Source organism: Dactylosporangium sp. NPDC050688 (assembly GCF_040654515.1).
GTDB lineage: Bacteria > Actinomycetota > Actinomycetes > Mycobacteriales > Micromonosporaceae > Dactylosporangium.
Genome location: NZ_JBFAIC010000010.1, coordinates 113,799 through 168,425, shown reverse-complemented (window position 1 = coordinate 168,425; position 54,627 = coordinate 113,799). Strand labels below are relative to the sequence as shown.

Annotated in this window: 57 protein-coding genes and 1 pseudogene (2 of these 58 running past the window's edge); 29 read left to right on the top strand and 29 right to left on the bottom strand. The window is 74.6% G+C overall.

The window, feature by feature from the left end; genetic code table 11:
- Window positions 1-356: the 3' portion of a SigE family RNA polymerase sigma factor gene (locus AB0H83_RS12955; RefSeq protein ID WP_360091576.1), read on the top strand. The gene continues 151 nt to the left of window position 1, outside the view; the window shows 356 of its 507 coding nt (coding positions 152-507); its start codon lies beyond the left edge, outside the window; its stop codon occupies window positions 354-356.
- Window positions 353-1,723: a hypothetical protein gene (locus tag AB0H83_RS12950; protein ID WP_360091573.1), complete on the top strand. Its 1,371-nt coding sequence runs from the start codon at window positions 353-355 to the stop codon at window positions 1,721-1,723. Before AB0H83_RS12955 ends, AB0H83_RS12950 begins: the two co-directional genes overlap by 4 nt.
- A 29-nt stretch (window positions 1,724-1,752) precedes the next feature.
- On the opposite strand, the gene AB0H83_RS12945 is transcribed toward AB0H83_RS12950, so the two are convergent.
- Entirely contained in the window at window positions 1,753-3,387 is a 1,635-nt protein-coding gene (locus AB0H83_RS12945; RefSeq protein WP_360091570.1) for an MFS transporter, read from the bottom strand.
- Between the two features lie 191 nt (window positions 3,388-3,578).
- Here AB0H83_RS12945 and AB0H83_RS12940 point away from each other — a divergent pair, with 191 nt between their 5' ends.
- On the top strand, window positions 3,579-3,884 hold the full coding sequence (locus AB0H83_RS12940) for a flavin reductase family protein (protein ID WP_360091567.1): 306 nt from the start codon (window positions 3,579-3,581) through the stop codon (window positions 3,882-3,884).
- Window positions 3,885-3,907: 23 nt separating this feature from the next.
- On the opposite strand, the gene AB0H83_RS12935 is transcribed toward AB0H83_RS12940, so the two are convergent.
- On the bottom strand, window positions 3,908-4,429 hold the full coding sequence (locus AB0H83_RS12935) for a hypothetical protein (protein WP_360091564.1): 522 nt from the start codon (window positions 4,427-4,429) through the stop codon (window positions 3,908-3,910).
- Between the two features lie 247 nt (window positions 4,430-4,676).
- Between AB0H83_RS12935 and AB0H83_RS12930 the strand changes: the two genes are divergently transcribed.
- The 4 genes from AB0H83_RS12930 to AB0H83_RS12915 all read left to right on the top strand — a co-directional run bounded on the left by AB0H83_RS12930 (window position 4,677) and on the right by AB0H83_RS12915 (window position 8,828).
- The gene (locus AB0H83_RS12930; protein WP_360091561.1) at window positions 4,677-5,549 is read left to right on the top strand and encodes a LysR family transcriptional regulator; all 873 of its coding nucleotides are present in this window, start codon (window positions 4,677-4,679) and stop codon (window positions 5,547-5,549) included.
- A gap of 216 nt (window positions 5,550-5,765) precedes the next feature.
- Entirely contained in the window at window positions 5,766-7,346 is a 1,581-nt protein-coding gene (locus AB0H83_RS12925; protein ID WP_360091558.1) for a pectate lyase, read from the top strand.
- Between the two features lie 79 nt (window positions 7,347-7,425).
- On the top strand, window positions 7,426-7,782 hold the full coding sequence (locus AB0H83_RS12920) for a hypothetical protein (RefSeq protein WP_360091555.1): 357 nt from the start codon (window positions 7,426-7,428) through the stop codon (window positions 7,780-7,782).
- An 89-nt stretch (window positions 7,783-7,871) separates the two neighbouring features.
- Window positions 7,872-8,828: a 5,10-methylenetetrahydrofolate reductase gene (locus AB0H83_RS12915; RefSeq protein ID WP_360091552.1), complete on the top strand. Its 957-nt coding sequence runs from the start codon at window positions 7,872-7,874 to the stop codon at window positions 8,826-8,828.
- 578 nt (window positions 8,829-9,406) lie between these two features.
- Here the strand turns inward: AB0H83_RS12915 and AB0H83_RS12910 are convergent.
- Entirely contained in the window at window positions 9,407-10,000 is a 594-nt protein-coding gene (locus AB0H83_RS12910) for a hypothetical protein (RefSeq protein ID WP_360091549.1), read from the bottom strand.
- A 36-nt stretch (window positions 10,001-10,036) separates the two neighbouring features.
- Window positions 10,037-10,603 carry a hypothetical protein gene (locus AB0H83_RS12905; RefSeq protein ID WP_360091546.1) on the bottom strand — a complete coding sequence of 189 codons (567 nt, stop codon included), beginning with the start codon at window positions 10,601-10,603 and terminating at the stop codon, window positions 10,037-10,039.
- Window positions 10,604-10,721: 118 nt separating this feature from the next.
- Here AB0H83_RS12905 and AB0H83_RS12900 point away from each other — a divergent pair, with 118 nt between their 5' ends.
- Together AB0H83_RS12900 and AB0H83_RS12895 are read left to right on the top strand one after the other, a co-directional pair.
- Window positions 10,722-11,153, top strand: a complete 432-nt coding sequence (locus tag AB0H83_RS12900) for a cupin domain-containing protein (protein ID WP_360091543.1) — start codon at window positions 10,722-10,724, stop codon at window positions 11,151-11,153.
- Complete coding sequence (locus AB0H83_RS12895) at window positions 11,150-11,893, top strand: SDR family oxidoreductase (protein ID WP_360091541.1); 744 nt, start codon at window positions 11,150-11,152, stop codon at window positions 11,891-11,893. Before AB0H83_RS12900 ends, AB0H83_RS12895 begins: the two co-directional genes overlap by 4 nt.
- Here AB0H83_RS12895 and AB0H83_RS12890 read toward each other — a convergent pair.
- The 3 genes from AB0H83_RS12890 to AB0H83_RS12880 all read right to left on the bottom strand — a co-directional run bounded on the left by AB0H83_RS12890 (window position 11,890) and on the right by AB0H83_RS12880 (window position 15,844).
- The gene (locus AB0H83_RS12890) at window positions 11,890-12,555 is read right to left on the bottom strand and encodes a MarC family protein (protein ID WP_360091538.1); all 666 of its coding nucleotides are present in this window, start codon (window positions 12,553-12,555) and stop codon (window positions 11,890-11,892) included. The two genes, AB0H83_RS12895 and AB0H83_RS12890, sit on opposite strands and share 4 nt — an antisense overlap.
- A gap of 12 nt (window positions 12,556-12,567) precedes the next feature.
- Window positions 12,568-13,839, bottom strand: a complete 1,272-nt coding sequence (locus tag AB0H83_RS12885) for an arginine deiminase (protein ID WP_360091535.1) — start codon at window positions 13,837-13,839, stop codon at window positions 12,568-12,570.
- Window positions 13,840-15,292: 1,453 nt separating this feature from the next.
- Complete coding sequence (locus AB0H83_RS12880; RefSeq protein ID WP_360091532.1) at window positions 15,293-15,844, bottom strand: hypothetical protein; 552 nt, start codon at window positions 15,842-15,844, stop codon at window positions 15,293-15,295.
- Between the two features lie 59 nt (window positions 15,845-15,903).
- Between AB0H83_RS12880 and AB0H83_RS12875 the strand changes: the two genes are divergently transcribed.
- Window positions 15,904-16,323: a DUF1810 domain-containing protein gene (locus AB0H83_RS12875; protein ID WP_360091529.1), complete on the top strand. Its 420-nt coding sequence runs from the start codon at window positions 15,904-15,906 to the stop codon at window positions 16,321-16,323.
- Between the two features lie 96 nt (window positions 16,324-16,419).
- Here AB0H83_RS12875 and AB0H83_RS12870 read toward each other — a convergent pair whose 3' ends face one another.
- Window positions 16,420-16,803 carry a hypothetical protein gene (locus tag AB0H83_RS12870; RefSeq protein WP_360091526.1) on the bottom strand — a complete coding sequence of 128 codons (384 nt, stop codon included), beginning with the start codon at window positions 16,801-16,803 and terminating at the stop codon, window positions 16,420-16,422.
- 122 nt (window positions 16,804-16,925) lie between these two features.
- Between AB0H83_RS12870 and AB0H83_RS12865 the strand changes: the two genes are divergently transcribed.
- The 3 genes from AB0H83_RS12865 (at window position 16,926) to AB0H83_RS12855 (ending at window position 19,868) form a co-directional block, all read left to right on the top strand.
- Entirely contained in the window at window positions 16,926-17,204 is a 279-nt protein-coding gene (locus AB0H83_RS12865) for a hypothetical protein (protein ID WP_360091523.1), read from the top strand.
- An 88-nt stretch (window positions 17,205-17,292) separates the two neighbouring features.
- Window positions 17,293-17,742 (top strand): DUF427 domain-containing protein, encoded by a 450-nt coding sequence (locus AB0H83_RS12860; protein ID WP_360091520.1) that lies wholly within the window; start codon window positions 17,293-17,295, stop codon window positions 17,740-17,742.
- A 17-nt stretch (window positions 17,743-17,759) separates the two neighbouring features.
- Window positions 17,760-19,868, top strand: a complete 2,109-nt coding sequence (locus AB0H83_RS12855) for an Hsp70 family protein (protein WP_360091517.1) — start codon at window positions 17,760-17,762, stop codon at window positions 19,866-19,868.
- On the opposite strand, the gene AB0H83_RS12850 is transcribed toward AB0H83_RS12855, so the two are convergent.
- Window positions 19,869-20,111: a hypothetical protein gene (locus AB0H83_RS12850; protein ID WP_360091514.1), complete on the bottom strand. Its 243-nt coding sequence runs from the start codon at window positions 20,109-20,111 to the stop codon at window positions 19,869-19,871.
- A gap of 54 nt (window positions 20,112-20,165) precedes the next feature.
- Here AB0H83_RS12850 and AB0H83_RS12845 point away from each other — a divergent pair, with 54 nt between their 5' ends.
- Window positions 20,166-20,288: a hypothetical protein gene (locus tag AB0H83_RS12845; RefSeq protein WP_360091511.1), complete on the top strand. Its 123-nt coding sequence runs from the start codon at window positions 20,166-20,168 to the stop codon at window positions 20,286-20,288.
- Here AB0H83_RS12845 and AB0H83_RS12840 read toward each other — a convergent pair.
- From AB0H83_RS12840 to AB0H83_RS12830, 3 genes are all read right to left on the bottom strand, one after another.
- Window positions 20,276-20,953 (bottom strand): hypothetical protein, encoded by a 678-nt coding sequence (locus AB0H83_RS12840; RefSeq protein WP_360091508.1) that lies wholly within the window; start codon window positions 20,951-20,953, stop codon window positions 20,276-20,278. The two genes, AB0H83_RS12845 and AB0H83_RS12840, sit on opposite strands and share 13 nt — an antisense overlap.
- Before the next feature lie 108 nt (window positions 20,954-21,061).
- A complete protein-coding gene (locus AB0H83_RS12835) occupies window positions 21,062-22,237 on the bottom strand; it encodes a PLP-dependent aspartate aminotransferase family protein (RefSeq protein WP_360091505.1) in 1,176 nt (391 codons plus the stop codon).
- Between the two features lie 4 nt (window positions 22,238-22,241).
- Complete coding sequence (locus tag AB0H83_RS12830; protein ID WP_360091502.1) at window positions 22,242-22,697, bottom strand: hypothetical protein; 456 nt, start codon at window positions 22,695-22,697, stop codon at window positions 22,242-22,244.
- Window positions 22,698-22,805: 108 nt separating this feature from the next.
- Between AB0H83_RS12830 and AB0H83_RS12825 the strand changes: the two genes are divergently transcribed.
- Window positions 22,806-23,993, top strand: coding sequence for an acyltransferase (locus tag AB0H83_RS12825; RefSeq protein ID WP_360091500.1), 1,188 nt, complete (start codon window positions 22,806-22,808; stop codon window positions 23,991-23,993).
- 38 nt (window positions 23,994-24,031) lie between these two features.
- A complete protein-coding gene (locus tag AB0H83_RS12820; protein ID WP_360091497.1) occupies window positions 24,032-24,640 on the top strand; it encodes a LysM peptidoglycan-binding domain-containing C40 family peptidase in 609 nt (202 codons plus the stop codon).
- Between the two features lie 10 nt (window positions 24,641-24,650).
- On the opposite strand, the gene AB0H83_RS12815 is transcribed toward AB0H83_RS12820, so the two are convergent.
- Genes AB0H83_RS12815 through AB0H83_RS12805 form a run of 3 tightly spaced genes read right to left on the bottom strand, consistent with a single transcriptional unit; the run spans window position 24,651 to window position 25,802 of the window.
- Window positions 24,651-25,004, bottom strand: coding sequence for a hypothetical protein (locus AB0H83_RS12815; RefSeq protein ID WP_360091494.1), 354 nt, complete (start codon window positions 25,002-25,004; stop codon window positions 24,651-24,653).
- Window positions 25,005-25,033: 29 nt separating this feature from the next.
- Window positions 25,034-25,525, bottom strand: coding sequence for an HAD domain-containing protein (locus tag AB0H83_RS12810; protein ID WP_360091491.1), 492 nt, complete (start codon window positions 25,523-25,525; stop codon window positions 25,034-25,036).
- A 40-nt stretch (window positions 25,526-25,565) separates the two neighbouring features.
- Complete coding sequence (locus AB0H83_RS12805) at window positions 25,566-25,802, bottom strand: hypothetical protein (protein WP_360091488.1); 237 nt, start codon at window positions 25,800-25,802, stop codon at window positions 25,566-25,568.
- Between the two features lie 143 nt (window positions 25,803-25,945).
- Between AB0H83_RS12805 and AB0H83_RS12800 the strand changes: the two genes are divergently transcribed.
- Window positions 25,946-27,193 (top strand): EI24 domain-containing protein, encoded by a 1,248-nt coding sequence (locus AB0H83_RS12800; RefSeq protein ID WP_360091485.1) that lies wholly within the window; start codon window positions 25,946-25,948, stop codon window positions 27,191-27,193.
- A complete protein-coding gene (locus AB0H83_RS12795) occupies window positions 27,144-27,587 on the top strand; it encodes a hypothetical protein (protein WP_360091482.1) in 444 nt (147 codons plus the stop codon). Before AB0H83_RS12800 ends, AB0H83_RS12795 begins: the two co-directional genes overlap by 50 nt.
- 5 nt (window positions 27,588-27,592) lie before the next feature.
- On the opposite strand, the gene AB0H83_RS12790 is transcribed toward AB0H83_RS12795, so the two are convergent.
- Entirely contained in the window at window positions 27,593-28,156 is a 564-nt protein-coding gene (locus tag AB0H83_RS12790; protein WP_360091479.1) for a DUF3558 family protein, read from the bottom strand.
- 99 nt (window positions 28,157-28,255) lie between these two features.
- Window positions 28,256-29,641 carry a serine hydrolase gene (locus AB0H83_RS12785; protein ID WP_360091476.1) on the bottom strand — a complete coding sequence of 462 codons (1,386 nt, stop codon included), beginning with the start codon at window positions 29,639-29,641 and terminating at the stop codon, window positions 28,256-28,258.
- Between the two features lie 207 nt (window positions 29,642-29,848).
- Between AB0H83_RS12785 and AB0H83_RS12780 the strand changes: the two are divergent.
- Window positions 29,849-30,055: pseudogene (locus AB0H83_RS12780) on the top strand (DUF6010 family protein); the annotation flags it as partial.
- 81 nt (window positions 30,056-30,136) lie between these two features.
- On the opposite strand, the gene AB0H83_RS12775 reads toward AB0H83_RS12780, so the two are convergent.
- The 7 genes from AB0H83_RS12775 to AB0H83_RS12745 are packed head-to-tail and all read right to left on the bottom strand — an operon-like array spanning window position 30,137 to window position 38,922.
- Complete coding sequence (locus tag AB0H83_RS12775; protein WP_360091473.1) at window positions 30,137-30,967, bottom strand: FHA domain-containing protein; 831 nt, start codon at window positions 30,965-30,967, stop codon at window positions 30,137-30,139.
- Window positions 30,968-30,978: 11 nt separating this feature from the next.
- Window positions 30,979-32,301: a VWA domain-containing protein gene (locus AB0H83_RS12770; RefSeq protein WP_360091470.1), complete on the bottom strand. Its 1,323-nt coding sequence runs from the start codon at window positions 32,299-32,301 to the stop codon at window positions 30,979-30,981.
- Window positions 32,298-33,320: a protein phosphatase 2C domain-containing protein gene (locus AB0H83_RS12765; RefSeq protein ID WP_360091467.1), complete on the bottom strand. Its 1,023-nt coding sequence runs from the start codon at window positions 33,318-33,320 to the stop codon at window positions 32,298-32,300. The genes AB0H83_RS12770 and AB0H83_RS12765 overlap by 4 nt, the downstream gene beginning before the upstream one ends.
- Window positions 33,317-35,527 (bottom strand): tetratricopeptide repeat protein, encoded by a 2,211-nt coding sequence (locus AB0H83_RS12760; protein WP_360091464.1) that lies wholly within the window; start codon window positions 35,525-35,527, stop codon window positions 33,317-33,319. The genes AB0H83_RS12765 and AB0H83_RS12760 overlap by 4 nt, the downstream gene beginning before the upstream one ends.
- Window positions 35,524-36,657, bottom strand: a complete 1,134-nt coding sequence (locus AB0H83_RS12755; protein ID WP_360091461.1) for a hypothetical protein — start codon at window positions 36,655-36,657, stop codon at window positions 35,524-35,526. Before AB0H83_RS12755 ends, AB0H83_RS12760 begins: the two co-directional genes overlap by 4 nt.
- Before the next feature lie 7 nt (window positions 36,658-36,664).
- Window positions 36,665-37,639: a glutamate ABC transporter substrate-binding protein gene (locus tag AB0H83_RS12750; protein WP_360091458.1), complete on the bottom strand. Its 975-nt coding sequence runs from the start codon at window positions 37,637-37,639 to the stop codon at window positions 36,665-36,667.
- Window positions 37,636-38,922: a hypothetical protein gene (locus AB0H83_RS12745; RefSeq protein ID WP_360091455.1), complete on the bottom strand. Its 1,287-nt coding sequence runs from the start codon at window positions 38,920-38,922 to the stop codon at window positions 37,636-37,638. The genes AB0H83_RS12750 and AB0H83_RS12745 overlap by 4 nt, the downstream gene beginning before the upstream one ends.
- A gap of 143 nt (window positions 38,923-39,065) precedes the next feature.
- Between AB0H83_RS12745 and AB0H83_RS12740 the strand changes: the two genes are divergently transcribed.
- Entirely contained in the window at window positions 39,066-39,449 is a 384-nt protein-coding gene (locus AB0H83_RS12740; protein ID WP_360091452.1) for a hypothetical protein, read from the top strand.
- 38 nt (window positions 39,450-39,487) lie between these two features.
- On the top strand, window positions 39,488-40,303 hold the full coding sequence (locus AB0H83_RS12735) for a sulfurtransferase (RefSeq protein WP_360091449.1): 816 nt from the start codon (window positions 39,488-39,490) through the stop codon (window positions 40,301-40,303).
- Window positions 40,304-40,313: 10 nt separating this feature from the next.
- Here AB0H83_RS12735 and AB0H83_RS12730 read toward each other — a convergent pair whose 3' ends face one another.
- Window positions 40,314-41,702: an FAD-dependent oxidoreductase gene (locus tag AB0H83_RS12730; protein WP_360091447.1), complete on the bottom strand. Its 1,389-nt coding sequence runs from the start codon at window positions 41,700-41,702 to the stop codon at window positions 40,314-40,316.
- A gap of 52 nt (window positions 41,703-41,754) precedes the next feature.
- Here AB0H83_RS12730 and AB0H83_RS12725 point away from each other — a divergent pair, with 52 nt between their 5' ends.
- Together AB0H83_RS12725 and AB0H83_RS12720 are read left to right on the top strand one after the other, a co-directional pair.
- Window positions 41,755-42,648, top strand: coding sequence for a hypothetical protein (locus AB0H83_RS12725; protein WP_360091445.1), 894 nt, complete (start codon window positions 41,755-41,757; stop codon window positions 42,646-42,648).
- A 321-nt stretch (window positions 42,649-42,969) separates the two neighbouring features.
- Window positions 42,970-43,617 carry a hypothetical protein gene (locus AB0H83_RS12720; RefSeq protein WP_360091442.1) on the top strand — a complete coding sequence of 216 codons (648 nt, stop codon included), beginning with the start codon at window positions 42,970-42,972 and terminating at the stop codon, window positions 43,615-43,617.
- On the opposite strand, the gene AB0H83_RS12715 is transcribed toward AB0H83_RS12720, so the two are convergent.
- Both AB0H83_RS12715 and AB0H83_RS12710 read right to left on the bottom strand, forming a co-directional pair.
- The gene (locus AB0H83_RS12715; RefSeq protein WP_360091439.1) at window positions 43,614-44,816 is read right to left on the bottom strand and encodes an MFS transporter; all 1,203 of its coding nucleotides are present in this window, start codon (window positions 44,814-44,816) and stop codon (window positions 43,614-43,616) included. The genes AB0H83_RS12720 and AB0H83_RS12715 overlap by 4 nt on opposite strands.
- Window positions 44,817-44,858: 42 nt before the next feature.
- Window positions 44,859-45,989, bottom strand: coding sequence for a hemerythrin domain-containing protein (locus AB0H83_RS12710; RefSeq protein WP_360091436.1), 1,131 nt, complete (start codon window positions 45,987-45,989; stop codon window positions 44,859-44,861).
- 70 nt (window positions 45,990-46,059) lie between these two features.
- Between AB0H83_RS12710 and AB0H83_RS12705 the strand changes: the two genes are divergently transcribed.
- Complete coding sequence (locus AB0H83_RS12705) at window positions 46,060-46,704, top strand: helix-turn-helix domain-containing protein (protein ID WP_360091433.1); 645 nt, start codon at window positions 46,060-46,062, stop codon at window positions 46,702-46,704.
- On the opposite strand, the gene AB0H83_RS12700 is transcribed toward AB0H83_RS12705, so the two are convergent.
- Window positions 46,687-48,825, bottom strand: coding sequence for an EAL domain-containing protein (locus tag AB0H83_RS12700; RefSeq protein WP_360091430.1), 2,139 nt, complete (start codon window positions 48,823-48,825; stop codon window positions 46,687-46,689). The genes AB0H83_RS12705 and AB0H83_RS12700 overlap by 18 nt on opposite strands.
- A 290-nt stretch (window positions 48,826-49,115) precedes the next feature.
- On the opposite strand from AB0H83_RS12700, the gene AB0H83_RS12695 reads away from it, so the two are divergent.
- Together AB0H83_RS12695 and AB0H83_RS12690 are read left to right on the top strand one after the other, a co-directional pair.
- Window positions 49,116-49,700, top strand: a complete 585-nt coding sequence (locus tag AB0H83_RS12695) for a dihydrofolate reductase family protein (RefSeq protein ID WP_360091427.1) — start codon at window positions 49,116-49,118, stop codon at window positions 49,698-49,700.
- 395 nt (window positions 49,701-50,095) lie between these two features.
- Window positions 50,096-50,710 (top strand): HAD-IB family phosphatase, encoded by a 615-nt coding sequence (locus AB0H83_RS12690; RefSeq protein WP_360091424.1) that lies wholly within the window; start codon window positions 50,096-50,098, stop codon window positions 50,708-50,710.
- A gap of 76 nt (window positions 50,711-50,786) precedes the next feature.
- On the opposite strand, the gene AB0H83_RS12685 is transcribed toward AB0H83_RS12690, so the two are convergent.
- A complete protein-coding gene (locus AB0H83_RS12685) occupies window positions 50,787-51,362 on the bottom strand; it encodes an HD domain-containing protein (RefSeq protein WP_360091421.1) in 576 nt (191 codons plus the stop codon).
- Between the two features lie 284 nt (window positions 51,363-51,646).
- Between AB0H83_RS12685 and AB0H83_RS12680 the strand changes: the two genes are divergently transcribed.
- The 3 genes in view from AB0H83_RS12680 to AB0H83_RS12670 are tightly spaced (each overlapping or abutting the next) and all read left to right on the top strand, a layout consistent with a single transcriptional unit that may run on beyond the window.
- Window positions 51,647-53,074, top strand: a complete 1,428-nt coding sequence (locus AB0H83_RS12680; protein ID WP_360091696.1) for an FGGY family carbohydrate kinase — start codon at window positions 51,647-51,649, stop codon at window positions 53,072-53,074.
- On the top strand, window positions 53,071-54,456 hold the full coding sequence (locus tag AB0H83_RS12675; protein ID WP_360091418.1) for an NAD(P)/FAD-dependent oxidoreductase: 1,386 nt from the start codon (window positions 53,071-53,073) through the stop codon (window positions 54,454-54,456). The genes AB0H83_RS12680 and AB0H83_RS12675 overlap by 4 nt, the downstream gene beginning before the upstream one ends.
- A protein-coding gene (locus AB0H83_RS12670) for an FAD-dependent oxidoreductase (RefSeq protein WP_360091415.1) crosses the window boundary here: on the top strand, window positions 54,453-54,627 show its beginning. Its footprint extends 1,070 nt past the window's final position; 175 of the gene's 1,245 nt are visible here — the first part of the coding sequence; the start codon lies at window positions 54,453-54,455; the stop codon falls past the right edge of the window. The genes AB0H83_RS12675 and AB0H83_RS12670 overlap by 4 nt, the downstream gene beginning before the upstream one ends.

Genomic DNA, 54,627 nt, shown 5'->3' with positions numbered 1-54,627 from the left:
GGGTCAGCGCCGCCGACTCCCCCGACGCGTACGTGCGGCAGGTGCTGGTCAACGTGTTCCTGCAGCAGCGCGGCACCTGGTGGTCGCGCAACGTGCGGCTCTTCGCCGAGCCCGCCGACCATCCCGAGCCCTTCACCGATCCGCTCACCGAACGCCGGGTCGACCTGCACGCGGCGCTGGGCAGGCTCGCCCCCGGGCAGCGGGCGGTGCTCGTGCTGCGGTACTGGGAGGGGCTCGACGTCGCCGAGACCGCGCAGGTCCTCGGCTGCTCCACCGGCACGGTGAAGAGCCAGACGTCGCACGCCATCGCGGCGCTGCGGCGGCTGATGCCCGACTACGCATGGGAGCCACGGTGAGCGAGCACCTGTTCCGGTCCGCCGCGCTCGACGAGCCGCCGCTGCCCCCGCAGTACGTCGACCGGCTCGTAGCCGCCGGCCGCGCCTCGGTCCGCCGCCGCCGGGCCGGCGCGGTCCTGTGCGTGCTGGCGCTGCTCGTCGCGGGGCTGGCCCTGGTGCTGCCGGGGCGGCCGCCGTCGGTGCCCGCGGTGCCGCCGGTGCCGGCCGGGTCGCCGTCGCTGCCTGACCGCATCGCGCCGTACTCGACGCTCACCAGCACCGTGAGCCGGTCCCCCGGTGGCCGGGCGGTCATGCTGTACCAGTTCGGCAGCGGCGAGGTGTTCAACATGTTCCAGCCGCTGGCGCTCGGCGCGGACCGCGACACGTACCGGCAGCTGGACGCCGCCGAGGGTCGGCGCGGCATCCGGCCGTGGCTGCTGTCGCCGGACGGCACGACCGCCGTCGTCACCGCCAGTGTCGACCCGGTGCATGCGCTGACCCTGGTCGACCTGCGCACCGGCCGCCGCCGGTCGGTGCCGCTGCCGTCCCCTGCGGGCGCGCTGCCGCTGGCGTTCTCCCCGGACGGCCGGACCCTCGCGTACGCGGCGGTGCCGATGCCGCCGAGCGACCAGTACGCCGACGTGACGAGCGAGGTGCGCCGGACCGGGGTGCTGGTCCTGGTCGACCTGGACACCGGCCGCGGCAGCACACTGAGCGGGGTGACCCCGGTCCTCGCCGCGTCGTTCTCCCCCGACGGGCAGCTCCTCGCCGTGCAGACCGGCCCGCAGGTGCGCATCGTCGACCGGGCCGGCGCGGCCGTGCGGACCGTCGACCTGCCCGCCGAGCACATCCTGACCAGCAACGCCGCGTGGTCGCCCGACGGCCGGTTGCTCGCCGCGACCGGCGCCACGGCCTCCCCCGGCGGACCGGACATCATCGAGTACCACCGGCGCATCGTGTTCGCCGACGCGACCGGCGCCGGCGGCCCGGTCCCGGAGCCGGTTGCCGCCGAGGAGATGCTCGGCTGGCGCGCCCCGGACCGGATCCTCGCCCAGGTCGCCGCGGATGACGGCGCCGGCGAGCTGCGCGACCTGCCGGTCACCGGCGGCCCGGGCACCGTGCTGAGCCGCTTCGATCCCGGCAACACCTGCGAGCTCGGCCTGTCGTCCTGCCAGGCGTACGAGATCCGGATGGCGACCGGTCTGCTGCCGTCGCTGGCGGTCCGGCCCGCCGACGCCGACCGGGGGCCGTGGCCGCGGTGGACGACCGTGACCGTGACCGCGGTGAGCGTGCTGCTCGCGCTGCTCGCCCTGCTGGTGTACCGCTGGATCCGCGGACGCCGCCGCCGGCGACGCCGGATGGACGGCGGCGCACCGAGCCCCTGGTGACGCTCGCCCCCGGGGTGCCGGTTCGGGCCTCAGCGCGCCGCGTATCGGGGCACCGGCTTTCGCTGGTACGGGATCAGCCCCTCGACCCGGTCGGGGGTCAGGTGCAGCACCTGGTCGGCGTCGACGGCCGAGGCCAGCAGCATGGCGATCGGGGTGGGGTCCCTGCCGGCAACCAGGACGATGGGGATCGTGCCGGCGTCGATCATCTCGGCGATCGCCGCCGACTCGTGCGGGTGCGGCGGGGTCTCGGCGGTGATGGCGAGCACGGTGTGCGCCGGCAGGTGCTGGCGCAGCCCGGCCACGAGCGGGAAGCCCAGGCCGGTGCCGGCGGACGGGTCGGGGTCGGCGTAGACGATGGCAAGCTCGTGCCGGGTGGCGAGGGCGGCCAGGACGGCGGTGACGTCGCCGAGGTAGGCGCGGATCTGCGACCCGGTGAGGGACACCACGGTCGTGGCGGCCTGCGAGGCGACGACGGCCGGGGCCGGGAAGGCGACCGCGGCGCCGATCCAGGCGCGGCGCGCCCGCAGGCTGCTCGCCCCCACGATTGCGGCGCTGGCCAGCAGGATCACGCCCATGGTGTACGAGCCGTCGAACCCGCGTACCACCGGGAGCAGCAGTATCGGGAACAGCCCGACGGCGCTGCCGACGGCGCCCAGCACCCCGGCGATCGACCCGGCCTGCGCGGGCGGGGCGGTGCGGCCGATGAGGGCGAGCACGCTGCCGAACGCGGTGCCGAGCGCGATCGCGATACCCGCCAGGACGGGCGCGGCGACCCAGGTCAGCGGCGGCTCGAAGGCGAGGATCAGCAGCAGCCCGGCGAGGCTGGTGAAGCAGGTGCCCAGCACGGCGGTCGGCGCGCGGTGCCGGCACAGCCAGCCGCCGAACGGCCCGGCGGCCGCGGCGAGGCAGATCCCGGCCGCCGCGAGGAACATGGCCGGGGTCCGGTCGACGCCGTACGTGCGGTGCAGGTACCCGGGCAGGTACAGGTCGAGGGAGACGATGCCGCCGCTGGAGACGCCGTACCAGACGGCAAGGTAGCGGGTCGCGGGGCGGTGCAGCAGGGTCGCCGCCGCCGACCAGGGGCCGGCCGGGTACGGCTGCGGGCGGGGGCCGTCGCGCAGGAGCAGGGCGGCCATGGCACCGTAGACGAGCAGCGCGCAGGCCAGTACCAGCAGGCCCTGCGACCGTTCGAGGTGCGTCACCGCCCGGGAGATGACGCCCGAGGCCGCGGCCATGCACATGCCGGCGGCGAAGACGCTCAGCGCCATGCCGCGGCGCCCCGGCCGGGACGCCCGCACGACCGCGGCGGTGCCGGCCGGCAGGGCCGCCCCGGCGACCCCGATCGCGCACGCCACCACGAGCAGCGACGGGAGCCCGTCGACGACGGCCAGGGCCAGCACGGCCAGGGCCGCGGCGCCGCTGACCGCCGGCAGCACGACCCGGGCGCCGAGCCGGTCGGTGAGCACGCCGGCGGGGATGCGCACGAGCACGCCGATGGCGAGCGGGGCGATGCCGAGCAGCGCCCACGTGCCGGGCGGCAGGCCGTACCGGTACCCGAGCTCCGGGCCGATCGGCGCGACCAGCATCCACGTCCAGTAGTGCAACATGTAGCCGACGACCGCGACGGCGAGCGTCCTGCCCGCCCTCGATCTGGCCCCTGCCACCGGTTTCTGCATCAACATCTGTCCCAGGCCCCCACGCTGTCGACCACGCTGCTGCACCTGACCGCCACAACGATCAGTCCGCCCACGCGGTTACGCCGACGCGTCCCCCGGCGGGGTGACCCCTGGTCAGCGACCGGAGCCGGACGGCCGCGGCCGGGTCGAGCGGCGCGCGGCCGCCACGGAAGCCGGCCTTGAGGGTCGACGGGCTCGTTGTCGAGGCGCTCGGCGTGCCCCCTGCCCTCTTGTCAAGGGCCGCGCCGCGCCGGCAAGGACAACGGGCCCTGCGCGACAACCGCGCGACGTGGCGGGCCAGCAACGTCGGCGAGATCCTGCTCGACGGCGCGTGCGCCTGGCTCGACTGCAGCATCGAGCGGGAACTGCCGGCCGGAGACCACGACATCGTCCTGCTGCGCGTCCACGACCTGCACGCCGACCGCACCGTCGAGCCCCTCGTGTTCCACCGCAGTGCGTTCGGCCGCCTCCAGCGCGCCGCCTGACCCCGACCCCGGGTGGTCGCCGGTCAGGACCGCGCGGACGCCAGGGGCCGCCGGAGGCTGTCGAGGATCGCGGCCTCTGCGTCCGGCCAGGTCTCGGTGTGCCGCACCCAGTCCGGCGCCGGGCCGGGCTGGGGCCCGAACAGGTACCGGTGCGCCACGACGCCACGCAGGGCCTGGTGCACGTCGAGCTTGTCGTCGACGAAGTGGGTGATGCCGAGTTCGGCGCAGTGCAGGGCCTCGTCGGGGCGCTTGAGACAGAACCGCAGGTGCTCGCGCGGGATCCCGGTGCGGGCGGCGAATTCGTGGTGCTCCAGCCACTGGCGGGTGAGCCGCTGCACCCGCTCGCCGCACTTGGAGACCAGCCACACCTGCTCGAAGCGCGGCGCGAGGCGGGCGAGCGCCTCGAACGCCCCGGGCACGGCCGGCGTGGCCAGCATCCGCGCGGTGTCGCCGCTGAAGAACTGCGTGTCGCCGCCGCCGGGGGCACCCCCGCCGATGATGACCCGGCCGATGTCCACGCCGAGCCGGAAGTGTCGTTCGCTCATGCCGTCGCCTCCGCTGCGCTCCGGCGCCGGCCTGAGCTCCACCCTGAGCCCATGATTCGCAGCCCTCCGCTCCGCTCCGGCCCGCTCATGCCGTCACCTCCGCTGCGCTCCGGCGCCGGCCTGAGCCCCACCCTGCACCCATGATTCGCAGCCCTCCGCTCCGCTCCGGCCCGCTCATGCGTCCCAGCGTGGCCGTCGCGGCAATAGAACAGAACTATTCTTGTCGTCGCAGCTATAGTTGGTACCTATGGATCGCCGGGCCGTGTCGCCGGAGGCGCTCGCGGCGTTCGTGGTGTTCGCCGACCACCTGAACTTCACCCGGGCCGCCGCACAGCTGCGCATCTCGCAGCCGGCGCTGCACGTGAAGATCGGCAAGCTGGCGCAGGCGCTGGGCCGCCCGCTGTACCACCGGGCCGGGCGACGGCTGGTGCTGACCGCCGACGGCGAGGCGGTGGCCCGCTTCGCCCGCGCGCACGACGAGCGGCTCGCGCACTTCCTGGCCGAGTTCGCCGGGGGCGCACCGCACCGGCCGGTGGTGCTCGCCGCCGGGCAGGGCGCCTACCTGTACCTGCTGGGCGACACGATCCGCGCGGTGCTCGCCGAGGAACCGACCCGGCTGCGGCTGGTCAACTGCGACCACCGGCAGATGCTCACCGCCGTGCGCACCGGGCAGGCGCACCTCGGGGTGAGCGTGCTCGACGTGCTGCCCGAGGACCTGACCGCGGTGGCCGTCGCGACGTTCCCGCAGATGCTGTTCGTGCCCGAAGGGCACCGGTCCGCCCTGCCCGGGCCGGTGGCGCTGCGGGACCTGGCGGGCGCGCGGCTGGTCGTACCACCGCAGCACCGGCCGCACAGAGTGCTGCTGGAGCAGGCGTTGCGGGCGGCGGGCGTCGACTGGACGGTCGCGGTGGAGGCCGAGGGCTGGCCGCTCATCGCGCAGTTCGTCGCGCTCGGCGTGGGCCTGGCGGTGGTCAACGGGTGCGTGCCGCCGCCCCCGGGGCTGGTCGCGCGGCCGGTCACCGACCTGCCGCCGGTCACGTACCACCTGGTCCACCAGCCGGCGGCGCTGGCCGACCCGAGGGTGGCGGGCCTGGTGGAGCGCATCCTGGCGCGCGGCTGACGTCCCGCCGCGAAATTTTCAGCGCCGCGCCGCCGCCCGGCGCACTGCAACAAACCTGCACATCGCTGGTCTTGTATTCGGGGAAAGCGCTTTCCTAGAATCGGGTCCCGTCGATGCAGTTCAGTGCCGCTCCCCCGCCTGGGAAACGCCTCCTGACTGCGCGGTACGGCGCGAGGACGCGTCGCCGCCGTACCACTTGCCTCACCGGAGGTCTTCATGAGTCACACCGTCCGAAACCGCCGACGACTCGCGCTGCGGGCCTCGGTGGCAGCGCTGGCCACCACGGTCGTCGGCGCCGGGATCGGGATCGCCCTGTCCACCACCGAAGCGTCCGCGGCGACCGGCGGCGTGACCGGCTTCGCGACCCAGAACGGCGGCACGACCGGCGGCGCGGGCGGCCAGACGGTCCGGGCCACGACCGGCACCGCCATCCACGCCGCGCTGTGCAACCGGGCCAGCAGCAGCACCCCGATCATCATCCAGGTCGAGGGCACCATCAACCACGGCAACACGACGAAGGTGTCCGGCTCCAGCTGCAACACCGCCGCCGACAAGATCGAGCTCAAGGAGATCAGCAACGTCACCATCATCGGTGTCGGCGGTGGCGCGGTCTTCGACCAGCTCGGCATCCACATCCGCGACTCGAGCAACATCATCATCCAGAACGTGACGGTCAGGAACGTCAAGAAGTCGGGCTCCCCCACGTCCAACGGCGGCGACGCCATCGGCATGGAGAGCACCGTGCGCAACGTCTGGGTCGACCACGTGTCGCTCGAGGCGTCCGGCGGCGAGTCCGCCGGCTACGACGGCCTGTTCGACCTGAAGGACGACGTGCAGTACGTGACGCTGTCCTACAGCACGCTGAAGAACTCCGGCCGCGGCGGCCTGATCGGCTCCAGCGAGAGCGACCGGGGCAACAGCTACATCACGTTCCACCACAACTCGTACACGAACATCGACTCCCGCACACCGCTGCTGCGCGGCGGCATCGCGCACATCTACAACAACTCCTACGTCAGCCTCAACGAGTCCGGGATCAACTCCCGGGCCGGCGCGCGGGCCAGGATCGACAACAACTACTTCAAGAACTCCAAGGACGTCATCGGCACGTTCTACACCAGCGAGGCCGGCTACTGGCAGGTCAACGGCAACATCTTCGACAACGTGACCTGGTCGCCGAAGGGCACCGACACCAACCCCGCGGGCCCGAACCCGACCTCGAACACCAGCGTCAGCATCCCGTACAGCTTCGCCCTCGACCCGGCCAGCTGCGTGCCGGACGTGGTGAGCCGCACCGCCGGCGCCAACAAGGGCCTGCAGGTCTCCGACGGCAGCTGCACCCCGACCACGCCGACCGGCGGCCCGACCACCCCGACGCCCACCTCGCCGCGCCCGTCGTCGCCCGGCCCGTCCTCGCCCGGCCCGACGCAGGGCGGGACCAACCTGAGCATCGGCGCCGGCTCCGACGGCTCCAGCAAGGCCGACGGCACCAGCTACGGCAACGTGCGGGACGGCAGCATGAGCACGTACTGGTCACCGTCCGGCACCACCGGCTCCATCTCCATCAAGTGGGGCTCCGCCACCGCCATCACCCGGATCAACATCCGCGAGGCGTCCGGCGCCACCGGCTACATCCGCAACTGGCGCGTCCTCAACGGCGACACCGGCGCGGTCCTGGCCTCCGGCACCGGCGCGGGCGTCATCACGTTCACCCGCACCTCGCTGAAGAAGGTCACCTTCGAGATCACCAGCGCGACCGGCACCCCGCGGGTCGCGGAGTTCGAGACGTACGCCTGACCGCTGCGCCACACCGCGGGCGGGGACCGGGTCACCGGTTCCCGCCCCGGCGCATGCGACCCGCTACGATCGGGCGTCGATGGACGACGATCGCCGCGACGAGCCCGTGGACCTCGACCTGGACGTCCTGGCGGGGCTGGTCCTCAGCGCCGACCTGGTGCCGCGGCCGGCCGGCCGGGCCTGGACCCGCACCCGCGCGCTGCTGCTCCTCGCGCTCGCCGTGGTCGTGGAGGACGGCAACCCGCCCACGCCTTGGGGCGCCCTGGTCGTCACGCGGATCGACAACGGGGCCACGGTGCAGCTGACCCGGTCGCGCCGCGAGGACGGTGAGCTGCTCGCGTACGTGCGGCAGCAGCTCGCCGAGCTGACCGTCGGGGAGTTCCTGGACCGCTGGGGCGTCGACCCGGCCGACCTGCGCGCCCCCGCCGCCGGGTAACGACGGACACATCCTCGATCCACGGTCGAGCCTGCGCCCATAAGGTGGGTGCACCAATGAGCGGGCCGGAGCGCAGCGGAGGTGACGGCATGGGCGAGGAAGAGACATCGACGCGGCCGGAATTGCAGCGGATGCTGGCCGAGGCGCGGCCGGGGGTGTTGCTGTTCAGCATCACCCCGCCGCGGCGCAGCGCGACACCTGAGCGGATCAAGGAGATTGCCGCCGTCACGCTGGAGCGCCTGGCGCAGCTGGACGTCGACGGGCTCATCCTGTACGACATCGACGACGAATCCGACCGCAACCCCGAGGAGCGGCCGTTTCCGTATCTGCCGACCCTGGACCCGGCCTGGTACCACGAGGAGCACCTCGGCGGCTGGGACCGGCCGGCGGTGATCTACCGCTGCGTCGGCAAGTACCACGAGCACGAGCTGGCCGACTGGCTGCGCACCGCGGACCCGCGGCGGGTGCTCGGGGTGTTCGTCGGCGCGTCGTCGGGCGACAAGCCGGTGCGCACGGACATGCGCCGCGCCCACGCGGTGCGCCGGGAGGTGCGCCCGGACCTGCCGCTGGGCGGGGTCGTCATCGGCGAGCGGCACCGCCGCGGCGGCGACGAGCACCTGCGCATGCTGGCCAAGCAGGAGCGCGGTTGCACGTTCTTCGTCTCGCAGGTCGTGTACGACGTCAACGAGGCGAAGAACCTCGTCTCCGACTACGTGTACGAGTGCCGCGAGCGCGGGGTGGCGCCACGGACCGTCGTGTTCACGCTGTCGCTGTGCGGCTCGTTCAAGACGCTGGAGTTCGTCCGCTGGCTCGGCGTCGACGTGCCGCGCTGGCTGCAGAACTCGATCCGGTACGCCGACGACCCGCTCGCCGAGTCCTACCGGCAGGCACTGGCCATCGGCCGGGACCTGGCGGACTTCTGCGAGGAGCTGGGCATGCCGTACGGCTTCAACGTGGAGAGCGTCTCGATCCGCCGGGCCGAGATCGAGGCGACCACCGAGCTGGCCGCCGACGTCGCCGCCCTGCTGCGCGAGCGCGGGCGGTAACGGGCGGGCCGGCGAGCTGCGCTGCTATCCGGCGGACTACCGCGCCGAACGTGGCGACGAGATCGTGGAGACGTACCTGGACCTCGCCGCGCCGGGGCAGCGCCGGCCGCGCGCCGGTGACGTGGCCGACCTGGTCCGCGGCGGCCTGCGCCAGCACCTGCGGGCCCGCCACGCGCTCGGGCTCGCCGACGCGGTGCCGTTCGCGGCGCACCTGGCCCTCATGACGGCCGCAAGCCTCGCCGCGGTGTGGCTGATCGCCGCGGAGCTGGTCTCCGACCGGGCCGGTCTCGTGTGGCACCCGGTGGGGCCGTTCGTGACGCTCGGCGCGGTCGCCTGGCTCGCGTGGCTGGCCGCGCCGGTGGCCGCGCTGCTCGGTTCGATGTCCGGGCCCCAGCCGTGGCCGACGTGGCGGGCCGCGGTCGCGGGGGCCGTCGTCGCCACGCTGGTCGCGGCCGTGGCGGTGCCCGTGACACTGTGGCTGCACGCCCGCCTGCGCCGCCGCCCGCCCAGGCGTGCCCGACCTGCGGCCGGTGATCGGGCGTCGTGGCAGGCGGCGGTGACCGGGCCGCGCGCCGGGGTCAGACGGTCAGCAGGCGGTCGAGCAGCTGGTGGTACTGCAGCACGGTGTCGCGCATGCCCTCGGTGCTGTCCGAGGACCTGGCGCCGGCGTGTGCCAGCTCCTCCTCGCGCTGGTGGACGCAGCCGGCCAGGGACTGCACCGCCTCGTCCAGCAGCTGCCGCGCCTCGGTGACGCTGCCGTGCGGGTCCTCGACGAAGTGGGTCTGCACGTCGTGCCAGCGCTGCCGGAACCGTTCGGCCTCGGCGGCGTCCCAGATCGCCTGCCCCTGGGCGCCCTCGGTGTAACCGCCACCCTGCGTTGGCGCGCCCTCGGTGTACCCGGTCTGCGTGGGCGTGCCCTCCGTGTAGCCGCCGCCCTGCGTGGGCGCGCCCTCGGTGTAGCCGGGCTGCGTTGGCGGGCTCTCGGTGTAGCGGCCACCCTGCGTGGGCGCGCCTTCTGGGTACCCGCCCTGCCCGCGGACGCCTTCCTGCCCGCGGACGCCTTCGGCGGGGGGCGGCGGCGGGCCGGCGCTGCGGGTCTCGGCCGTGGTCTGCTGCGGCTGGGACGCCTGCCCGGAGCCGGACGGTGCCTGCTGGAAGTTCTCGTCACGCATCGCGATCGCGCCTTCCTGGAAAGTCGATGACCGTGCTCAGCCGTGCCGCGGGGTCGGCCGGCCGCCCGACGTGTCGCCGAGCAGGTCGGCGAACAGCAACCGGTAGTGCATCAGCGCCTGCCGCAGCTGTTCCGTCGACGCCTGCCCACGCTGGTTCACCTTGTTGATCTCGTGTGCGTCTCGGTAGTGGCCGAGCGTTTCCGCGTGGTCGACGCTGAGATCCTGGACCCGGGTGTCGTAGTCGTCGGTGGGGTACCCGCGCTCCTCCATCACCTTCGTCACGAGCTCGTCGGCCTCGCGCGTCGCCGCCTCGGGCTCCTCGACGAAGTGTGCCTGCATGCGTTCCCACTGCTCGGCGTACCGCTGCCGCTGCTGCGGATCGAGCTCCCTGAGCTGCAGCTCGGCGTGGCGCCGCTCGCGCTCCTGCAGGTCACGCTCGGCCGCGCGGCGGCTGTGCCGCTCGCCGACCGCCCGCTCGTATTCCGGTCCGAACCGCTGCCGCAACGCCTCGGTCCGGCGGTACCGGCTGACGACGGCCGCGACGATCGCGACCAGGGCGAGGGCGAGCACGACGATGGCGACGATGGCGGCAGTCGAGGACATGGCAGATCCTTTCCCGAGGAGCCACGACCGACGCTAGCCCGCGGCGTGCCGGACGACCTCACCCTCGCTCCGCGGTTTCGGCGGTGTGAGAGGGAGCGGCGCGGGTACGTCACCCGCCATGCAGGACATCTCGTCGACGGACGCCGCGAGGCGGCACCCGTCGGATGCTTGGCAGTCGGCCATCACCGTGCTGCAGGAGGCGTCACCGCCGCAGCCCGCCGAGGGGGCGCACGCGATGACGATCGTCGTGGAGTTCCCGCCCGGCGACCCGGGCTCGCCGCCGCACCGGCACTCGGGGCCGGCGTTCGGGTACGTCCTGGAGGGCGAGATGCTCTTCGAGCTGGAGGGTGCGCCGCCGCGGGTGGTACGGGCCGGCGAGGCGTTCTGGGAGCCGGGCGGCGACGTCATCCACTACCAGGACGGCAACCACCGCGACGACGTGCCGGTCCGGTTCACCGTCACGATGTTCTGCGCGCCGGGCACGCCGATGCTCACCCTCGTCGAGGAGGACGAGCTCGCCCGCCGGGCCCACCGCCGCGTCACGGCGTGAGGATCGCGGTCTTCGGCGGCACGGGCCGCATCGGCTCGCAGGTCGTCGCCATGCTCGGCGCGGCCGGCCACGAGGCGGTGCCGCACTCCCGGTCCACCGGCGCCGACCTGGTCACCGGCCGGGGCGTCGCCGATGCGGTGCGGGGCACGGCGGTCGTGGTGAACCTGACGAACGCGCCGTCGTTCGACGAGGCGTCCCCGGCGTTCTTCCGCGCCAGCATGGACATCTTCCTCGCGGCCGCCCGCGACGCGGACGTCGGCCACGCGGTCGTGCTGTCGATCGTCGGCGCCGACCGGGTCCCCGGCGTCGCGCACTACCGGGCGAAGGTGCTGCAGGAGGACCTGCTGAAGGCGGGCCCGGTGCCGTACTCGATCGTGCGCGCCACGCAGTTCTTCGAGTTCGTCGACACAGTGCTGTCGTGGACCGCCGACGAGCACACCGTCCGGCTGCCCGCCACACCCCTGCAGCCGGTCGCCGCGGCCGACGTCGCCCGGGCCGTGGCGGACGTCAGCGCGGGTGCGCCGCTGGGCGGTACCCTCGACGTCGCCGGCCCGGAGGTCTTCCCGCTCGACGAGCTGGGCCGGATCACCCTCGCCGCCCGCGGCGACGAGCGCACCGTCGTCACGGACCCGGCCGCCGGCCTGTACGCCGCGGTGCCGGGCGACGCGCTCACCGCCGGCGAGGGGGCGCTCATCGCGTCGACGACGTACCGCGACTGGCTCTCCGGAGTTCCGCGCTAGCCCCGCAGCACGCCCATCGAGGTGAGGACGTCGACGGCGAGGCGGGTGAAGCCGCTCGCCAGCAGCGTCGCGGCGATCGCGGTGAGCAGGATGCCGGCGATCCGGTCCAGGATCATGCGGGCACGGTCGGACAGGCGGCGCCCGGCGTGGCCGGCGACGTACACGCACGCGCCGGTGACCGCGGCGTGCACCAGGGCGGCGAGGACCAGCACCAGGACGCCGGTGACGCCCTCGACCTGGGCGCGGAAGCTGATCAGAACCGCGATCGTGGCGCCGCCGACGGTGAGCGGGAACGTGAGCGGCATGAACACCACCGACCGCCACGACGTGGACGGCGGGGACAGGGCCGCCTCGGTGGAGGCCGACGCCGGGTCGTCGGTCCGGCCGAGCATCAGCGGTACCGCCGCGATCATCAGCGCGATGCCACCGGTCGCGGACAGGGCTGCGGGGGTGAGGCCGAGCAGCTCCAGCAGCGGCTCACCGACGAGGATCGTGCCGACGGCGATCGCGGCGACGTTGACGAACAGCCCGAACGCGAGCCGCGAGTGCTGCCGCGCGTCGATGGGCTTCAGCAGCGGGATGTACGACGACACGGCGGCCACCGGGCTGTACAGGCCGACGAGGGCCAGCAGCATGAGCACCGCCAGGTCCACATTGGACATCGTGCTGCGGTCTCACAGCCCGTCGCGGAGGATCGGGCAGGTCATGCAGTGCCCGCCGCCGCGGCCCTTGCCGAGCTCGAAGCCCTCGATCTCCACCACCTGGACGCCGTGGTCACGCAGGCTGCGGTTGGTGTACTCGTTCTTGTGGTAGCCCAGCACGACCCCGGGCTCGACGGCGACGAAGTTGCAGCCGCTGTCCCACTGCTCCCGGGCCCGCTGATCGGGGTCGCCGCCGGTCGGGATGATGTCGAGGTGCCCGATGCCGAGCGCATCCTCGAACGCCGCGACCAGCCCCTTGTCCCGGCGCACGTCGAGGGTGCCGGCCCGGTCCCCGGGAAACAGCGTGAACGCGGCGGCGCCGTCGACCACCGGCGGGTACCCGGTCGCCTTGTCCCGGTCCACGAGGGTGAACACAGTGTCGAGGTGCATGTACGACCGGCTCGGCGGGATCTGCACCGCGATCACCCGGCTCGCCGCGCCCTGCGCGAACAGCGCCAGCGCGAGGTGCTCGACCATGTGCGCACTGGTGCGCTCGCTGACCCCGACGGCGACGGCGCCGTTGCCGATCGGCATCATGTCGCCGCCCTCGAGGCAGGCCCGGCCGAAGTCCTCCTCGTCGAAGCTGCCGTCGTCACCCATCGGCGGGTACCAGTACTGGAAGTCCGCCCCGGCGAACATCGGATGATAGTGGTAGATGAGGCTCTGGTTCATCGTCTCCAGCCGCCGCGCGTGGAAGAACAGCGGGTTGAGCGACACCCCGCCGTAGAGCCATGCGGAAGGGTCACGCTGGTACAGCGAGTTCGGCAGCGCCGGCAGGACGAACGCCCTCGGCTGCGCCAGCGCCGCCACCAGCGACCGCCGGTCGAGGTCGGCGCGCCGCTCGCGGACCAGGTCGAAGAACTCGGCCTTGGTCAGTCCGCCGATCAGGTGCCGGGCAAGCGTCTCACCGTCCCACCCGGCCAGCTCCTCGCGCACCGGTTCGAGCAGCGCCGGCCCCACCGACAGATGCGTCACGGCGCGCTCCACCGCGTGCCGGCGGGCCTGCGGGCTCTGCAGCGCCTCGGCGAGCAGCGTCTGATGGTGGTACACCTCGACGCCGTGCCCGCGCAGCATCGCGACGAACTCGTCGTGCTCGGCCTGAGCCCGACTCACCCACGGCAGGTCGTCGAAGAGCAGCTCGTCCCGGTTGTTCGGGGTCAGCCGCCGCAGGCTCAACTCGGGCCGGTGCACGATCACTTTCCGTAGCCGGCCAACTTCCGACCCGACCCCGAACCCTGCGGGCATTGCGAACCTCCGCCCCAAGTGCGCCCCCGGGCGGGACGCGGCAGGATCGGGCACTACCCCGCCACGCCGCCCCCACACCTCGCAGCATTCCCGGACCGACCGATGCGCCCCGCACATCGGGTGGCTGCACCGCCCGCGGCGGGCGGTGGAGCGCCGGCCACCGCGGGCCGTGGAGCGCCGGCCACCGCGGGCCGTGGAGCGCCGCCCACCGCGGGCCGTGGAGCGCCGCCCACGCATGGAGAGGCAGGCCCGGCGCGGCACCCGCACACCAGACGGCAGGCCCAGCCGAGCCGGCTGTGCGGGTGGTGCGCCCACCAGGCGCGGCACCCGGCACCCCCGCCATCCGCGGCAGCCCTCGCCACCCGCCGCATGGTCGTGTCCGCCAGGCCGTCGCGCCGGCCGGACAGCCGCGGTGATCGAAGTCGCGCGGTGGTCGTCTGGATGACCACGCCGCGCCTTCGATCAAGCGGGCAAGATCGCTCCGTGCTCGGACGGCCCGTCTCGCTGACCCGCCCGCGGCCGGCTGGCCCGTGGCTGACACAGAGCCCGAACCGGCATCGCGCCAACCGGATCGCCGTCATGATCAAAGGCGCGTCCCGGCCATCCGGACGGCCACGCCGCGACTTCGATCAACCAGGCAAGATCGCCTCGCGCTCGGACGGCCCGTCTCGCTGACCCGCCCGCGGCCTGCTGGCCCGTGGCTGACGCAGAGCCCGAACCGGCATCGCGCCAACCGGATCGCCGCCATGATCAAAGGCGCGTCCCGGCCATCCGGACGACCACGCCGCGACTTCGATCAACCAGGCAAGATCGCCAGTGGGGCCGGCGGTGCCCGCAGTACTCCCGCTACCCGCGGCGCGGCAGCCCGGCATAGCGCGGGACAGCAGGCCCAGCACGGCGCGGGACAGCAGGCCCAAGACGGCACGGGACAGCAGGCCCAAGACGGCACGGGACAGCAGGCCCGGCACGGCAGCCATACAGGCAGGCCGGTCGCCACAGCCACAGGGCGGGCCAGGCGCCGCAGCCACAGGGCGGGCCAGGCGCCGCAGCCACAGGGCGGGCCAGGCGCCGCAGCCGCGCACGGGGTGACAGGCGAACGCCGGCAGTCACCGTAGGGTGACGGGGTCCAACGCGGCAGCCACGCCGCCGCCAGCGCGGTCCGATCGTCGGGTGTCCTGGTCAGAGGACCCGCCCACAGCCGGCCACCCGCCGCCGACCTCGCGTTGTATACCGCACACGCGCCGACGAGCGTTCCTACCCGCGCCCATCCCAAGACACCTCGCGCGGCCAGCCTGACCAGGCACAGGTCCCACGCGACACGACGATTCCGCCACGAACGACGCCAACCACCCCCGACGACCGAATCGCACCGCCCGACGTCACAACTGCACGCAGAACCCCCGCCCGTCGCGGCAATGACGGCGCCACAGGCGTGGACCTCCTCCTCAGCGGCTCACCCGGGCCAGTCGGACAGCAGGTGACGGCGGATCAGGGCGGCGTGCGACAGCGGCGTCGTCAGGTCGGTGACGTCGCCGTTGGTGGTGTAGTCGAGCAGCACCAGGTCACCGGCGGCGGCGAGCCGCCGCAGTGCCGTCACCTCGTCGGCGGCCCGGTGCTCCAGCACCCACCGGTACACCGGCAGGTAGATCTGGCGGCGCGACGACTCGTAGTCCAGCAGCGTGTCGCCGGTCAGGCCGCGCCGGTGACCGCGGACCGCGCCGAACCGGCGGACCGTCCGCTTCAGGCCCGTCATGCCGGTGGCGGTGAGCTTCGCCGGGTCGACGTCGGCGGTCTCGAACACCTTCAGCGCCTGCCAGATACCCTCCACCGACTGCCCCGTCGTGCCGGGGCTGAACGGCACCGGGATGCCGCCGTGCGGATAGAACGGGCTGAGCCGCACCCACGGCTGCGGCCCGCGGGACGTCACGTCCAGCACCGTCGCGCCCGGAAACGCCGCCGCGAGCGACGCCTGCCCCCGCCGCCGGCTCGCCACCTGCACCACCATCGCCGAAACACCCCTCCCCGTCCCACGCATCATGCCCCCGGGGTACGACAATTTTCGGTATGGAGGATCCGTACGACCTTGCCCGGTTCGTCGAGGCTCAGGCCGGCACGTACGACGACGCGCTGGCGGAACTGCGCAGTGGCCGCAAACGCGGGCACTGGATGTGGTTCGTGTTCCCGCAGATCGCCGGCCTCGGGTCGAGTGCCATGGCGCAGCGGTACGCGATCGGGTCGCTGGACGAGGCGCGCGCGTACCTGCAGCACCCGGTGCTCGGCCCGCGCCTGCACGAGTGCGCCGAGGCGATGCTCGGCAACACCGAGGAGACCGCCCAGCAGATCCTCGGCGAGGTCGACGCGATGAAGCTGCGCTCGTCGATGACGCTGTTCCAGCTGGCCGCGCCGCGGGAGACGGTGTTCGGCCGGGTCATCGCCCGGTTCTTCGAGGGTGCCCCGGACGGCGAGACGATCCGCCGGGTCTGAAACGCCCGCCCGGACCCGGACGCCTGAGACATGGCGAAGGCCGGCCACCGAAGTCGGTGGCCGGCCTCACGCCAGGGGCAAAGTGGTGCGGAAGGGCTACGCCGAGACGGTGTTGATCTCGGTCGCCGAGGCGAACGCGGCGTCCAGGCGGGCCTGGAAGGCGTCGAGCTCGTGGTACTCGCTGGCGTTGTAGGACTCGGAGCCCTCGGCGGCGAAGATGTGGTCGGTCTCGGCGGCCGAGTGGTCGTAGGAGGTGAAGTCCGACTCCTCGTAGTGCGAGCCGTCCGCGCCGGTGTACTCGACGTGTTGGCCCTGGTCGAAGCTGGTGGACTCGGCGGCGGCGTGGTCCTGCTCGTACACGCCGAACTGCGACTGGTAGTCCTCCTGGCTCGCGTCGACCTGGTGCAGCTGGTCGAGCGACTCGTGCTGCTCGCCCGTCTCGATGTGGCCGTAGTCCACGCCGCCGTCGTACTCGCTCATCACTGTCTCCCTGGTAAGTGCTGTGTCCTGCTGGTGAATACGAAGGTAGGCAACCGGCGGCGGGAACAAATCCCGGAAACGTGCCACCACGGCGAACCCGCCGGCCGCCGTACCATCGGACGGTGGCGCGGGTCGAGGTCGAGATGATGACGGGTGCGCAGAACTACGCGGTGCTGCGGCTGCCCGGCCGGCGCTTCCCCGGGGTGCTGGTGCAGGGTGACTCGTTGTCCATCCTCACCTCGGAGGTCCAAAAGGCCCTGACGCTGCTGCGGGCCGGGGACACAGCGAGCGCCGAGGAGGAGCTGGCGTACGTGGCGAACCATCTCGCCGGGCTCCTCGACGGCTACATCCGGGTCCTGGACGCCGCCGGCACGCCCCTGCCGTTCCACCGCCCCGGGTAAGCGAAAACCACCGGCCCGGGTGAGCGAAAAGCACCGGCCCGGGTGAGCGAAAACCACCGGCCCGGACGGACGGCGGTAGCCTGGGATCGTGACCGAGTCGGTGTGGGACTATCCGCGGCCGCCCAGGGTGGAGCGGACGGCGCGGCACATCGTGGTCCGGCACGCGGGGCAGGTCGTCGCCGACACGAGCCGCGCGCTGCGGGTGCTCGAGACGTCGCATCCGCCGGTGTACTACGTGCCGCCCGCCGACGTCGCGGGGCAGCCGCGGCGCTCGCACCGGCAGACGTTCTGCGAGTTCAAGGGCGTCGCCACGTACTGGGAGGTGGCCGGCGTCGCGGACGGGGCGTGGTCCTACGAGGACCCCGCGGCCGGCTACGAGGCGCTGCGCGGGCTGCTGGCGTTCTACCCGGGCAGGTTCGACGAGTGCACCGTCGACGGTGAGCGGGTCACCGCCCAGCCCGGCGACTTCTACGGCGGCTGGCTCACCAGCGACATCACCGGCCCCGTGAAGGGCGGTCCGGGCACCAGGGGCTGGTGAGGCTAAGCTCGCCGACCGTGACAGGTTTCCGGCTCGGCGTCGACTTCGGCACGTCCACGACGATCGCCATGCTGCGCCGGCCCGACGGGCGGGTCCAGCCGCTGCTGTTCGACGGCTCGCCGCTGCTGTCCTCCGCGGTCCTGCTCGGCCCCGACGGGCGCCTGCACACCGGCCGCGACGCCGCGCACCTGGCGCGCAGCGCCCCCGAGCGGCTGGAGCCCAACCCGAAGCGGCGCGTCGACGACACCAGCGTCCTGCTCGGCGACGCCGAGGTCGGCGTGCGGGACCTCGTCGCGTCCGTGCTGCAGCGGGTGGCGGTCGAGGCCGCCCGGGTCGCCGGCCCGGTCGGCGGCGTCACCCTGACCCACCCGGCCAACTGGGGCACCGGCCGGCGGGCCGTGCTCGTCGAGGCGGCCCGGCAGGCCGGCTTCACCGACGTGGACCTGGTCGCCGAGCCCGTCGCCGCGGCCACCTACCTGGCCGCGACGAGAGGCGCCGAGCTGCCCGTCGGTGCCTGTGTCGTGGTGTACGACCTGGGCGCCGGCACCTGCGACGTGACCCTGCTGCGGCGCTCCGCGCAGGGGTTCGAGCCGGTCGCCTCCGACGGGCTCAACGACGTCGGCGGCCTCGACGTCGACGCCACCGTGGTCGCGTTCCTCGAGGCGACGTACGGCACGCTGTGGACCAGCCCGGCGACCCGCCGGCAGCTGTGGGACGACGTGCGCTCCGCGAAGGAGATGCTGTCGCGCGCCAGCGGCACCGTCGTCATGATCCCGGCGCTGGGCAAGGAGGTGCCGCTGGGCCGGGAGCAGCTGGAGGGCCTCGCCCGGCCGGTGCTGCGCCAGACGGTGTCGATGACCCGGGCGATGCTCACCGAGGCGGCCGTGCCGCCGTCGGCGATCGCCGGGCTGTTCCTGGTCGGCGGCTCCAGCCGGATCCCGCTCGTGGCGACGATGCTGCATGAGGCGCTGGGGATCGCGCCGGTCGTCGCGGAGCAGCCGGAGCTCGTCGTGGCCGAGGGGTCGCTGTACGCGACCGGCACCCCGCTCGCCGCCGCTGCCCCGGTGCTGGGCCCGCCGACGTCCCCCATGATCGTCTCCGGCCCGCCCGCGCAGCAGCAGCAGCAGCCGTACGGGTACGCGCAGCCGGCCGCCGCGCCGCAGTCGCCGTACGGGCCGCCGGTACCGGGGTCGCCGGGCCCGTTCCCGCCCGGCCGGCCCGGGGCACCGTTCCCGGGGTCACCGGCGGGCGGGTACGACACCGGCGCGTACACCGCCGGGATGCCGGCCTCGGCGCTGCCCGACTCGACCGTCGCCGGCGGGCTGCGGGCCGCGCCGATGCCCGTGTCCGCGACGCCGTACGGCCCGGCCCCCGTCTCCACGGTACCGGCGCCGCAGCCCTCCGCACCGGGCGGATGGAACCCGCCGCCGCCGGCCGCGCCACGGCGCCGTGGTGCGGGGATCGCCGTGGCCGCCGTGCTGGCGCTCGTCGCGGTGGTCGTGCTCGGCGGCGGCGTCGGCGTGTACCTGCTGACGAAGGACAACGGCAAGACCGGCGGCCCGAACGGATCCGCCACCTCCGGCGCCGCCGGCCAGTCCGGCGGCCCGGGCCGGTTCCAGCTGACGAAGCTGCCCCAGAACATCTGCGGCACGCTCGACACGAGCTCGATCAACGGCTCCTACGAGGAGCTCGTCGGCGACCCGACGCCGTCGCGCAACCTCAACACGTTCTCCGGCAGTGCCACCTGCACGGTCAGCCGCATGCACAAGGCCGGCTCGACCGTCGCGACCGCCTCGGTGATGTCCATCGCCACCGTCTACGCGAGCCTGGCGTCCGGCACCGCCGTGGCCAAGCAGATGCTGGACTCCGCCAAGCTCAACGGCCCCGTCACCGAGCTGCAGGATGTCGGCGAGCAGGCGTTCATGTACGTCGACACGCAGCAGCCGGCGGCGCTGACCGCCACCTTCGTCGGCGTCGAGTCGAACCTGCTCCTCAACATCACCCTGGTCGTCAGCCCCGGCAGCACCGGCAAGCCATTCACCGACGCCCAGATCACGGACCTGCAGACCCGCCTCGGCGACATCGGCAAGGCGACCCTGCCCAAGCTCGTCGCCGCGCTCGGCTGATCACGCCGGCTGCCCGTGCCCCGGCGCGCGGGCGGTGACCCCGCCGGGATCGTTGCGGAAGCGCCACTCGAGCCGGTACCGCTCCTGCAGCGCGGTCCGGTCGGTCTGCCAGGTGAAGACGACCCGGTCGTCGCCGGGCACCTCGTGCGTGATCGGCGTGCGCAGCGGCACGTCACCGTGCCACAGCGAGCTGCGCACGCCCCACACCACCGGGTCTGCGGACACCGGCAGGTCCAGCGTCACCGCCAGCAGCCGGGTCGGCAGCCGGATCTCCCGCCGGCGCCTGGGACCCTCACCGTGAGCGAGTTCGGCTGCCAGTCCTACGCCCCGCTGCGGGTGGAGCGGCTGCGCGGCGTGCTCGACCGGGTCGAGACCCGCAAGCTGCCGCAGGCCGGGCGGCGCCACTGTCAGTCGTCGTAGCCGCAGATCTTCCAGGCCCGGCCCTCTTTGACCAGGGTGAGGTTCAGGTTGTTGGTGGTGGTGCGGCCGCTGCCGGACTTGATGGTGAACTCGGTGAAGACGGTGGCGGTCTTGCCGCTGACCGACTCGCCGGTCACGTGCCAGTCGAGGATCGTGGTGCTGTTCGACGACGAGCCCGACGAGGACTTGTTGTTGGCGAGGTCCTTCTTCAGCTTCGCCGCCTCGTCGGCGCACAGGTAGCGCTCGAGCTCGGCCGGGTCGGGGTTGTCCTGGGTGGCCTCGTCGAGATACGCCTCGACCACCTCGGTCGGCGTGTGCACGAAGACCTGCTGGAACGTGAAATACCCACCGACGACCAGCGCGATGACCAGCAGCACCGCGCCGCCGACGATGAGCGCCCACCTGCCGCCGCGCTGCTCGCCGCCGCCGGGTGCGGGCACCGGCAGCGCACCCGTCGGCGGGCCGTAGGCCGGCTGGGGCGGGTGGCCGCCGGGCTGGGCGTAGGGCTGCCCGGAGACCGGTGGCTGGTAGGGTCCCGCGGCCACCGCCGGCTGCTCATAGGGTTGCTGGTACGGCCCGTACGGCTGCTGATGCTGCGGCGGCGCGCCGGGCGGCTGGCCGAACGGCTGCTGCTGCGGATCTGGCTGGCCCCCGGGATATGTCACGGCGACATCGTATACACGGCGCTGACTGCTGTCGCGGCGGTGCCGCACACACCCCGCTGCCTGCCGCCGGTGCCAGCGGTGCCGGCGGTGCGGTGGGCAGCTCGACCGTCAGTCCACTGTGGACAGTGCGGTGCCGAGGTCGGCGATGATGTCGCCGGGCTCCTCGAGCCCGACCGACAGCCGCAGCATCGCCGGGTCGATCCCGGACGCGGCGAGCTCCTGCGGGCTCTGGTGCGCGAACACCAGCGACGCCGGATGCGTGATCAGCGTCTCCGGCCCGCCCAGGCTGACCGCGTTGCGGCACAGGCGGGTGGCGCGCAGCACCCGTACCGCGGCATCGACGTCGGCGACGGTGAAGGAGAGCATCCCGCCGAACCCGCGCATCTGCCGCACCGCCAGGTCGTGCTGCGGGTGGTCGGGCAGCCCCGGGTGGTGCACGGCGCGCACGGCCGGGTGCCCGGCCAGGAACTGCGCGACCGCGAGCCCCGACGCGTTGTGCCGGGCCATCCGCAGCGGGAACGTCTTGAGCCCCCGCGCCAGCAGCCACGCCTCGAACGGGTGGCACACCGGCCCCAGCACCCGCGCCGTCTCCCAGGCCTGCGCGACGAGGGCGGCGGAGCCGGTGACGACGCCGGCGGTGACGTCGCTGTGGCCGTTGAGATACTTCGTGGCCGACTGCACGACCAGGTCGACGCCGAAGTCCAGCGGCCGGGTGTTGTACGGCGTGGCGAAGGTGTTGTCGGCGATGATGACCGCGTCGGGCGCGGCGGCACGCACCGCGGCGAGGTCCGTGAGGGCCATGGCCGGGTTGCTGGGCGTCTCCACGTAGACGACCCGGGTCGAGGGGCGCACCGCGGCGGCGAGCTCCTCCTGCGGCACGAGCCGCACGTCGACGCCGAAGCCGGGCAGCATGGTGCGCAGCAGCGTCAGGGTCGCGGTGTAGTGGGTGGTCTGCGCGAGCACCTCGCCGCCGGCGGCCACGCCGGACGAGAGCACGGACAGCAGCGCGGCGCTGACGGCCGCCATGCCGCTGCCCACCAGCAGGGCGGCCTCGGCGCCGTCGAGGCCGGCCAGCATCGCCTCGGCCTCGCGGGCGTTGGGTGAGCCGTACCGGGTGTAGTAGGCGCCCGGCGCCACCGCGGCCGCGATCTGCGCGGCCTCGGCGGTGCGGGGCAGCTCGTAGGTGCTGGTCTGGTGGATCGGGGTGACCACTGGCGTGCCGCTGGGCTGCGGCGCAACGTCCGGGTGCAGGAGCCTGGTCATGCTCGGTGGCGCGTCATGCATGACCTCAGCCTTGCACGGGATGCACCCGCCACGGCCCGGTTCGCAGCCCGCCGCGCTGGGTGATGCCGTCCTTGATGCGGTTGCCGGTGTCGGCGGAGATGCCCGGTGCCAGGTAGGGGTGGATCTCCACGGCGTCGGCGGTGTACCCGTCGCCGGCACCGTCGTACTCGACGCGTAGCGCGACCGGGCCACGGTCGGTCTCCACCATCACGAACACGGTGCCGTCCGGGTCGCCCGACAGGCTGGTGCGCCGGCCCAGCATCATGCACGACGTGACCGTGCCGTAGGGCGTGCCCTGCACGGTCGCGCCCGGCGCGCCGCCGGAGAGCAGCGCACACGTGCCCGCCTGCCGCTCGGCGAGGGCGTCGGAGCGGGCCGGGAAGCCCGTCGCGACGAGATACCCGACGATCACGACCAGCACGCCGGCGATCCCGCCGAGCCACCACCAGAGACGTCTCATGACCACCTTGATACCGGAAGCCGCCCAGCGATGTAGTACCGGGGAGCTACGGCGAGACAGTCCCGCAGCGTGACGACGGTGCGGCCGGCCGCTCCCTACCGTCGATCCATGACCTTGCACGCACTCGTCCACCGGGTGGTGGACGCGACCCCGCCGACCCGTGACCGCGCCGTGGACGGGCTGCGCGCCCTCGCGATCGGCGGCGTGGTCCTCGGGCACTGGCTGGTGACCGCGCTGGTCACCGATGGCGGCACGGTGCGCGGCGCCAGCCCGCTGCGGTTCCTGCCGCAGCTGGCGCCGGTGTCGTGGCTGTTCCAGACCCTTGCGGTGTTCTTCCTGGTCGGCGGCTACACGGCTGGGCGGCCGCGGACGCTGCCGTACCGCCGCTGGCTGGCCGCGCGGCTGACCAGGCTGCTGCGGCCGGTGCCGCCGCTGCTGGGCGGGTGGGCGGTGGTGGTGGCGGTGCTGATCGCCACGGGCGCGACCGACCGAACCGTGCACACCCTGGTCAAGCTGGTCTTGTCGCCGCTGTGGTTCCTGCTGGTGTTCGCCGCGTTGACCGCCGCGACGCCGCTGGTGGCGCGGCTGCACTGGCAGTGGCCGCTGAGCGTGGTGGCCGCCGTCGACGTGCTGCGGTTCGGCCCGCTCGGGCCGCAGTGGATCGGCTGGGTCAACCTGGCCGCGGGCTGGCTGGTGCCGTTCTGTCTCGGCATCGCCTGGTCGCGCGGCGCCCTGGCCGGCACTCTGACCCCCCGCGGGTCCGCCGAGGGATCCGGCGGCGGTGCGTCCGGGGCAGGGATGTCCGGCGGCGGGTCGGATCCGGCGGCGGTGCGGCGGACCGGCTGGCGGCTGCTGCTCGGCGGCGCCGCCGCGACCGTGGTGCTGGTGCGCTGGTTCGGCTACCCGGCGTCGATGGTGGGCGTGCCCGGCGAGGGCGTGTCCAACCTCAACCCGCCGACCCTGACGGCGGTCACGTTCGGCCTGGCCCAGTGCGGGCTGGCGCTGCTGCTGCTCGGGCCGCTGCGGGCGCTGCTGCGCCGCCCGCGGGTGTGGGCCGGCGTCGCGCTGCTGAACCTGTCGGCGATGACCGTGTTCCTGTGGCACCAGACCGCGATGATCGCGGTCACGCTGCTGGTCGACGGTACCCGGCCCGGGTTGCACACCGTGCCCGACACGCCGGCCTGGATGGCGGCGAGGCTGGCCTGGCTGCCCGTGTTCGCGCTGGTGCTCGCGGCCTGCTGGGCGGCGTTCCACCGGTTCGAGCGGCCGCCGCGCAGGATGCGAATATTCGGATAAGGCGGACTTATCCGAATAAGGCTCGCTATGTTCCGTTCATGGCTTCAGCTTGGCTCAAGGCATCAACCGTGCTCACCGCGGCCGTCATCGGGCTCGCACCGGCAGCCACCGCCCGGGCGAATCCCGCCCCGCCGGCCGCGGCGCAGACGGTGCTCGTGCAGGCCGGCGACACCCTGTGGGGGCTCGCCCGCCGTAACGGCACCACGGTCGCCGAACTCCAGCGCCTCAACAACCTCGGCGCCTCGACCCTGATCAGAATCGGTCAGACACTGATCCTGTCGGAGTCCACGCGCGCCGCCCGGGTCGCCGTCGCCGTCGCCTACGCCAAGGCGCAGATCGGCAAGCCGTACCGCTTCGGCACGGCGGGACCGGAGACCTTCGACTGCTCGGGGCTGGTCATGCGGGCCTGGCAGGCGGCCGGCGTGCGGCTGCCGCGGGTCACGTACGACCAGATCAAGGTCGGACAGCGGGTGACCCGCGACCAGCTGGCGGCCGGCGACCTGGTCTTCACCAACAACGGCGGGCACGTGATGCTCTACGTCGGCGACGGCCAGGTCGTCAACGCCGGGCACACCGGCGTCACCGTGCGCCAGCAGCCGCTGCCGCGCACCGAGAAGGTGGTGGCGTTCGTCCGGCCGCCGGACTGATCCGCGCGCCTCAGCGCGCGGAGACCTCGTCCAGCTGCTGCAGCAGGTCGTGCGCGGCCAGCTCGACCGCCTTGTGCCGCCACTCCGAGGCCCGGTACACGCAGGCGATCAGCCCGCTGCGGTGCACCCGGCGCAGGTCGCCGCAGACGAACGCGTACCGCGCCTTCGTCTCGTCCTTCGCGCCCACGGTGAGCCCGAGGTGCCAGCGGGCGTACTCCTGCCAGGAGTGCCGCTCCAGGAAGGCGTTCTGCTCCTCGGCCTTCGGCTGCACCGCGCCCCAGTCACTGTCCAGCACGTACTGGCGCGCGTCGATCAGCCTGCGGATGTACGCCACCGCCGCCGGGTTCGCCTCGTATTCGGCCATACCTGGGCGGTACCCGCGCCGCGGCCCGCTCAAAACCCGGGCACGCAGGTGAGCCACCGGGCGATGGCCGTGACGTCGTCGCTGGTCAGCCCGCGGCCCGGGTCGACGGCGTGCAGCAGCGCCGGTCCGGGGTGGTGCGCGGCGACCCAGTCCCGGTCGGCGCCGCCGATCTCGTCGTCGACCCAGACGAACGGCCGCCCCGCCGCCCAGGCGAGCAGCCCGCGCGTCTTCCAGTGCACCGGCCCGGGCGGGTCGTCCCCGTCGGGCCAGTCGACGACCGGCAGCGCGGGCAGGTCGAGCAGCGGGCCGAGCACCTCGTTCGCCTCGGCGCCCCACGTGGTGGCCCAGACCAGGTCGCACGGCAGCGCCGCCAGCCAGGCACCGTGCCGCGGGTCGAGCCGGCCGAGCAGCGGGTTGCCCCGGGCCGCCCGACGGATGCGCGCCGACGCCGGCGCGCGGTGCTGCACCGCGCCGAACGGGATCAGCGGGCCGTCGACGTCGAGGAACAGCACGGGCCGCATCGAGCCAGAGTACCGGGGACGCTCCACAAGGGACGCCGGCTCAGCGGCGGATCGGGTGCAGGCGGATCATGCCGCGGCTGTCGCCGGTGCCGAGCCAGGCACCGGCGGGGCTGAAGGCGAGCGACTGGATCGGGGCGCCGGTCGGGCCGGTGGACGCGACCGGCCGGCGGCCCGCCGCGTCCAGTACCACGACCCGGCCGTCGGCGCCGGCGAGCATCGCGACGGTGGTGGAGGTGCCGAAGTCGATGCCGAGCCTCGACGCGCCGTTCGTCACCACCCGACGACCCTACGAAGTTCCGGCCGGTCAGCGGTACACACGGACGGGGTACCGCCGGGTGCGCCTCGACGTACCGAACGGTAGTCGTTACGCTCTGCGTCTTATCGCGTCCCAGCCGACGGCGAAGAGGCAGGTCAGGTTCATTGGACGAGCAGCTGCGCGCCCCTTCGGCGCCACCCGCGGCGCCGTACGTGCCGCCGGTGCAGGCGCCCCCGCCGGCCGGGGACCTGGTCCAGCCGTCCGGCCCCGGCACGCAGATGCTCGACCCGGTCCGCGCCGAGCGCGACCGTACCCAGGCCGGTCACCTTGCCCAGGCCGCCGCGCAGGCCGGCCAGGCCGCCCAGATCGCCGCGCAGGCGGCCCAGGTCGCGCAGGCCGCCGCGCAGGCCGCCGCCGTCCGGGTCGCCGGCGCCGCCGGGGTCGCGAGCCGGCACACCGTCGCCGGGGCGAAGCGAGCCGCCAGCAGCGTCGGGCGGTTCTTCATCGGCATCGGGTACTTCTGGCGCGGCTTCGCGATGTTCGTGCGGACCCCGGCGCTGTGGTTCTGGGTGCTGCTGCCGGTCGTGCTCACCGCCCTGTGCCTGCTGTCGGTGGAGAAGGGCGTGTCGGCGTTCATCAATCTCGCCGTCGACTGGCTGCTCGGGTTCGTCGCCAGCTGGCCCTCGGCGCTGCGCTGGGCGCTCGGCTGGGTCATGCGCTGGGCCGCCGAGGCCGCGTTCCACCTGCTGGTCACGGCGCTGACGGTGCCGGTGACGATGTTCTTCGGCGCGTTCTTCCTGCCGTTCATGACCCGCGGCGTGGTACGGCGCACCGACGGCCCCGACGTGGTGCCGCCGTCGTGGTGGCGGGCCACCGGGGTCTGCCTGCGCCAGACGGTCGTGGTGACGCTGGTGCTGCACCTGGGCTGGCTGATCTGCCTGCCGCTGCTGTTGCTGCCCGGCTTCAACCTCGCGGTCGCGTTCGGCGTCGGGCTGGTCTTCAACGGGTTCCTGATCGGCGTGCTGGTCCTCGCCGTGTCGATGCACCACCACGGGGTGCGCGGCGCGAAGCAGCAGCTGGGGTTCGCGTGGCGGCACCGGGCGTACGTCACCGGGTTCGGGATGATGAGCCTGGTCGCGCTGATCCTGCCGGTGCTGTCGCTGCGGTTCCTGGTGATCGTGCCGATCCCGGAGATCTTCGCCGCGCCGGGCGCGCTGCTGTACCTGGTGACCGCGCCGTCGGCGCTGGTCGGCGCGGTCATGCTGCACCGGCGCATGCTCGCGGCCGCGACGCCGGCCCCGGTGCCGCCCAAGGTGCCGCCCGCGCCGTGGGCGGATCCACGGCTGGGGTACGGTCGGGGCCATGTCGGCAGTGGTCACCTTCAACTCCCTCAAGGCAACGTCGGTCCCTGAGTTCACCCGCGATCCCGCCGCCGTGCTGGAGAAGCTCGGCACGCCGCTGGAGGTGTCCTTCGACTGGTCCGCCTACGTGATCCTGCCCGTGCTGGAGCTGCTCGGCGACCGCGGCATCACCCTGCACACGTCGCAGTACGACCGGCTGCTGGGAGAGGTGCCCGAGGACGACGACCGGTTCACGGTGCTGCTCACGCCGCAGCACCGTGAGTTCCTGCCGAGCCTGGACCCGGATGCGTTCGACGACGCCGAGTTCCGCGACCGGTTCGCCGAGGACCGCATCGAGCTCGACCCGGCCGAGGCCGGCGCCGCTGGCCGGGACGTGATCATCCTGCTGCACGACTGCGTCGCCGAGGTCGCCGACGACGAGGTCATCGTCGTGCGCATCGGCTGAGGCCGTTACGCGAGCTTCGGCAGGATCGCCTCGGCGGTGCGCCGCTCGACCTTGAGGTTGCCGGCGTCGTTGCCAGCCGAGGTGGCGTAGACGTCGACGACCTTGCCGGCGGCGTAGACGTAGAGGTGCCCGGCCAGGGAGTAGGCGGCCTCGCCGATCCCGTCGACCTGCTGCGCTTGCTTGTTCTGCACGTCGAACTGCTGGCGGGTCTCCACGGTGACCGCGACGTCGAGCTGGCCGCTGGTGAGCTGCCACTGGCAGTAGCGGGAGCCAGCGCTGTTGCCGCCCTCGTTGCTCATCAGCGTCACCTTCTGCCCGGTGAGGCCGGTGACCTCGGTCTTGGTCAGCAGGGTGCAGATGTCCGGCAACCCGGCCGGGGCCGCGCTCTTGGTGGGGGTCGGCGCGCCGCTCCTGGCGGCGGCCGCGCCGGTCGTGGCGGCGGCACCGGTGGTGGAGGCGGGCGTCGGGGTGTCCCCGGCGGCGCCGAGCACGCCGCAGCCGGCGAGGCCGAGCGCGGCGGTCAGCAGGGTCGTGGTCAGCAGGGCGGCGTGGGTGCGGTGGCGCGACATGGGGGCTCCTCCGGGCTGCGCGATCTGGTGATCCCACCTTGACCGGTCACCGGTCACCTCCCGCCCGCCGCCGCGCCACCTGGCACTTTTCCGGGACGTTCAGCCAGCTGGCATCGCCCGCACCGGCGAGTGGACGGTGAAGTCGAACCCGACGGAGTCCTCCGCACGGATGATGACCCCGGTGTCGTCGAAGTCCGCGGTGTACGTGCGGGTGCACGGCTCCGCCGTGTGGCAGACCCGCCACTCGAACGTCGCCGGGCCGCGCCACCCGCCGGTGGTGGCGATCGGGTGCACCTCCCCGTCGGCGGTGCGCATCGTCGCGGCGTGCCAGCGGCCGGGCTCGCAGGTGAACCGGTGCGCGCCGTGCTCGTCGTCCAGCTCCGCGACCCAGCCGTGCGGTGCGCGTACCACGGCGAAACCGGCGATCCGGGAGGGCTGGTCGATGGGCGGCCGGCCACCGCGCCGCGGCGGCGCGACGGGGTCACTGACGCGGAACCGGCGGCCGGGCAGGTCGGCGGCCGGCTCGGTGGCGGGCTCGGTGTCGCCGGTCAGGGTGGGCAGCACCAGCCCTTCCACCCGCGGCGGAGTCTGCGGCGCCGGCGCGGCGTCCAGCAGGTGCCGCCAGACGGCGTCGAGGACGGCCTGCATGTCCGGCGCGCCGGACGTGATCGCCACGACCGACTCCTGGGCCGGCATGACGATGACGAACTGGCCGAACGCGCCGTCGCCGCGGTACGCGCCGTGCCGGCAACGCCAGAACTGGTAGCCGTAGCCCTGCTGCCAGTCCGGCGAGACGTCCGGCCCGCCGGTCGGCACCTGGCGCGCGGTGGCCGCTGCGACCCACTCGGCCGGCACCAGCTGCTGGCCCTGCCAGCGCCCGCCGAGCCGGTACACCTCACCGAACCGGGCCAGGTCGGCGGTGCGCAGCCGCAGTCCCCAGCCGCCGAGGCTGACCCCACGCGGGCAGGTGTCCCAGGCCGCCGGGCCGAACCCGAGCGGCTCGAACAGCCGCGGCCGCAGGTAGTCCAGCAGCGTCCGGCCGGTGCGCCGCTGCACGATGGCGGACAGCGCATACGTGGCGCCGCTGTTGTACACGAACCGGGTGCCGGGCTCGTGCACGACCGGCACCCGCAGGAACCCGCGGACCCAGTCGCCGTCGGGGTCGAGGTCCATCAGCGGCGCCGTGTCGGTGTCGTGGCCGGTCGTCATCGTCAGCAGGTGCCGCACCCGCATGCCGCGCAGGTCGCCGCCGCCGGGCAGGTGGTCCGCGACGAGGTCGTCGACGCCCAGCAGCCCTTCGGCGACGGCCAGCCCGACCGCGGTGGAGGTGAAGCTCTTGCTCAGCGAGTACAGGGTCTGCGGGCGCTCCGGCTCGTACGGGCGCCACCACCCCTCGGCGACGGTCTCGCCGCGGCGCAGCCAGATGAAGCTGTGCACGCCGAGCTTCCCGACCTCGGCGACGAACCCCTCCACGGACGCATCCACGGGCCCACCCTACGACGACGCCGGCGCGACGGGTGACGGTGCGGCGGCGAGAACCCGTCGCAACCTGGCCGGCGGGGCGCTGTCGCGGCGCCGGTGGCGGGCCTAGCGTCGCGGCATGGTCATCTTGGCGCCCGTGCTCATGGGGCTGCTCTACGCGGCAGCCAACTCGTTCGTACCGAACGGCACCGCCGGTCGTTCAACGCGTTGATGGTGGCGGGGGCCGGCGCGGCGTACATCAGCGGCGGTACGTTCGGGCCGCTCGAGCTGGCGTTCACGACCGTGACGACCGTCGTGGCGTTCCGGGGGCTGTCGTCGTGGCGGTGGATCGGGGTCGCCTGGCTGCTGCACACCGCGTGGGACGTGGCGCACCACGTACGGGGTGAGCCGCTGCTGCCGTTCGCGCACGACTCGTCGTTCGGGTGCGCGATCTGCGACCCGGTCATCGCGCTGTGGTGCTTCGCCGGCGGGCCGTCCGTCGTGGACGTCGCCCGCCGGCTACAGCGGCGTCGCGTGCACCGTGATGCGGGTGAACGAGCCGACGTTGACGTGGTCGCCGTCGGCGAGCGGGACGGGCAGCTCGGGCTGGATGGGCTCGTCGGCCCCGTTGACGAAGGTGGCGTTCGCCGAGCGTAGGTCGACCACGGCCCAGCCGCCGCCGGGCTGCGCGACGAGCAGGGCGTGCAGGTGCGACACGGCGACGTCCTCGGGCGGGCCGGCCAGGTCGATGTCGGGGTAGCTGCCACGGGAGCGGCTGCGCCGGCCGATGAGGACCTGCTCGCCGGTGAGCGGGAAGCGGCGCACGGGGCAGAACCGGGGGAAGGCGATCGTCGGGTCGGGGCCGTTCCATGCCTCGACCCGGTCGAAGTGGGCGCGGTCGGCGGTGACCACGACGTGCCAGCCGGCCGGCGCGGTCTCCCCCGCCGCCTGGACCTCGGCCGGCGGCTCAGTCGCCGCGGCTTGCCCCGGCGCCGGGACCGCGTTCCGCGGCACCGCCGGTTCACCCGCCGGCGCGAGCTCAGCCGGCGGCGCCGGGACGCCCGCCGGCGGGGCGGCGACACCGTGCGGCGCTGGGACGCCCGCCGGCGGGGCGGCGACACCCTGCGGCGCCGGGACGGCGAGGGCGTCGAAGCCGTCGACCTCGCAGAAGCGGCCGGTCATCGGCGTGCCGCACTCCGGGCACACCGCCGGCCTCGCCGACGCTGCCGGTGCCGATGCCGGTGCGGCCGGGTCCGGCGCGTCCGGTGGCCGGGCGGCCGCCATGGCGGCACCGCAGACGTCGCAGTAGTCGGTGGTCTCCGACTCGTGGCCCTTCGGGCAGGCGGCCATGGCGGTCTCCTTCAGCTCGGTCGCATGCGGGTCGTCTTGCGGGACCCGAGCGCCGCGATCTCGGCGTCGATGTCGACGTCCTTGTTCTCGGACCGGCGCTTGAGCTGCACCGTGCCGGTGTGCGCGTCCTGGACCTCCACGACTCGGGCGAGCAGCTGCACGGTGTCGGACCGGCCGGACTCGGTCGCCAGCTGCACGGCGCGGCCCAGCCGGGCGGTCGCGGTGACCGTGTCGCCCGCCTCGCGGGCGGCGAGGCCCTCCTGGATCGCCGAGGCGAGCTCGGCGGCGCCCGTGTAGTGCGCGACCCGCCTGTTGAGCTTGCTCGACCTCGCGATCTCGTCGGTCCACACGGCCCGCACCAGCCCCTTGGCCAGGACCTCGTCGCTGCGCACGACGCTGACCCGGGCCGCGAGCTTCTCCTCGCCGATCGCGCCGACGGTGCCGGGGTCCAGCTGCACGGACACGTGGTAGTCGCGGCTCTCCGCGCCCCACGCGCCGGTCGGGTAGTCCCCGACCCGGGCGCTGACGTCGGTGCGCCGGCCGGTGAGGTCGAGGATCTCCGGGTGGACCTGCTTGACGAAGCGGACGCGGGCGCCGGCCGGGGTCCACAGGCGCAGCGCGATCCCGGCGACGGTCTTGCCCATCGCGGCCTCGATCATCGACCGGAAGTCGGCCTCGAGCCCGGCCGGGTCCTTCATGCCGTCGGCGGTGCCGAGCAGCGCCTCGGCGACCTTGATGAGCTCGGCGGCGCTCCAGTTCTGCCCGACGCCGCGGCTGTCGCAGACGAACAGGCCGGCGCACTGGTCCAGGGCCGCCTGGAAGGTGCGGGCGGACTCGCCGTTGCGCCCGTCGGTGAGCAGGATCGCGTGGCGGATCTCGGCCCGGTCGGCGAGGAACAGCTCCCGGGCCAGGGTGAGCCAGGCGCCGATCTGGGTGCCGCCGCCGGCCTTCAGGTGCCGGATCGCCTGTTTCGCGGCGCTGCGGGTCGCGTCGCCGGCGACCGCGAGGACCTGCTGCTCCGGGTACACCATCTGGGCCCAGTCGCTGCCGGCGACGACGGCGAACGCGACGCCGTCGCGCAGGGTGTCCACGGCGACGGCCGCGGCCTTGCGCGCCTGGACGATCCGTTCGCCGCTCATCGAACCCGAGCAGTCGACCATGATGACCTCGGCGGCAGGGGCACCGGCGCGCGCCGGCCCGGCCCCGCCCGCACCGACCCCGCCCGCACCACCGCCGGCCGTGACGGTGACGACGGCATCGACGAGGGTGGCGCCGTCGGGCAGGTACTCGTTCTGGAAGACCTCCGCTACGACACCGCTGGACGGCTCGGTCATGGCGCTCCTCTCGAAGGGTCGGACGCCGGCGGTCCGGGGTCGAACGCGACGGCGGCGACGGTGATGTTGTCGGCTCCGCCGGCGTCGCGGGCGAACGCCGTCAGCCGCCGCGCGAGCTGTGCCACCCCGCCGCCGCCGTCACTGCCGCCGTCACCGCCGACGGCGCCGGTCCACGCCGGGTACCGGGTGAGCCCGTCGCTGCTGAGCAGCAGCACGCCGGCGGTGGTGGGGCGCAGCGTGGTCAGGTGCGGGTCCCCGGCGGGCGCGTCGGCGCCGAGCCACCGGGTCAGCGCCGCCGCCTGCGCGGACAGCCGCAGCGCCCCGGCGTCGATCCCGGCGGCGGCGAGCTGCCCGGCGAGGGAGTCGTCGACGGTGAGGCAGTGCGCCCCGTCGCCGTCCAGCCAGTACGCCCGGCTGTCGCCGACCCAGCCGACGGTGATCTGCCCGTCCTCGACGACCGCGGCGAGGAACGTGCACGCCGGCGCGTCGAACGGGGCACCGGACCCGGCGAGCACCGCGACCGCGGCCGACGCCGCCCGGTACGCGGCCGCGACGTCGCCGCCGCCGGTGAGCACCTCGATCGCCGCGACGGCGGCGGTGGTCGCGGCGGTGTCGGAGTCCGGTGCGCTGGACACGCCGTCGCAGACGACGACGGCCCGCCGGCCGCCGGTGACCCCGATCGCGTACGCGTCCTCGTTGCGTCCCTTGCGCAGCCCCCGGTCGGTGACGGCGGTGACCCCGGGCAGGTCGTCCTCGGCGTGCTCGAGGCCGGCGTCGCGGCGCAGGCCGCAGCCGTCGCAGTACCCGTCGGCGCCGGCGGGGCCGCCGCACGCGGCGCACGGGCCGTCCGCCGCCCGCGACGAGCGCCAGACGGCCGCGCCGGCCGGCTCCCCGGCGCCCGCGGGCGGCCGTGGCGGGAAGGACGGGCCGGTCGGGGCGGACAGGTCGGTGCCGCAGGACTCGCAGAAGCGGTCGCCGTCCACGGTGGACACCGCGCACGCCGGGCAGGCGACCGTCACAGCCAGGTCCTCGGACGGACCCGGTTGGCCTGGTCGACCAGCTCGATGCGGGTGTCCCGGTCCGGGGCGACCTTCGCCAGCACCCGGTAGGCCCGTTCGAGGCCCAGGCGCAGGTCCCGCTCCGACAGCCGGTGGGTGAGCACGGTCGCGGTGCCGGCGTTGCCCGCCTGGACCCAGGCCAGCGCGGTCCGCAGGGTCTCCACGGTGAGCAGGGCGCGGCGCTCGACGTCCAGGCCGAGGCGTTCGACCCGGCCGGAGACATCGAGCAGGTCGGGCTCGGCGAGGCGGTCCGCCGGCGCGGCCAGTCGGGCCCGGACCGCGGCGACCTGCGCCGCGACGCTGTGGCTGGAGCTGTCGGGGACCGCGTCGAGCACGGCGACGGCGCCGGGCAGCTCGTCGCGTCCGGCGAGGATGCGGGCGACGCCGAACGCGGCGCTGACGAACGACCGGTCGGTGCGCCACACCGCCGTGTAGCGCCGCAGCGCCGTGTCGGTGTCGCCGGCCGCCTCGTCCGCGGCGGCGAGTGCGAGCTGCGGGGCGAGCTCACCGGGCAGCGCGCCGTAGACGGCGTCGAAGGCGGCCCTGGCCTCACCGGGCCGGGCGGCGGCGGCGGCGAGGGCGATCATGCCGCGGTACCAGTCGACGCGCCAGTCCGGGTCGCGCACGTCGGCCAGGTCGGCGGCGGCGCCGTCGAGGTCACCGGCGGCGATGCGGGCGCGGACGACGGCGAGGGCGACCTCGACACCGTCGGCGCCGGCGGAGGACAGCGCCGCCGACAGCGTGGCCGGGTCGACGGTCTGCATGGTGGCCAGCAGCGCCGCGCCCGGGTCCGCGGGGTCGACGGTCGGCACGGGCAGCGCCGCGACGACCTCCGCCTCCGCGGGCCGCGCCGCACCCGCACCGGCCGCCGCACCGGCGGTGATGACGCCGGCCGCGGTGCCGAACGCCCGGCGCTCGCCGGTGAACTGGGTCGACACGCTCGGGCGGGGCAGCCCGTCGGCGGCGCTGAGCACCTGCCGCAGCACCCCGGTGAGCTGCTCGGCCATCTCCGCCGCCGAGGCGAACCGGCGGGCCGGGTCGGGGGCGGTGGCGCGCAGCAGCAGCCGGTGGTAGGACTCCTCGCGGGCCAGCAGCGGCACCGTCGCCGGGTCCGGCAGGCGGTCCACGAACGTGGTCGTGAAGCCGCGGAAGTCGAAGCTGAGCACCGCCATCGACCGGGCCACGGTGTACAGGTCGGAGGCGACCGACGGCCCGGCCGTGGCGACCTCGGGCGCCTGGTAGCCGACCGTGCCCCACACGGCGCTGGCGTCGTCGTCGGCGCGCCGCACGGCGCCGAGGTCGACGAGCTTGACCCGCTGGTCGGTGTGCAGCGCGTTGTCGGGCTTGAAGTCGCAGTACAGCAGCTCCCGCTCGTGCAGGTGGCCCAGCGCCGGCAGGATCTCCAGGGCGTAGGCGATGACCTGCGGCAGCGGCAGCGGCTGGCGGACCCCGCCGCTGACCGGGCGGGCCAGGAAGATGTCGCGCAGCGACTGGCCGCCGACGTACTCCATGACGATGTAGCCGACCCGGTCGCCGCTGCGCGGGTCGGGATGCGACACGAAGTCGTAGATCTTCACGATCGACGGGTGATCGACCTCGACGAGGAAGCGCCGCTCGGCGATCGCGGCGGCGGTGGCGTCCGGGTCGCCGGAGTCGATGAGGCCCTTGAGCACGACCCAGCGGTCGCTGACCTCGTCGCCGACGTTGCGGTCCCGGGCCAGGTAGATCCAGCCGAGGCCGCCGTAGGCGATGGCGCCGAGGACCTCGTACCGGCCGGCGACCACGGCACCCGGCGGCAGCGACGGACGGAAGCTGTACCGGGTGCGGCAGTTCGGGCAGAACCCCTCCACGAGCGCGGGCCGGTCGTCGCGGGAGCGGCCGACGGGCTGCTCGCAGCTGCCGCAGAACCGGCGGTGCTCGGGCACCTGCGGGTCGGGCAGGACCGCGCCGGCCGGATCGCGGCGCGGCATCGCGGGCAGCGCGACCAGCGGCGCGGCGCCCCGCCCGCGCCCGGCCGTGCGGCCCGACGTGCGCCCGGAGGCACCGCCCGAGGGGGTCGTGCCCTCCGTGACCGGCGCCGCGGCACCGGCCTGCTTGTGGCCGCACTCGTCGCAGTACCCGTCCTCGTCGTAGGAGCCCGGGCAGCCAGGCTGCGCGCACTGACTCATGTCGGTGTCCCTTCGGCGGCGCCGGACAGCGCCTGCTGGTAGGCGAAGACGGCCCTGGTCGCCGCCCGCAGGTCGCACGGCGCCGCCCACAGCAGCTCGCGGGCGGCACTGTACCGCTCGAGCAGGGCCGGGTCCTCGACGCGGTCGAGCCGGACCGCCTTGGCTCGGTACGCCTCGAGCCGGCCGCGCAGCTCTTCGCGCCGGTCGAGCAGGCCGCCGGCGGCGTTGGCCCGGTCCTCGGCGGCGGTGACGGCGGCGGACAGGTCGCGGTCGAGGGTGGTGAGGCGCCGGTCCAGCGCCGGCCAGGCGTCCAGATCGAGGGCGTCGGTGGCGCGCACCGCGTCGGCGACCGCGGCCTGCCACCGGGGGTGGGCGGCGACCGGGTCGGGCAGGCCCGGGTCGGCGATCTTCGCCACGGCGGCCGCGTGCGCCTCGCGGGCCCGCTGCTCCGCGGCGGTCAGGGCGTTGAGGAGCAGGTCGAAGCGGGCCAGGCGGCCCGGCAGCGCGACCCGCAGCGCCGCCAGCTCCGACAGCCGCCGCACGGTGCGGGCCAGGTCCTCACGCAGTGCCGCCCAGGCCGCCTCGTCGACGCTGAGCGGGTCGCGCACGGCATCGGCGTACACCTGCTGCAGCCGCGACCGCAGCGGGCCGGTGGTCGCGGCGTGGTCGGCGCCGAGGCGGTGGTGCGCGGCGACGGCCGCCTCAAGGGCGGTGTCCAGCTCGATGAGCCGCTCGGTGAGCGCCGCCCGGGCCGCGCCGATCCGGTCGAGGGCCCTGGCCGCCTCGGCGCACTGCCGCTCCAGGTCGGCCACGAACGCGGCGGGCGGCAGGTCCGGCAGGCCGTCGAGCGGGTCGGCGGGCACGGGCGCGGCGAGGATGCGGGCGGCGTCGGCGGCGCGGGACCGCCCGGACAGTGCCCGCAGCCGCTGCAGCACGTCGCCGGCCGCGGCGAACCCCGACCACAGCCGCCCGACGTCGACCCCGGACCACAGCCGCGCCGTCGCGCCGCGCACCTGCACGCCGCGCAGCAACGCGTGCGCCGGGTGGGTGTCCACGGTGTACAGCGCCGCCGCCAGCCGGTCGTGCGCGGCCGCCAGCTGCGTGACCGCCAGGTCGGTGCCGGTCCTCATGCCGGGGTCAGTCCCGGTACTTCGCCGGCGGGGCGGCCGGCACCGGCCCGTACGCGGCGAACCAGCGGCTGTAGATGGCCGTCCAGGTGCCGTCGGCACGGATGCGCTCCAGCACGCCGTTGACGAACCGGACCAGCTCCGGGGTGTCCAGCGGCATCGCGACCCCGGACGGCTCGTCGCTGATCCGGGCGCCGACGACCTCGGTGCCCGGGTCCTGCGCGGCCAGGCCCAGCAGCAGCACGTCGATCGTGGACACCGCGTCGACCTGCCCCTGCTGCAGCATGACGAGGCAGTCGAGGGTGCTGTCGGTGGCGACCGGGACCGGCTTCGACGGCTGGTTCATGATCGTGACGATGCTGGTGCTGCCCCGGGTCGCGCACACCTTGCGCCCGGCGAGGTCGGGGAAGTCCTTGATCCCCGAGCCGCGGTTGACCAGCAGGCGCTGCCCCGAGGTCAGGTACTCGGTGGAGAACGCGACCTGCTGCATCCGCTCGCACGTGGCGGTCATGGTGCGGATCACCATGTCGACCTCGCGCCGCTGCAGCACCGGGATCCGGTCGGCGGTGGTGATCGCCCGCCACTGGATCGCGTCGGGGTTGCCCAGCAGGGCCCTGGCGATCTCCCGGGCCAGGTCGATCTCGAAGCCGACGACCTGCCCGGTGACCGGGTCGCGGTAGCTGGTCAGGTACGCATTCTGGTCGATGCCGACGATCAGCCGCCCCCGCTCGGCGATCCTCGCCATGGCGGTGCCGGCCGGCATCCTGCCGGGGGCGGGCAGCGACGCCGGCGGCCGCAGGCTGGCCCGCGGGTCGCAGGCCGGCGGTGGCGTGGCCGGCGGGCTCGGCGCCTGCGCGGGGTCCTGCACGTTGAGCGGCCGGGGCACGGCGGCCGCGGCCGAGCTGTCCACCGCCGGGGTCGCCGGCCGCGCACCGCAGCCGGACAGCACGAGCAGCGCCAGCACCACCACGACGGGCTTCTTCATCGGTACTCCGCGATCCGCTGGTTCAGGCCGTACGCGGCGGCCGCCGCGACGGCGAGGGCGAGCAGCGCGACGGCGACGTCGGCGCCGCCGAGCGCGTCACCGGCGCTGCCCGCCTCCCGGTCGAAGCGCCGCCCGCCGACGGCGATGCCCTCGGCGAGGGCCGCGTCGAGCCGGCCGGCGGCGCTCGCCGCGCTGGCGGCGCCGTCGGTGGCGAGCCGCACGGCCTCCGCGTGCTGGCTGCCGTCGTCGAGGTCCCGGACCTTCCGGTGGATCGCCAGCCAGTCCGCCGCGTGCCGCTGCGCGTCCTGCACCGCCGCCCGGGCGGCGCCGTCGGGGGCCTCCTGGTGCGCCCGCTGCAGCAGGCCGCCCTTGCCGTCCTTGCCGGCGAGCCGCTCCATCATGACGGTGAAGTCCTGCTCGAACGCCTTGCCGTCGCCGCGGGCGATCAGCGTCAGCCCTTCGTCGGCGCGGGCCTGCAGCGCGGTGATCCGGGCCTCGGCGAGCAGCGCCACCTGCTCGGACCCGCCGTCGCGGCCGGCGCCGACGTGCCCCGCGGCGCCGCCGGACGCCACCGCCAGCCAGCCGGACGCGATCAGGGCCGCCAGGGTGGCCAGGACCAGGCCGCGGTTGAGCCGCCGGTTCGTCAGCCGGGTCACGTACCACTGGGTCAGCAGCAACGCGCCGAGCAGCAGCAGGCCGAGCAGGGTCACCGTCCACGGCCACCGGGCCACGGCCCGCTGCGCGCCGGCCAGCCGGGCCGTCTCGGCCTCGAACAGCTGCTGCGCCGCCGGCAGGATGATCTGGCGCATCAGCGCCGACGCCTCACGCAGGTAGGCGCCGCCGAGCGGGACGCCCTGCCGGTTGTAGGTGCGGGCCGACTCCACCAGGCCGGTGTAGACGGGGATCTGCCGCACCAGCACGCCGAGTGCCGCCGCGCTGCGCCCCTCCGCGCCGCGCAACGCGACGGTCAGTGCCGAGGAGGCCCGCGCGATGTCGTCCAGGTAGCGCTTGCGCAGCTGCGCGGGCTCGACGCCGTTGGCGAGGAACGCGCTGGCGGCGGTCGCGTCGGCGTCGGACAGCGACTGGTAGATGTCCTGGGCCTGCAGACTGAGCGGGCCGCTGCGGTCGGTCACGTCGCGGACCAGCCCGACACCGGCCCGCACGGTGAGGACCCCGGCCAGGCCGAAGGCGAGGCCGAGCACGACCACGACGGCCGTCAGCGTGGTGAGCCGCCCCGGGCTCGTCGCGGCCCGGCGGATGAGTCGACGCCACGCGATTGCCAAGATCATCTCCCCGTCTCGATGACATTCCCGAACATATCCGGCTGCGTCAACCTTCTGACAGGCATGCGGGGTGAACTCCCGGCTTCGTGCCAAACCCCCGGGCGCGGCTGAACCGGCGGGCCGGATCCTGCGCTCTGTATCCCATGTCCCTTCGTAGCCTCCTCACGGTCGTGGCCGCGGCGGCTGCCGTCGCGGTGACCGGCTGCACGCCCGCGCCGCCGCCGGCACCCTCCTCGACGGCCCCCGCCACCACCGGCGAGCCGGCCGAGGCCGCCGCCGGCGAGCCGCCGGCCGACCCGGCCGCCGCCGAGGCCGCCGACCCCGCCGCCGCACCGGCCCGCAGGGCCCTGGACGTGTACTTCACCTCCAGCACCCCCTACGTGGACCCCGGCAACCCGGGCAACACCGCCCGGTCGTACACCCTGCGGGCCGCCGCCGACCTCTACGGCAGCTGCGGCGCCGAGTACCCGGTGCAGCGGGCGTGGACGGCGGTGAACGTGGCCGGCTCCGACGCCGCCTGCGCATAAGATCGGGGTCTGCGGACACGAGCTTTGGAGGTAGACGGATGGGTGGTCCACTCGTTCAGGTCGCGGACGTCCCGGACGGCGCGATCCTGCTCGACGCGCGGTGGTCCCCCCAGCCGCCGCCGGCGCTGGAGCGCTACCGGGCCGCGCACCTGCCCGGCGCCCGGTTCGTCGACCTCGACACCGACCTCGCCGCGCCGCCCGGCGCCGGTGGCCGGCACCCGCTGCCGTCCGCCGCGGCGTTCCAGGCCGCGATGCGCCGCCTCGGCGTCGGCGACGGCACCCCGGTCGTCGCCTACGACGACCGGGACGCCTCCGTCGCCGGCCGGCTGTGGTGGATGCTGCGCCACTGGGGGCACCGCGACGTGCGGGTCCTCGACGGCGGCATCGCCGCCTGGATCCGGGCCGGACGGCCGACCGAGTCCGGCGACCCGGTGCCGGTGCCGCCCGGCGACTTCACCGCCGGCGAGCCCCGCAACGACCTGCTCACCGCCGAGGAGGTGCCGGCGTTCGTCAAGGGCGGGGTCCTGCTCGACGCCCGGCTCGGCCCCCGTTTCCGCGGCGAGGCCGAGCCCCTCGACCCGGTCGCCGGCCACATCCCGGGCGCGGTGTCGGCGCCCACGTTCGACAACAGCGACGCCGACGGGCTGTTCCTGCCGCCGGAGCGGCTCCGGGAGCGGTTCCTCGCCCTCGGGGTGAGCGACGACCGGCCGGTGGCCGCCTACTGCGGCTCGGGGGTGACCGCCGCGCACGAGGTCATCGCCCTGGAACTGGCCGGTTTCACGCCGCGGCTGTACGCGGGATCCTGGAGCGACTGGATCACCGACCCCGACCGCCCGGTGGCGACCGGCCCCTGACGGCGGCGGGTCAGGAGTCGAAGCCGAGGCCGAGCCGGTCCAGGGTGCGCAGCCACAGGTTGCGGCGGCCCTCGTGGCGGTCGGCGCGGGCGATCGACCACCGGGTCAGCTGGATGACGCCGGAGCGCACCGGCTCCGGCGGGAAGGGCACCGGCTTGGACCGCACCATCCGCAGACTGGTCAGCGGGGTCGGCTCGCCGCCGAGCAGGTCCAGCATGACCTGCGCGCCGAAGCGGGTGGCGCCGACGCCGAGGCCGGTGAAGCCGGCCGCGTAGGCCAGCCGCCCGCCGTGCCCGGTGCCGAAGAACGCGCAGAAGCGGGAGCAGGTGTCCACCACCCCGCCCCACGCGTGGGTGAACCGCACCCCGGCCAGCTGCGGGAACGTCTCGAAGAAGTGCGCGGCGAGCCTGTCCGACGTGGCGGGTCGCTGGTCGTACGCGAGGCGGATGGCACCACCGTTGTAGTAGACCGCGTCGTAGCCGCCCCACAGGATGCGGTCGTCGTCGGTGCGCCGGTAGTAGTGGAACTGGTTGGCGCTGTCCCCGATGCCCTGCCGCCGGGCCCACCCGATCGACGCGAGCTGCTCCGCGCTGAGCGGCTCGGTCATCAACGCGTAGTCGTACACGGGGATGATGAACGGCCGGACCCGCCGCAGCGGCGACGGGAACGCCCCGGTGCCCAGCGCCACCTTGCCCGCGGTCACCGTGCCGTGCGGGGTGCGCAGCCGCAGCCCGCCGCCGGCGCGGTCGATCCCGGTGACCCGGGTGCCCTCGTGGAAGCGCACCCCGAGCGCCGCGCACGCCTCGGCGAGCCCCCACGCCAGGCGCACCGGGTCGAGCATCGCGGTGCCGTCGCGGTCCCAGACGCCGGCCTCGTACGTCGCGGCGTGCACCTCGGCGCGGATCGCGTCCCGGTCGAGGAACTCGACCCGCCGCCCCAGCCGCCGGGCGGTGGCGATCCCCTCGCGCAGCCCGTCGACCTGCCACGGCGCGGTGGCCACCGACAGCTCGCCGGTGCGTTCGAAGCCGCAGTCGATCCGGTGCCGCCGCAGCGTCGCCTCGATGCCGTCCAGGTTGGCCCGGCCGAGCTCCTCCAGGGTGCCGATCTCATCGGGGAACCGCTCGACGCCGTTGGGCAGCCCGTGGGTGAGGCTGGCTGCGCAGAAGCCACCGTTGCGCCCGGTGGCCGCCCAGCCGATCCGCCGGCCCTCCAGCACGACCACGTCGAGGCCGGGGTCGCGCTCCTTGGCCAGCAGCGCCGTCCACAGCCCGCTGAACCCGCCGCCGACCACCGCCAGGTCCGCGGTGACCGCGCCGCGCAGCGGCGGGTGCGGCTCGGGACGCTCCCGGTCCAGCCAGAACGGGGTGCTCACGGCGTCGCGCAACGCGGGATGGCTCATCGCCGCACTCTACGGTCACACCCCAGCCCGCGGGCGTCGATACACTGTGCCGGTGGCCGCGGACGACCTGCTGTTCGTCGTGCTCGACGGTGCCGGCGGCTGTCTCGTCGCACTCGACGAGCCGCCCCTGGCCGGGCCCGTGTCCCGCACCGGCCGCGACGGCGTCATCCACCTGGTCCCCGCCGGCCGCGCGGTGCTGCGCCCCGACCCGCCCGGTAACAACGGCCTGCGGCTGCTGACCGGCGCCGGGACCGTCGCGGGCGCGACCGTGGCGCTGTCGGCGCTGCTCACCCCCGTCGTCGGCGCTCCCATCGGCGCGGCCGGGCTGGCGCTGTGCGGCGCCGGGTACCGCAACGGCCGCTCGGCGCTCGGCCGGCGCTGGCACGACCGGCACCGGGCGCTGCGCCCCGCCGAGGCGGAGGTGTTCGCCGGGGCGTTCAGCGCCGCGCAGACCGTCCTCATGCTGTGGCCGAGGCTGCGGGACCTGGTCCAGGTGGCCACGCCGCGCCGGGAACTGGCCGGGTCCCTGTGGACCCTCGCCGGGCTGCTGCACGACCGGGCCGGCCTGAGTGAACAGCTCGCGTCGCTGGACCGGGCCGCGGCCCGGCTGCCGTCCGGTCCCGCGGCGGCGCCGCTGCGCGAGGGGCTGGCGCAGCGGCGGGCGCTGGTGCGCGCGTCGCTGGACGACCTCGCCGGCGCGGTCGAGGCCCGGGTGGCGGCCCTGGAGACCCTGGCCGGGGAGTGCGTCGACCTGGTCCGCGACGAGCGGGCCGTGCTCGCCGCGCTCGCGGCCATCGCGCGGGCGGACCGGTCGCTGGGCCGGGTCGTGCCGGCGTCGGTCGCCGCGCCCGACGAGACCGGCGAGCTGGCGGCGCAGACCAGGGCGATCGTCGCGGCGTACCGGGAGCTGACCGGCCTCACCCGGCAGGCCACTGCCGGCGGGTGACCCGCCCGTCCACCGTGGACACCCTGTCCGCACAGTGCGGGGCGGCCTTTCGGCGGTGGCGCCGGCGATCACCCGTCGCCTAGCGTTCACGCTGTGTCGCCCGACGATGACTCGCCGCCGCCTGCACCCGCTCCGGCATCCGCGCCGCCCACGCCGGAACCACCCACACCCACGCCTCCCTCCCCCGAGCCACCCGCACCACCTTCGCCCGCACCACCTTCGCCCGCACCACCTTCGCCCGCACCACCGGCACCGGCACCGCCCGCGCCGCCTGAGCCCGGGCCGGCGCCGGCGGGCGGCGGGACGAACCGCGTCGCCCGGGTGACGGCGATCGCCACCCTCGTCACCGTCGTGCTCGGCGGGCCCGCCGCGTGTGTCCAGGTCCTCGGCGTCAATGTCGCGCAGGTCGTCGGCTGGATCGGCGGGATCGGCGGGACGCGGACGTCGCCGTCGGCCACAGCACAGCCGGCGACCGCCGGCCCGCCCACCACCGACCCGGGCACCGCCACGCCGTCGCCGAGCCCGTCAGTGACGCCGTCGCCGACCGTCACCCCGTCCGGCACCGTCGCACCGCCACCGCCACCGCCCGGCACGAGCCCGCCGACGGTCGCCTTCACATTCGACGCCCGCTCCTCCGTCGACCAGTGCGACACCCTGACCGGCCGCGGCGACGCGCCGAAGACGGGACGGGTGCTCATCTTCGTGCGGTACCAGCGCGACACCGTCTGGTTCTACGAGCAGCCCGTCGTCTTCGGCCCCGACCACACCTGGACCAGCTCGCGGGTGGTGACCGGCGGCGATGAGGACGGCGGCACCCAGTTCGTGTACGCCGCGGTCGCCGTGTCGGACAAGACCGCCGACACCCTGTCGAAGATCACCGGCTCGCCGTACCCCGCGCCGTCGCTGCCGGGCACGATCATCAAGCAGAGCGACCCGATCACCCGTACACGCGACAAGGGCATCTGCTAAACGAGCGCCGGCGCGGGGCGGGTGCGGCGGGCCCAGGCGACGACCGGTGGGACGAGGGCGCCGAGGACCGCGAACACGGCGCCGAGCAGCAGCCAGCCCGGCGCGCCCCAGCCCACGGCGAGGCTGGTCACCATGAAGGGCGCGAGCATCTGGCCCAGCTGCATGCCCATCGCATAGGCGCCCTGGTACTGGCCGTGCGCGTCGGCCGGGGCGAGGCCGAACGAGATGCCCCACCCGGCCGCCGAGTGCCACAGCTCGCCGGTGACGTGCGCGAGCGAGCCGAGCACCAGCAGGGCGACGGTCACCGGCATGCTGGCCTGCCCGCTGAGGGCGAACAGCGCGCACCCGGCCAGCAGCGCCAGCCCGGCGCGCCGGGAGGCCCGGGCGGCGCCGGACAGCGACTCGGTGCCGCGGGCGGCCCGGACCTGGAAGAGCACCACCGCGGTCGTGTTGACCAGGAACACGACCGCGATCAGCCAGCGCGGCGCGTCGGTGCGGTGCGCGATCCACAGCGGCAGCGCCACCTCGAACAGCCCGAAGTGCGTCGCCATCAGGCCGGCGAGCACCACGAAGGCCAGGAACGGCCGGTCCCGCAGCGCGACCAGCCGCGGGCCGTCGGCGCGGGCGGGCGCGGCCGGCACCGGCGCCAGCCCGCGCAGCACCAGCGCCGCCGTCGCGTAGGTGGCCGCGTCGAGCAGGATCAGGGCGAGGTACGCCTGCCGCGTGTCGACGGCGAGGCCGACGCCGGCGACGGCGGCCCCGGCGGCGATCCCGACGTTGGTGACGGAGCGCAGGTACGCCCGGGTGTGCACGCGCCGGTCTGCGGGTATCGCGCCGGCGATGACGGCGCCCTTGGCGGCCCGCTGCGCCGCGTCGGCGACGGCCATCGGCGCCCCGACGAGCAGGTAGGTCCAGAACCCGTCGACGGTGACGAGCGCGACCGACCCGGCGGCGAGGGCGAGCAGCCCGGCGAGCAGGACCCCGCGTGGGCCGCGCCGGTCCGCGACGTACCCCATGGGCGCGCTCGACACCAGGCACACCAGCGCGGTGACGGTGAGCGCCAGGCCGGCCTCCCGCACGCTCAGCCCGACCGAGCGGGTGAGGAACAGCGCGATCGACGTCATCGACACGCCGTTGCCGAACGTGTTGATGAGCGTGGCGCCGGCGAGCAGGCGGAGCGGTCCTGGTTCGGGGAGCATGCCCGCCATTAAACAATACGTACGTACGGTTTGCTGCCCCGCTCAGGCGGCGGCGGTCGTCCGCTGTGACAGGTCGGCGCGGATGCGGCCCAGGGTGGCGGCCATCGCGTGCGGCATCTTCCGGTCCCGGCCGGTGATCCGCTCGAAGGCCATGATGCCGCGCCCGGCGCTGAGCGCCATCGTCTGCACCAGCCGCGTGCCGCCGGGGACCTCGGTCAGCGCGAAGCGCCACGTGGTGCTGTCGGGGTACCGGCCGCGCCGCAGCGTGCGGAAGGCGAACTCCACGCCGGGTTCGGCCGCGATCACGACGCACTCCCGGGTCCAGCGGGCGATGCCGCTGCGGCTCGAGCCGCGGAACCGGGCGCCGGGCACGGCCGCGGTCGCGGCGTCGTCCCACTCGCAGCGGTAGCACTCCGGGCTCCACCGGCCCATCCGCGTGACGTCGGCGACGGCGTCGTACACGTCGCCGGGCGGGGCGGGGATGACCACCTCGGCCCGGGCGCTCAGCGCGACGACCGGCTCGGCCGGGGCGAGGTCGGCGTAGGCGCCCTGCACCCGCCGGGCGTACCGGCCGCGGGTGGTCGCGTGGATCAGCCGCAGCGGCAGCCCGCCGGTGCGCAGCACCCGCTCGGCGAGGACGGCGTCGGCGGCCATCACCCAGGGCAGGACGAACCCCATCCTGATCGGCAGCGCCTTGCGCATCGCCTTCTCCATCGCGGCGTGCCGCCGCGGGCTGATGTGCTCCGCCACGATCGGCACCACCACGGCCTCCTCCTCGGCGAGGTGCTCCACCATGAGGTCACGCAGCTGCACGGCCGCCTCGGCGAGCCGGCCGGCCGGGGCGCCGGCGACGCCGCCGGTGGCGAGCTGCTGCAGGGCGGTCCTGATCCGGTCCATCAGCGGGTCGAGCTCGCCGTGGTCGCCGCTGAGCGCCTCCAGCTCGGCGGTCGGGCCGACCGCCTCCCGCAGCATCGGCCACAGGAAGCCGTCCTCGCCGGTGTGGTGGTGATGGATCGTGTCGATCACGTCGGCGACGTGGTCGCGCAGCGCGGCGAGCTGGCGCGGGCCCGGCCGGCGCCGGCCGGCGGCCAGGCTCACCGCGAACTCGGCGAGCCGGTCGAGCTCGACCCGGATCGCGGCGTGCATCAACAGGTATGCGGACTGGTCTGTCATCGTGTTCGCTCCTCGGTTATATTCGGTACAGCCACACTGTATTCGAGCCAGCATGCATGGAGTCAATATCGTGGACACGACACAGAGCCGCACGTACCGCTCGCCCCGGCGCCAGGCGCAGGCCGAGGCGACCCGGGCCGCGATCGTGCGCGCCGCGGCCCGGCTGTTCGCCGACCGCGGCTATGCCGGCACCACGATGCAGTCCATCGCGGACGAGGCCGGAGTGGCCGTCGAGTCGGTGTACAAGGCCGGATCCAAGGCCCAGCTGCTGCGCCGCGCCCACGACGAGGCGGTCGCCGGCGACGACCGGCCCGTCCCGCTCATGGAGCGCGACGAGCTGCGCGCCGCCTTCGCCGTGGACGACCAGCGCGCGCTGATCCGCACGTTCACCCGCGCCGTCGCCGACCGGGCCCGCACACTGACCCCGATCAGCAGCGCATTCATGCAGGCGGCCGGCACCGACCCGGCGATCAGCGCCACCTGGGCGGAGCTGGAGACGCAGCGCCGCCACGACATGGACCGGCTCGTCCAGGCCGTCGCGGCCCGCGGCCCGCTGCGCGAGGGCCTGACCGCCGAGCGCGGCGCGACGCTGATCTGGACGGTGCTCAACCACCAGGCGGGCTGGCTCGTCACCCACGATCTCGGCTGGAGCGACGAGGAGGTCGCCGACTGGATGGCCGAGATCATCACCTGCCTGCTACTGCCGTCGGCCTGACCCCGCCGGCGCCGGCGCGGTCAGCAGCGCGCCGAAGTCGGGGGCCGGCACCGGCCGGGAGAAGTGGAAGCCCTGCCCGACCGGGCAGCCGAGCCGGTGCAGCTCCCGCGCCTGCTCGGGGTGCTCGACGCCCTCGGCGACCACGCCCAGGCCCAGCGCGGCCGCCAGATCCAGGATCGCCCGGGCCAGCGCGGAGCGCTCCGCGCCCTCGGCGACCCCGTCGACGAACGGCTTCGGGATCTTCAGGACGTCGATCGGGAAGTCGTGCAGCCGCGACAGCGACGAGTAGCCGGTGCCGAAGTCGTCGACGGCGAGCTGCACGCCGAGGGCCTTGAGCTCGCCGAGCCGGTGCTGGGCGACCTCCGCGTCCTCGCGCAGCAGCGACTCGGTGATCTCCAGGGTGAGCAGGTGCGGCGGCAGGCCGGAGCGGGCCAGGGTCTGCTGCACGTACAGCAGGACCGCCGGGTCCTGGACCTGCCGCGGCGACAGGTTCACGCTGATCTTCAACCCCGGGCAGAGGGCGGCCCACTCCGCGGCCTGACGGCACGCCGCCTCCAGCACCGCGTATCCGAGCGGCAGGATCAGGCCGCTCTCCTCCGCGATGGGGATGAACCGGTCCGGCGGGATGAACCCTTTCGTCGGGTGCGGCCAGCGTACGAGCGCCTCCGCGCCCACGACCGTCCCGTCGGACAGGTCGACGAACGGCTGGTAGTACACGAGCAGCTCCTGCCGCTCGACGGCGCCGCGCAACTCGTCGGCGAGGTCGAGCTTCTCCAGCAGGCCCGCGTGCATGCTCGGGGCGAAGTAGGCGTACCGGTTGCGCCCCTGCCGCTTCGCCATGTGCATCGCGACGTCGGCGTCGTCGACGACCCGGCCCGCGGTCTCGGTGATGACGTACTGGCCGTTGACGTGCCGCAGCCGGCACTCCAGCGGCACGATCCGGCCGGTCTGCACGGCCACCGCCCCGGCATCGCTGAACAGCACCATGGCGCGGTCCCGGTCGTCGGGGTGCACCAGGTCGAGCAGGGACGTGCCGATCAGCGCCTCCGGCCGGTACCCGAGCAGGGAGGTCACCGACGGCGTCACGTACTGCAGGCGCGCGTCCCGCCCGCAGATCGACAGCACGTCGGTGACCTGCTCGGTCAGGCGCTGGAAACGGCCCTCGGCCCGCTGCCGCTGCACCTCCCGCAGGACCGCCATCAGATCCGCCATACGGATCAGGATCAGGACGAACAGGACACCCGACGCGGCAAGGTACACCGCGAGCTCGCCACGCTGCGTCGACTCGACCGTGATGACCGCCGGGATGAGCAGCGCCGCAACGGCGAGCAGCACCGCGAACCGCCCGCTGCTCAGCCGCGCCGGGCCGGCCGGCACCGGCAGCGAGAGCCGGCGCATGTCCGGGTGCAGCGCGGCGCAGCCGACCCCGGTGTAGAACAGGATCCAGCCGACGTCGACCCAGCTGCCGGCCCGGAAATGCCCGTGCAGCGACTGCCACGTGTAGATCCCGTCGGCGGCCAGCAGCGCGAGCAGGCTCGCCAGCAGCAGCCGGAACGAGGTGCTGCGCGCCGTCCGGCCACTGCCGAGCCGGGCCAGCACGGCCAGCACCAGCACGTCGCCCAGCGGGTAGGCGACCGCGGTGAGCCGGTCGAGCACGGAGCCGCCTGCCCCACCGGCGCCGTCGAGGTACGGCCGGATCAGGAACACCCAGGTCAGCAGGGCCACCCCGACGGTGATGATCGACGCGTCGAGCAGCGCCGCCCGGTCGCCGCCGGGACTCTGCCGGCGCACCAGGATCGTCAGGCCCGCCGCGAGCAGCGGGTACATCGCCAGGTAGAACACGTCGGCCAGGGACTGCCCCACCGGCTGCTCGTTGTGCACCAGCTGCGGCCAGTAGAACAGCGCCTCCCCGGCGGTGTACGACATCAGGCCCGCGGCCGTCAGCACCCACGGCAGCGGCCCCGCCGGACGGTGCCGGGCCACGCCGACCGCGACCGCGACCACCGTCGAGAACGCGATCGCGGTCCACAGGACCGTCCGCAACGGCGAATCGGGCGTGACGTAGTACCCCGCACTGAGCGCCACAGCGACGCAGACATACGCCCGGACCGGCACGGACACCCCCTCTTCCACAGCTCAGATCGGCTGGATGGGGGCCGGGTTTACGAAGTCGCACCAACCCGGCAACCCGAGGTGCCGCGCGGGCCGTCCCACTGGGGTGAATACGAGCTGCGCACCGAGATCCACGTCGACGGGGTGGCCGGCACGCTGGTCGTGACGCTCAAGCGATCGCCGCCGACCCCCGGCTGACGCTGTACCCGTGACCGGGCTCGGGTCGTTCCGCGACGGGCGTCAGATGGTGGACGGCTAAAGTCTGAGTACGGTCCGGTGAAAACGCGCTGCGCGCATCAATGGAGAGCGACGAGATGAGACCACTTCGATACTCGATCAACGTCGCACTCGATGGCTGCTGCCATCACGAGGCAGGGCTGCCCCCCGACGAGGAGTCGATGCGCTACTGGACCGCTGAGATGGAACGAGCCGATGCCCTGCTGTTCGGCCGGGTGACCTACGAGATGATGGAGTCGGCGTGGCGGCAGCCGGCCACGGGCACGTGGCCCGACTGGATGGGTGAGTGGCAGATTCCGTTCGCCGAGACCATCGACCGGACGAAGAAGTACGTCGTGTCGAGCACGCTGAGCGGGGTCGATTGGAATGCCGAGCTGGTGCGAGGCGACTTGGGGCAAGCGGTTCAGCGGCTCAAGCAGGAGCCAGGCGAGGGCCTGTTCGTGGGTGGCGTGACGCTCCCCCTGGCGTTGGCAGATCTGGGACTGATCGACGAGTACGCGTTCCTTGTGCAGCCGGTCCTTGCCGGACACGGGCCGACGTTGCTCGCCGGTCTGCGCGAGCGCATCCAGCTCGAGCTCGTGGATCGCCAGGAGTTCCGGTCGGGGGCGGTCGCCCTGCGATACCGGCCCACCCGAGTAACGGCCTGACGTGATTCGTCCTGGCACGTTGGCCGCTGCCTCGCGACGGAACGACGGTTCTCTCGCCCTGGCCGGCTCGGCGCCGCCACTGACCCTCGACCAGGTCACCGCGATTTCCGCCGCCCCCCGGCTCACGTTGTATCCCTGACCGGACACCGACGGCGCTCACTTGGGTCGTCCCGCGCCGGGCGTCAGGTCTTCCTGCGCCGGGCGTCAGGTCTTCCTGCGCCGGGCGTCAGGTCTTCCTGCGCCGGGCGTCAGATGGTGAAGCCGCCGTCGACGTTGACGGTGGCGCCGGTGATGTACCTGGCGTCCGGCCCGGCGAGGAACGCGACCGCCCGCCCGTCTGGCGGCGATCGGACGTGGCACTGGCGACCCGCACCGGCGCCCGGCAGACTCGCCGCATGACGGTGCGGCTGGTCGCCTTCGACCTCGACGGCACCCTCACCCGCGGCCCGACGTGCCTGGAGGCGACCGCCGCCCGGCACGGGTTCGCCGAGCAGATGGCGGTCTGGGAACAGGCCCGCGGCGAGGCCGCCATCATCGAGGTCCGCGCCGCGGTGTGGGCGCTGCTGCGCGACTGGCCACCGGAGCGGCTCGCCGCACCCCTCGCAGGCATACCCCTCGCCCCAGGCGCCGCCGAGGGCATCACCGCACTGCGCGACGCGGGCCTGGACGTGGTCATCGTGTCCCTCGCGTTCGCCCAGCACGCGGCGTACTTCGCCGCGCAGCTCGGCGTCGCCACGGTCATCGCCACCGACGTCCTCACCGGCGGCGGCTTCCGTCACGTGTTCCCGTCCACGAAGCCGACGCTGCTGGCCGCGTACGCCGCCGAGCACGGCTGGACCCTCGAACAGGTGGCTGCGGTCGGCGACAGCCACGGCGACGTCCCGATGCTGCGCGCCTGCGGCACGTCGGTGTTCGTCGGCCCCGCCCTGCCCGACGACCTCACCCCGACGCTGCACCTGCCGGCCGCCCCGATCGACGAGGTCGCCCGCCGTATCCTCGCCACCATGTGACCCGCCCTCCCGTCGGGGAGGGATGGCCGCTCCCTGCGGGGAGGATGGCCTCGAACCGCCGACCTCCCGAGAGAGGTCAGGCGGCCAGGGCGGCCAGGTGGAGGCGGCGTTCGACGCGGGCGCCGGTGGCGAGGATGTCCGGGGCGCGCAGGTGGTGCACGCGGGCGTTGTCGGAGGTGGCTCCGTGGCGGGTCAGCATCTCGGCCATGCGGGTGTGGACGTCGACGCGGGTGCCGTCGGGGCCGACGGTCTGGTCGGCGTAGGTGAGCGCGTCGGCGACCGGGGACTGTTCGCGGGGGAACTCGGCCAGCTCGTGGTGCAGGCCGCGGACCTGCGCGACGTAGCAGGCGCCGGAGTGGTGGGCGACCAGGGCGCTGATGCGGGCGGTCCAGCCGGCGCGGCGCAGGAACCGGGCGCCGTCGAGGGGGTGGAAGCCGGTGTCGCGGACCGGTCCGGCGTAGCCGATGTCGTGCAGCCAGGCGGCGGTGACGGCCCGGTCACGGTCGGCGGGGTCCAGGCCGGCGCACAGCTCGGCGGCGCGGGCGGCCACGCCTGCGGTGTGCGCCCAGCGCTGCGGCAGGTCCGTGAGCAGGGCCTCGGCGAGGTCCCGGGCGGTGGCGACGTCGACCCGGGGCCGCACCATGGTGGTCATACGCACGACGGTAGAACCTGCCCGGCCCGGCGCCGACAGGCCGGAGACGGAGTTCATGTCGGCAACACCTGCTGTTCACCTTCGCCGCGAGGCCGACGCGAGCCCGGCGGGCTCCCGCCGGGCGCCCGCCACCAGCCCGCCGCGAGCCCGCCGCGAGCCCGCCACCAGCCCGCCGCGAGCCCGCCACCAGCCCGCCGCGAGCCCGCCACCAACCCGCCGCGAGCCCGCGATGGGCCCGGCGGGCGCCCGAGGTGCTATACACCGTCGAGGAGGCGACGGTGGCCATGCACATTCTCGCGATCGACCAAGGCACGTCGGGCACGAAGGCGATCGTCACCCGCGCCGGCGGGGCGGTACTCGCCATCGCCGAGGAGCCGCTGCGCCCCGCGTACCTGCCCGGTGGCGCCGTCGAGCAGGACCCCCTGGCGATGCTCGACTCCGTGCTCACCGCCGGGCGCCGGGCCGTCGCCGAGGCAGGGGTACCGCTCGCCGCGGTCGCCCTGGCCAATCAGGGCGAGACGGTCCTCGCGTGGGACCGGGCCACCGGCGCGCCGCTCACCCCGGCCATCGTGTGGCAGGACCGGCGGGCCGAGTCCGTCTGCGCCGAGCGGGCTGCGTCCGCCGGCCGGGTGGCGGCGCTGACAGGGCTGGTCCTCGACCCGTACTTCTCCGCGCCGAAGATGCGCTGGATCCGCGAGCGGCTCACCACCGACGGGGTCGTCACCACCACCGACACGTGGCTGGTGCACCGGCTGTGCGGCGCGTTCGTCACCGACGCGTCCACCGCGAGCCGGTCGCTGCTGCTGGACCTGGACTCCGGCCGGTGGCACGGCGAGCTGCTGGACGTGTTCGGTCTCGGCGGCGAGGCGCTGCCCGACGTCGTGGCCAGCGACGCGGTCGTCGGCACCACCGGGGCGTTCGGCGGTGACGTGCCGGTGACCGGCCTCATCGTCGATCAGCAGGCGGCGCTGCTGGCCGAGGCGTGCCTGACCGCGGGGACGGCGAAGTGCACGTACGGCACCGGCGCCTTCCTGCTCGCCCAGCTCGGCGGCGTCGCCGCGCGGTCCCGGTCGGGGCTGTCGACGTCCATCGCGTGGCGGCTGCGTGACCGTGTCGACCACTGCGTCGACGGGCAGGTGTACACGGCCGCGTCCGCGGTGCGCTGGCTCACCGACCTCGGGCTCGTCACCGGCGCCGACCAGCTCGACACGGTGGCGGCGGCGCAGAGCGACGGCGTGCTGTGCGTGCCCGCGCTCGCCGGGCTCGCCGCGCCGTGGTGGGACGCGGGCGCGACGGCGTCGTTCAGCGGGATGACGCTGAGCACGGGCCGCGGCCACCTCGTGCGGGCCGTCCTGGAGGGTGTCGCCGCGCAGGTCGCCGCGCTGGCCGGGCTCGTCGGCGACGACCTCGGCACGCCGCTGACCACGCTGCGGGTCGACGGGGGGCTGACCCGCTCGCGGGTGCTGATGCAGGCCCAGGCCGACCTGGCGCAGCTGCCGGTGGAGGTGTACCCGTCGCCGCACGCGACCCCGCTCGGCGCCGCCGCCTGCGCGGCGCTCGCCCTCGACCCGGCGCTCACCGCGGCGGAGGTCACCGGCGGGTGGCGGCCGGCGGCGACGTACGAGCCGCGCTGGTCACCGGAGCGGGCCGCCGAGCATCTCGGCCGCTGGCACACCGCCGCCGCCGCGACGCTGTCCCGGACCGTGTCGTGACGGCGCAGGACAGCTATGACGTCGCCGTCATCGGCGCCGGCATCGTCGGTGCCGCGACCGCCCGGCTGCTGGGCGGCACGTCGCTGTCGGTCGCGCTGCTGGAGGCCCGCGACGACGTCGGCGACGGCACCAGCAAGGCCAACACGGCGATCCTGCACACCGGGTTCGACGCGACGCCCGGCACCCTGGAGGCGCGGCTGGTCGCCCGCGGGTACACGCTGCTCGGCGACTACGCGGCGGCCACCGGCATCCCGGTCGAGCGGACCGGGGCGCTGCTGGTCGCCTGGACCGGCGAGCAGCAGCGGGCGCTGCCGGCACTGCGGGCGAAGGCGGAACGCAACGGGTACACGCACTGTGAGCTGGTCGACGCCGGTCAGGTGTACCAAAAGGTGCCCGCCCTCGGCGCCGGCGCGCTCGGCGGCCTGACGGTGCCCGGGGAGTCGATCACGTGCACGTGGACGACGAACCTGGCCCTGGCCGTCGACGCGGTCAACCGCGGCGTGACGCTGCTGCGCGGGCACCGGGTCACCGGCGCCGAGGTCGGGCCCGCCGTCACCCGCCTGCACACCACCGGCGGCGCCGTCACCGCCCGGTGGGTGATCAACGCGGCGGGCCTGCACGCCGACACCGTCGACCGGTTGTTCGGCTACGAACGGTTCCGCGTCACGCCGCGCCGCGGCGAGCTGTACGTGTTCGACAAGCTGGCCCGGCCGCTGGTGCCGTGCATCGTGCTGCCGGTGCCGTCGAAGGCCGGCAAGGGGGTCCTGGTCAGCCCGACCGTCTACGGCAACGTCATGCTCGGCCCGACCGCCGAGGAGCTGCCGGACCGCACCGCGACCGGCACGTCGGCGCAGGGCCTGGCGTTCCTGCTGGAGCGCGGCCGGGAGCTGATGCCGCGCCTGCTGGAGGAGGAGGTCACCGCCACCTACGCCGGGCTGCGCGCCGCGATCGACCGCGACGACTACCTGATCGACGTCGCCGCCGGCCACCGGTACGTGCTGGTCGGCGGTATCCGCTCCACGGGGCTGACCGCGGGGATGGCGATCGCCGAGCACGTCGCCAGGCTGCTGCGTGACGCGCTGGACCTGACCCCGCGCGGCGGCCTGCCGGACCCGCCCCGGATGCCGGACCTCGGCGAGGCCGCCGGCCGGCCGTTCCGCGACCCGGCCGCGATCGGCGCCGACCCCGAGTACGGGCACATCGTGTGCTTCTGCGAGCGGGTCACCCGTGGCGAGATCCGCGACGCGTACCGCTCCCCCATCCCGCCCGCCGACCTGGACGGGCTGCGCCGCCGTACCCGCGCGATGAACGGCCGCTGCCAGGGCTTCTACTGCGGAGCCCAGGTCGGCGAGCTGATGCGGACCCACGGCGGTGCCCGGTGAACGAGCACGTGCGGGTCGCGATCGTCGGCGGCGGGCCGGCCGGGCTCACCGCCGCCGCCGCGCTCGCCCGGCACCTCGGCGACGGCGTCCTGCTCATCGAGCGCGAGCAGGAGACCGGCGGCATCCCGCGGCACAGCGACCATCTCGGGTACGGCATCCGCGACCTGCACC

Excerpts from the sequence above, each read along its gene's own strand:
- AB0H83_RS12680 (WP_360091696.1), top strand. The coding sequence starts at position 51,647 with ATGCACATTCTCGCGATCGACCAAGGCACGTCGGGCACGAAGGCGATC.
- AB0H83_RS12755 (WP_360091461.1), bottom strand. The coding sequence starts at position 36,657 with ATGAGGACCGGCACCGACCTGGCGGTCACGCAGCTGGCGGCCGCGCAC.
- AB0H83_RS12930 (WP_360091561.1), top strand. The coding sequence starts at position 4,677 with ATGGATCGCCGGGCCGTGTCGCCGGAGGCGCTCGCGGCGTTCGTGGTG.
- AB0H83_RS12750 (WP_360091458.1), bottom strand. The coding sequence starts at position 37,639 with ATGAAGAAGCCCGTCGTGGTGGTGCTGGCGCTGCTCGTGCTGTCCGGC.
- AB0H83_RS12735 (WP_360091449.1), top strand. The coding sequence starts at position 39,488 with ATGGGTGGTCCACTCGTTCAGGTCGCGGACGTCCCGGACGGCGCGATC.
- AB0H83_RS12875 (WP_360091529.1), top strand. The coding sequence starts at position 15,904 with ATGGAGGATCCGTACGACCTTGCCCGGTTCGTCGAGGCTCAGGCCGGC.
- AB0H83_RS12790 (WP_360091479.1), bottom strand. The coding sequence starts at position 28,156 with ATGTCGCGCCACCGCACCCACGCCGCCCTGCTGACCACGACCCTGCTG.
- AB0H83_RS12890 (WP_360091538.1), bottom strand. The coding sequence starts at position 12,555 with ATGTCCAATGTGGACCTGGCGGTGCTCATGCTGCTGGCCCTCGTCGGC.
- AB0H83_RS12825 (WP_360091500.1), top strand. The coding sequence starts at position 22,806 with ATGACCTTGCACGCACTCGTCCACCGGGTGGTGGACGCGACCCCGCCG.
- AB0H83_RS12885 (WP_360091535.1), bottom strand. The coding sequence starts at position 13,839 with ATGCCCGCAGGGTTCGGGGTCGGGTCGGAAGTTGGCCGGCTACGGAAA.
- AB0H83_RS12900 (WP_360091543.1), top strand. The coding sequence starts at position 10,722 with ATGCAGGACATCTCGTCGACGGACGCCGCGAGGCGGCACCCGTCGGAT.
- AB0H83_RS12905 (WP_360091546.1), bottom strand. The coding sequence starts at position 10,603 with ATGTCCTCGACTGCCGCCATCGTCGCCATCGTCGTGCTCGCCCTCGCC.
- AB0H83_RS12910 (WP_360091549.1), bottom strand. The coding sequence starts at position 10,000 with ATGCGTGACGAGAACTTCCAGCAGGCACCGTCCGGCTCCGGGCAGGCG.
- AB0H83_RS12795 (WP_360091482.1), top strand. The coding sequence starts at position 27,144 with ATGTCGGCAGTGGTCACCTTCAACTCCCTCAAGGCAACGTCGGTCCCT.
- AB0H83_RS12730 (WP_360091447.1), bottom strand. The coding sequence starts at position 41,702 with ATGAGCCATCCCGCGTTGCGCGACGCCGTGAGCACCCCGTTCTGGCTG.
- AB0H83_RS12770 (WP_360091470.1), bottom strand. The coding sequence starts at position 32,301 with ATGACCGAGCCGTCCAGCGGTGTCGTAGCGGAGGTCTTCCAGAACGAG.
- AB0H83_RS12775 (WP_360091473.1), bottom strand. The coding sequence starts at position 30,967 with ATGGCCGCCTGCCCGAAGGGCCACGAGTCGGAGACCACCGACTACTGC.
- AB0H83_RS12810 (WP_360091491.1), bottom strand. The coding sequence starts at position 25,525 with ATGCGGCCCGTGCTGTTCCTCGACGTCGACGGCCCGCTGATCCCGTTC.
- AB0H83_RS12880 (WP_360091532.1), bottom strand. The coding sequence starts at position 15,844 with ATGGTGGTGCAGGTGGCGAGCCGGCGGCGGGGGCAGGCGTCGCTCGCG.
- AB0H83_RS12820 (WP_360091497.1), top strand. The coding sequence starts at position 24,032 with ATGGCTTCAGCTTGGCTCAAGGCATCAACCGTGCTCACCGCGGCCGTC.
- AB0H83_RS12710 (WP_360091436.1), bottom strand. The coding sequence starts at position 45,989 with ATGACAGACCAGTCCGCATACCTGTTGATGCACGCCGCGATCCGGGTC.
- AB0H83_RS12760 (WP_360091464.1), bottom strand. The coding sequence starts at position 35,527 with ATGAGTCAGTGCGCGCAGCCTGGCTGCCCGGGCTCCTACGACGAGGAC.
- AB0H83_RS12690 (WP_360091424.1), top strand. The coding sequence starts at position 50,096 with ATGACGGTGCGGCTGGTCGCCTTCGACCTCGACGGCACCCTCACCCGC.
- AB0H83_RS12715 (WP_360091439.1), bottom strand. The coding sequence starts at position 44,816 with ATGCTCCCCGAACCAGGACCGCTCCGCCTGCTCGCCGGCGCCACGCTC.
- AB0H83_RS12835 (WP_360091505.1), bottom strand. The coding sequence starts at position 22,237 with ATGCATGACGCGCCACCGAGCATGACCAGGCTCCTGCACCCGGACGTT.
- AB0H83_RS12830 (WP_360091502.1), bottom strand. The coding sequence starts at position 22,697 with ATGAGACGTCTCTGGTGGTGGCTCGGCGGGATCGCCGGCGTGCTGGTC.
- AB0H83_RS12925 (WP_360091558.1), top strand. The coding sequence starts at position 5,766 with ATGAGTCACACCGTCCGAAACCGCCGACGACTCGCGCTGCGGGCCTCG.
- AB0H83_RS12685 (WP_360091421.1), bottom strand. The coding sequence starts at position 51,362 with ATGACCACCATGGTGCGGCCCCGGGTCGACGTCGCCACCGCCCGGGAC.
- AB0H83_RS12695 (WP_360091427.1), top strand. The coding sequence starts at position 49,116 with ATGGAGAGCGACGAGATGAGACCACTTCGATACTCGATCAACGTCGCA.
- AB0H83_RS12920 (WP_360091555.1), top strand. The coding sequence starts at position 7,426 with ATGGACGACGATCGCCGCGACGAGCCCGTGGACCTCGACCTGGACGTC.
- AB0H83_RS12740 (WP_360091452.1), top strand. The coding sequence starts at position 39,066 with ATGTCCCTTCGTAGCCTCCTCACGGTCGTGGCCGCGGCGGCTGCCGTC.
- AB0H83_RS12870 (WP_360091526.1), bottom strand. The coding sequence starts at position 16,803 with ATGAGCGAGTACGACGGCGGCGTGGACTACGGCCACATCGAGACGGGC.
- AB0H83_RS12935 (WP_360091564.1), bottom strand. The coding sequence starts at position 4,429 with ATGAGCGAACGACACTTCCGGCTCGGCGTGGACATCGGCCGGGTCATC.
- AB0H83_RS12815 (WP_360091494.1), bottom strand. The coding sequence starts at position 25,004 with ATGGCCGAATACGAGGCGAACCCGGCGGCGGTGGCGTACATCCGCAGG.
- AB0H83_RS12915 (WP_360091552.1), top strand. The coding sequence starts at position 7,872 with ATGGGCGAGGAAGAGACATCGACGCGGCCGGAATTGCAGCGGATGCTG.